We start from the raw sequence: 56,136 nt of genomic DNA, 5'->3' as shown, positions 1-56,136 counted from the left end.
AACTCCTCGAACATCTTGTCCGCGATCAGTTTCAGCGTGTCCAACCCCACCAGGTCGGACAGCCGTAGCGGACCCATCGGGTGCGAGAGTCCGGCCACCACCGCTTTGTCGACGTCTTCGACCGTCGCAAAGCCCGCCTCCACCATGCGAATCGCCGAGAGCAGGTACGGCACCAGCAGCGCATTGACCACGAAACCGGAACGGTCCGAACACCGCACCACCTGCTTGCCCAGCACGTCGCCCGCGAATCGCTCGGTCCGCTCCAGCGCGGCGTCGGACGTCGTCAATGCACTGACCAACTCGACCAGCGGCAGCACCGGCACCGGGTTGAAGAAGTGCAACCCCAGCACCCGGCTCGGATTCTGCGTTGCCGCAGCCAGTTTCATGATCGGAATGCTCGACGTGTTCGACGCCAACACCGCATCCGGGTCGGTGATCACCCGATCCAGTTCGGCGAAAATCTGCTTCTTGACGGTCTCGTCTTCGATCACCGCCTCGATGACGAGCTGCCGGTCGGCCAGGTCGGCCAGGCTGGTCGTGAACTTCAGCCGGGCCACCGCGGCGTCGCGCTCGCGTTCGGTGATCTTTCCGGCGCTCACGCCGCGCTCCAGCGACTTCAAGATGCGGGCACGGCCCGCTGTCGTCAGCGCCTCGGTGGTCTCGAAGACCAACACGTCCACGCCGGCGCGGGCCGACACCTCCGCGATGCCGGCGCCCATCTGACCGGCTCCCACCACACCTACTCGTTCAATGCTCACGGTGTCTCCTTCACAGCATCAGGCCCCGCCCAACATCATGGACGGGGCCCGATGCCGTCAATTCAGCGGCTCAGTGGCTCAGTGGAACTGGCCCTCTTCGGTCGACCCCTTCAGCGCGACCGTCGACGAGTTCGGGTCCACCGTCGTGGCGATCCGGTCGAAGTAGCCGGCACCCACCTCGCGCTGATGCTTGGTGGCGGTGTAACCGCGCTCCTCCGCGGCGAACTCGCGCTCCTGCAGCTCCACGTATGCGGTCATCTGGTTGCGGGCGTAGCCGTAGGCCAGGTCGAACATCGAGTAGTTCAGCGCGTGGAAGCCGGCCAGGGTGATGAACTGGAACTTGAAGCCCATCGCGGCGAGCTCCTTCTGGAACTTCGCAATCGTCGAGTCGTCGAGGTGCTTGCGCCAGTTGAACGACGGCGAGCAGTTGTACGCAAGCATCTGGTCCGGGAACTCCGCCTTGACCGCCTCGGCGAACTGCCTGGCCACCTCGAGGTCCGGCGTGCCGGTCTCCATCCAGATCAGGTCGGCGTACGGGGCGTAGGCCTTGGCCCGCGCAATGCAGGGCTCGATGCCGTTGCGCGTGCGGTAGAAGCCTTCTTTGGTGCGCTCGCCGGTGATGAACGGGCGGTCGTACTCGTCGACGTCAGAAGTGATCAGCGTCGCGGCCTCGGCGTCGGTGCGGGCGATCACCACGGTCGGCACGTCGGCAACGTCAGCGGCCAGCCGCGCCGAGGTCAGCGTGCGGATGTGCTGCTGGGTGGGGATCAGGACCTTGCCACCCAGGTGACCGCACTTCTTCTCCGACGCCAGCTGGTCCTCCCAGTGAGTCCCGGCAGCGCCTGCGGCGATCATCGCCCTCTGCAACTCGTAGACGTTCAGCGCACCCCCGAAGCCGGCTTCGCCGTCGGCGACGATCGGCACCAGCCAGTTGTCCACCGAGGTGTCGCCCTCGACCTTGGCGATCTGGTCGGCGCGCATCAGCGCGTTGTTGATCCGGCGCACCACCTGCGGCACCGAGTTGGCCGGGTACAGGCTCTGGTCCGGGTAGGTCTGGCCGGCCAGGTTCGCGTCACCGGCAACCTGCCACCCCGACAGGTAGATGGCCTTCAGGCCGGCGCGCACCTGCTGCACCGCCTGATTGCCGGTCAGCGCACCGAGCGCGTTCACCCACTCCAGATCGTGCAGCTGCGACCACAGGATCTCGGCGCCGCGGCGGCCCAGGGTGTGCTCCTCGACCACGGTGCCCTGCAGCGCGACGACGTCCTGCGCGGTGTAGTTGCGGGTCACGCCCTTCCAGCGCGGATTGGTCTCCCAGTCGTGCTGAATCTGCTCTGCCGTTCTGGGCGTTCCAACGGTGGACATGTGACTCCTTCAGACGTTGCTCGACGGCCGCGACAGATCGCCGACTCCATTGCCTGCTAATCCGTCCGGCGGCTTTACTCACCAGTAACTTAACCATGCCACGGCACATCTACGCAGGTCCAGCGGTTCCGGTTGCGAATTTCAGCTATACCGAACGCTTGTCTTGCGAATTCTGCGAACCCGAGGTGTAGCTGTACCGTTTCAGTTGCTACTCGTTGGTAACGTCATTGCCGCAGGTCAGGCCGTCAAAATCACGGCCGGATGATCTTTACAGTGGGAAGATCGAGGCGACGGCTTTGGCCTCGTCGCCGACCAGATATGTGAGCGTTGTAACAGTCTTGTTCGCAAGCTCTTCGCCGAACCGGTCCGTGGAGCCGGGCGGATGCACATGCGCCGCGATCTCCAGCTTGTCGCCGAGACTCACCGGCGCCTCGTGCTCGATGGTCACCCGTGTCGGACCCCGCAGCAGCTCAGGCGTGGCCGAAAGGTAGTCCTCGACCACGCTCCAGTACACCGAGTTGTTCATGTGGTCGAAAAGGTCGATGTCGGTGAATCGCACCGGAAACTCGCGGATCTGGTCGGCGGTTTCGCGCGGCAGCGGCTTCAGGTAGGCCTTCCAACGCAGGCGGTCGACGCTCGTCGTGCGCTGCAGGCCTTCGATGAAGTCGTCGGCGATGCGCGCCGGACCCTGCGTTTCGCGGTTGATGTTGATCCAGAACGCCTCGGACTCGATCAGCCCACCCCTACGGCCGTCGACGCGCACCCGCATCTCACACCAGCGGTTCGACGTGCCCGAACACCACCGGCGCAGCCGCAGGATGTCCTGGAATTCGATCGGCCGGATCAAATCGACCATGGTGCGCCGCACGATCCACAGCGGATGAGTCTCCTGAAAACCCAACTCGCGCAGCTGATCTTGGCCGATGTCCTGGATGTGCCGGGCGGCGGCGTCCAGCCGCAACCGGCCGGTCGCGTCGATGTCGGCGACCCGCACCGGCCATTCGCGGTCGAAGACGTCGGGATGCGGGTCGGGGACCGGCATCATTACTTTGGCTAGGCCGTTCTGCGCGCTCATGTGGCGCCGATCATGCCAAACGGCGCAGCAGCGGCCAAATGCCAAGACTGCGAAGCGCCACTTCACACGCGCGTACGCTGATCGGCATGCCTAAGACGTTCGTCGGGTCGCGGGTTCGCCAGCTGCGCCATGAACGGGGCTACAGCCAGGCCGCGCTGGCTCAGATGCTCGAAATCTCGCCGAGTTACCTCAACCAGATCGAGCACGACGTGCGTCCGCTGACCGTGGCGGTGTTGCTGCGAATCACCGAGGTGTTCGGCGTCGATGCAACATTCTTCGCGCCGCAAGACGACACCAGGCTGGTCGCCGAACTTCGCGAGGTGGTCATGGACCGCGACCTCGGCATCGACATGGATGCGGCCGAGGTCGCCGACGTCGTCACCGCTCACCCTGCCCTGGCCCGGGCGATGGTGAACCTGCACCGGCGCTACCGGATCACCACCGCCCAGCTGGCCGCCGCCACCGAAGACCGCTTCAGCGACGGCAGCAGCGGCAGCGGCGCGATCACGATGCCGCACGAGGAGGTCCGCGACTACTTCTACGAACGGCAGAACTACCTGCACGAGCTCGACACCGCCGCTGAGGATATGACGATCCGCATGAGGATGCACCGCGGCGACCTGGCAGGCGAGATCGCGCGCCGGCTCACCGAAGTGCACGGGGTGCGCATTGTCAGGCGCATCGACCTCGGCGACACAGTGCTGCACCGGTTCGACCCGCAGACCAAGACGCTAGAGATCAGCAACCACTTGTCCACGGGTCAGCAGGTGTTCAAGATGGCCGCCGAGCTGGCATACCTGGAATTCGGAGACCTGATCGACCGGCTGGTCGACGAGGGCAAGTTCACCAGCGAGGAATCGCGCACCCTGTTGCGGCTGGGCCTGGCCAACTACTTCGCGGCGGCCGCCGTTCTGCCCTATCGCCAATTCCATGACGTCACCGAGAATTTCCGCTACGACATCGAACGGCTGTCGGCGTTCTACTCGGTGAGCTACGAGACCATCTGCCACCGGCTCTCCACTCTGCAGCGGCCGTCGATGCGCGGCGTACCGTTCTCGTTCGTCCGTGTCGACAAAGCCGGCAACATGTCAAAACGGCAGTCCGCCACGGGCTTTCACTTTTCGTCGAGCGGCGGCACCTGCCCACTGTGGAACGTCTACGAAACGTTTTCCAACCCGGGCAAGATCCTGGTGCAGATCGCGCAGATGCCCGACGGACGCAACTACATGTGGGTGGCACGCACCGTGGAGCGCCGGGCGTCGCGCTATGGTCAGCCGGGTAAGACGTTCGCAATCGGCCTGGGCTGTGAACTGCGCCATGCGCATCGGCTGGTGTACTCGGAGGGACTGGACTTGTCGGGCAACGTTGCCACCCCCATCGGCGCGGGCTGCCGGGTCTGCGAACGCGACAACTGCCCGCAGCGCGCATTCCCCGCACTCGGGCGCGCTCTCGATCTCGACGAGCACCGCAGCACCGTCTCGCCGTATCTGGTGAAACCGGCATGACCGCACCGCGAATCGAGCCGGGCGGCCTGCGCGAAATCGGGCTTGCAGGCTGGCTGATGTGCAAGGTGCTGGCGCGCGCGTCCGGAGTTCCGCAGGCCCATCTGTTCACCACGCTCGGGCAGCACAAGCGGCTGTTCTGGACCTGGCTCCCGTTCTCCGGAATGCTGCTCGGTCCCGGGCGTCTCCCCCGCACCGATGCCGAGCTGGTGATCCTGCGCGTCGCCCACACACGCGGCTGCGAATACGAACTGCAGCACCACCGTCGGATGGCGAAGCGCCGCGGCGTCGACGCAGACAAGCAGCAACGCATCTTCGAGGGCCCGGACGCCGACGGGCTCAACGACCGGGAGCGGGCTCTGCTGACCGCTGTCGACGAACTCCTCGAAACCCGCAACGTGTCCGCGCAGACCTGGCAGTGGCTCTCGCGCCACCTCGACCGTCGTCAACTCATCGAATTCGTCACGCTCACAGGCCAATACGACGCGCTGGCCGCCACGCTCAACACGCTGAAGGTGCCGCTGGACTTCGCGGACTGACCGCAATTACCCGGCCGGCACCGCGACGGTGACGGTCTCCACCTTCGCGCTGCGTGCCGCACGTGACTCGTCAGGCTGGATCGTCGACGACGTGCAGCAGAACAGGGTTCGGCCGTCGTCGCCTCCCAGTGCGCACGCGATGGCGCGGCGGCCGGGTGTTTCGACGACGTCGGTCACCTCGCCGCCTTCCCGTACCCGCGCGAATCGGTCCGACGTCGGGCTCGCGAACCAGACCGCGTCCTCGGCGTCGATGCAAATGCCATCGGGGACATCGCTTTTCGGCAGGTCCGCCCACACACGCTGGTTGGACAGCGCGCCGTCTGGCGTCAGGGAGAACGCCAGGAGGCGCTGCCCTGCCGTTTCGGCGACGATCAGAGTCTTGCGGTCCGCGGTGACAACCATGCCGTTCGCGAAGCGCAGACCTTCGGCGGCTCTGTGCACGCTGCCGTCGGGGTCGACGCGCAGCAGCGGCGCCGGTTGGATCGCTTCACCGCCGAACATGTCGCAGCCGAATTGGGACACGAAGGCATGGCCGCAATCGTCGACGAGCATGTCGTTGATCGCATGAGGGGCAAGCTCACTCAGATCTGCGTGCTCGGTCAGCGAGCCGTCGTCACCGCGACGCAGCACCTTGCGGTCGTCCATCGACACGATCAGCATGCTGCCGTCAGGCAACCAACCGAGCCCCGACGGCGGACCGTCGAGGCGTGCGATCACCTCGACGCTGCCGTCGGTCGTGATCCGCAGCACCTCGTGTGCGTGCATGTCGGAGACGTAGAGCGCGCCCTCATGCCAGCGTGGACCTTCAAGGAACACGCGGCCGTCGACAAGCGTCTCCGGCATGCCGTCAGAAGTTGATCATGTGGCCGACGAGCCCGTGGAAGCACTCCTGCAGCGCCTCGGACAGCGTCGGGTGCGTGTGCACGTTGCGGGCGAGCTCGTTGGCCGTCAGGTCCCACTTCTGAGCCAGCGTCAACTCGGGCAGCAGCTCGGAGACGTCGTGCCCGATCAGGTGGCCGCCGAGCAGCTCGCCGTACTTCCCGTCGGCGATCAACTTCACGAAGCCGGAAGGCTCCCCCAGCCCGTGCGCCTTGCCGTTCGCGGTGAACGGGAACTTGGCGACCTTCACGTCGTAACCCTCGTCGCGCGCCTGCTCTTCGGTGAGGCCGAAGCTGGCCACTTGAGGCTGACAGAACGTGGCCCGCGGCATCATCCGGTAGTCGCCGAGCTCCAAAGTGTCTGCGCCCGCGATGGTTTCGGCTGCCACGACACCCTGTGCCTCGGCGACGTGCGCGAGTTGCAGCAGCCCGGTGACGTCGCCGATCGCGTAGATGTGGTCGACGTTGGTGCGCATCCGCTCGTCGATCGCAATGGCCTTAAGGTCGGACAGCTTCACCCCTGCGGCGTCCAGACCGTAGCCCTCGACGTTGGGCGCAAAGCCGATGGCCTGCAGCACGCGGTCGGCCTTGAGTTCCTCGGAGTTGCCGTCCTTGCTGACCTTCACCGTGACCGTCGACCCGTCGTCCTTGATCGACTCGACCTTGGTTCCGGTCATGATCTTGACGCCGAGCTTCTTGAACTGCTTCTCGATCTCCTTGGACACCTCGGCGTCCTCGTTGGGCAGTGCGCGCGGAAGGAACTCGACGATGGTCACGTCGACGCCGTAGTTGGCGAGCACGTAGCCGAACTCCATGCCGATCGCGCCGGCCCCGGCGATGACGATCGAGCCCGGCAGCTCGCGCGACAGGATCTGCTTCTCGTAGGTGACGACGTTCTCTGACAACTCGGTGCCGGGGACCAGCTTGGTGCTGGCACCTGTGGCGATGATCGCGTTGTCGAACGTCACGGTCTCGGTACCGCCGTCGTTGAGGTCGACCTCCAGTGTGTTGGCGTCTTTGAAGGTGCCGCGACCGTGGATTTCGGTGATCTTGTTCTTCTTCATCAAGAAGTGCACGCCCGCGACACGACCGTCGGCGACCTTGCGGCTGCGGTCGAACGCGGCACCGTAGTCGAACGTCGCCTCGCCGTTGATGCCGAACGTCTTGGCCTGCTTGGTGAAGATGTGGGCCAGTTCGGCGTTGCGCAGCAACGACTTCGACGGGATGCAGCCGACATTCAGGCACACCCCGCCCCAGTACTTTTGCTCGACGATGGCGGTCTTGAGTCCCAGCTGGGCGGCACGGATGGCGGCGACGTATCCGCCGGGGCCTGCGCCAAGGACGACGACGTCGTAATGAGAAGTCACCAAGCCACCCTAATAAGGGATCACCCCGGCTAGGCAAGGCCGGGCAACCCGATCGCAGTAGTAGATGCCGTGCAGCACGGCCGCCGCGGCCACCGCGGCCAGCGGAGCCGACATCGTCGCGATCCCCGCGGCAGCGACCAGCGGCCTGCCGTCGACCATCGCAGCCAGGGTCGCCGCGACGCTGCACGCGACCACGAAGATCAACACCGCGAACACCGGCCAGGTCTTGTCCAGCGAGTGAAACCACCAGTAGTACAAGCCAAGACCGGCCGCGGCCGCAGGAATCCACACCGCGACGAGCGTCAGCACGAATGTCCACCGCTTGAGGTAGTGGTATTGGCCGGGCACCACGTGCGGCCGCGCGGAGATGGGCAGGAACTCGGGAACCGCCGGTTCGGCGGGCTCGTCGGCCGGCCGTTCACGGTGGGCGGTCAACGGCTCGCGGTGGGCGGTCAACGGCTCCCACGGATCCGGGCGGGCTTCGGGGCTGGGTTGGGTCTGCGGCCCGGTGTCGGCTGGATCAGGCACCGGACACCGCCTCAATCGCAGCGAGCACGCCGAACCAGCCCGGGCCGACCGCCAGCAGGAACGCGCCGAGCGCTGTCACCCACCGGACTCTCGACGACACCAGCAACACCAGCCCGAGCGTGCCCGGGACGCCGACGACGAGCGCGACCACCACGTCCGGCCTGATGGTGACGTCGACCGTCAGGGTCGCCGCGATCGCCGCCAGGACCCCCACCGCAGTACCGGTCAGCATTGCGCCGGCGAGCAGCCAAGGGCGGGGAAGCGGAATCACGCTCCCGAGGTTAGCGACCCCTTGACAGGCCTGGGGTTCGCCCCGCTCGCGGGGCGTCGGCCGTTCGCGTAGTCGACACCGGTCAACGGCGGTTCGGCTTGCAGTTGGTCGAGTTCGTCGGCGGTGAACGTCCGGCCCCGGGACAGAAACCGCATGCCTTCGGGCGCTTCCATCGAGAAGCCGCCGCCGCGCCCGGGCACCGCGTCGATGATCAGCTGCGTGTGCTTCCACGCGTCGAACTGCGGGCCGGAAATCCACACCGGCGTGTCCTCGACGATGCCGAGCAGCACATCGCGGTCGCCGACGATGAACTCGCCGTCGGGGTAGCACATCGGCGACGACCCGTCGCAGCAGCCGCCGGACTGGTGAAACATCAACGGGCCGTGGCGTTTTCGGAGCCTGTGCAGCAGGTCGGCGGCGGTTTCGGTGATGAGCACCCGCGGCGGCGCGTCACTGCGATTTGGGTGCGTTAACCGGCGCTCAGCGCCTGTTTTCGCACCGAAATCACTCATCAGAAGAAGCCCTGCGCCTTGTTGCTGTAGCTGACCAGCAGGTTCTTGGTCTGCTGGTAGTGGTCGAGCATCATCTTGTGGTTCTCGCGGCCGATTCCGGACTGCTTGTAGCCGCCGAACGCCGCGTGCGCCGGATAGGCGTGGTAGCAGTTGGTCCAGACCCGGCCGGCCTTGATGTCGCGCCCGGCGCGGTAGGCGGTGTTGCCGTCGCGGCTCCACACCCCGGCACCCAAGCCGTAGAGCGTGTCGTTGGCGATCGCGATCGCATCGTCGTAGTCGGAGAACGACGTCACCGAGACCACCGGACCGAAGATCTCCTCTTGGAAGATCCGCATCTTGTTGTTGCCTTCGAAGATCGTCGGCTGTACGTAGTAGCCGCCGGCCAGCTCGCCGCCGAGCTCCGCACGCTCGCCGCCGGTGACGATGCGGGCGCCCTCGTCCTTGCCAATCTCGATGTAGGACAGGATCTTCTCCAGCTGGTCGTTGGAGGCCTGTGCGCCGATCATGGTCTCGGTGTCCAGCGGATTGCCTTGGCGTACCGCCTTGGTCCGGATCGCGGCGAGCTCCAGGAACTCGTCGTAGATGTCGGCTTGGATCAGGCTGCGCGACGGGCACGTGCAGACCTCGCCCTGGTTCAGCGCGAACATCGTGAACCCTTCCAGCGCCTTGTCCTGGAAGTCGTCGTGGGCGGCCATCACGTCGGAGAAGAAGATGTTCGGGCTTTTGCCGCCCAGCTCCAACGTGACGGGGATCAGATTCTGGGAGGCGTACTGCATGATCAGCCGCCCAGTGGTGGTTTCTCCGGTGAACGCGATCTTGGCGATCCGGTTGCTCGAGGCCAGCGGTTTACCGGCTTCGAACCCGAAACCGTTGACCACGTTGACCACTCCGGCGGGGATCAGATCGGCGATGAGGCCCATCAGGTACAGGATCGAGGCCGGGGTCTGCTCGGCCGGCTTGAGCACGACGGCGTTGCCGGCGGCCAACGCCGGGGCCAGCTTCCAGGTGGCCATCAGGATCGGGAAGTTCCAGGGGATGATCTGGCCGACGACCCCGAGCGGCTCGTGGAAGTGGTAGGCGACGGTGTCCTCGTCGATCTGGCTCAGCGACCCCTCTTGCGCGCGGATTGCGCCGGCGAAGTAGCGGAAGTGGTCGACGGCCAGCGGAATGTCGGCGTTGAGCGTCTCGCGGATCGGTTTGCCGTTGTCCCACGATTCGGCGACGGCCAGCGACTCGAGGTTTTCTTCGATGCGGTCGGCGATCTTGTTCAGCATCAGCGCCCGCTGGGCCGGGGCGGTTTTTCCCCACGCCGGGGCAGCTGCGTGCGCGGCGTCCAGCGCCGCCTCGATGTCGGCTTCGGTGGAGCGGGGAATCTCGCAGAACGTCTCGCCGGTGATCGGTGACGGGTTGTCGAAGTACTCGCCGTTCTGCGGCGGAACCCACTCGCCGCCAATGAAATTGCCGTACCGGGATTCGTAGGACATCACGGAACCCTCGGCGCCGGGGCGGGCAAACACCGTCATGGTCGACTCCTTCGCCGTGCATGTGTTGTATGGCTCACACTACTCGCGGCAGGGGCGTGACCGCCCTGAGAGAATGCCCGAGTGGACGACCCCTACCTATGGCTCGAGGACATCACCGGCGAAGAGGCCCTGGACTGGGTGCGCCGGCACAACGAGCCCACCTTGGCCGAGCTGTGCGACGAGTGCTTCGAACAGTTCCGCCGAGAGGCGCTGGAGGTGCTCGACACCGACGCCCGCATCCCGTACGTGGTGCGCCGCGGCGAGTATCTGTACAACTTCTGGCGCGACGCGGAGCACCCGCGGGGGCTGTGGCGCCGCACCACGCTGGAGCAGTACCGGACCGACGCACCCGAATGGGATGTGTTGATCGACGTCGACGCGCTGGCAGCCGACGAAGACGAGAACTGGGTGTGGGCTGGCGCGAACGTGATCGAGCCGGAATTCACGCGAGCATTGGTCTCGCTGTCCCGCGGGGGCGCTGACGCCGCTGTCGTACGCGAATTCGACATGGTGACAAGGCGATTCGTCGCCGACGGATTCGTGGTCCCAGAGGCCAAGACAAGTATCGACTGGGAGGACGCCGACACGGTGCTGGTGGGCACTGACTTCGGTGAGGGCTCACTGACCGACTCCGGTTACCCCCGACTGGTCAAGCGGTGGCGCCGCGGCCAGCCGCTGTCGTCGGCCGAGTTGTTGTTCTCCGGCACGCATGTGGACGTCAGCGTCGGAGCGTCGGTCGACCGCACCCCGGGGTTCGAACGCACACTGGTGAGCCGGTCGATCGACTTCTTCAACAGTGAGGTCTACGAACTTCGGGACGGCGAGTTCGTCCGCATCGACGCACCCACCGACGCGTCGCTGTCAGTGCACCGTCAATGGCTGCTGATCGAGCTGCGTACCGACTGGTACCACGCATCCGGCGAGTACCGCGCCGGTTCCCTGCTGGCCGCTGACTATGAGGACTTCCTCAGTGGCACAGCGCAACTCGCGTTGGTATTCAAGCCTGATGAGCATACGTGCCTTCACCACTACGCGTGGACGCGCGACCGTCTGGTGGTGGTCACGCTGGCCGACGTGGCGAGCCGCGTGGAGATCGTGACGCCGGGCGAGTGGTCGCGACAACCGGTGGCCGGGCTGCCGGAGAACACCAACACGGTGATCGTGGCGGCTGACCACGCTGGCGACGAGTTCTTCCTCGACTCAAGCGGATTCGATCGTCCGCCGCGCCTGCTGCGCGCCGTAGCCGACGGGGAGCTGGAGCACATCAAGTCTGCACCGCAGTTCTTCGACGCCGAGGACCTCACGGTTACCCAACATTTCGCGACATCCGAGGACGGCACGGCGGTGCCGTATTTTGTTGTCGCGCATCGTGATGCCGACGGTCCCGGGCCGACGCTGCTGGGTGGATATGGCGGGTTCGAGGTGGCGCGCACACCCGGATACGACGGCGTGCTGGGCCGGCTGTGGCTGGCGCGCGGCGGGACGTACGCACTGGCCAACATCCGTGGCGGCGGCGAATACGGTCCGACCTGGCACACCCAGGCGATGCGTGAGGACCGACACAAGGTTGCCGAGGACTTCGCGGCTGTCGCAAGGGATTTGGTGGACCGCGGCATCACTACCGTGCCGCAACTCGGCGCCGCGGGCGGCAGTAATGGTGGGCTGCTAATGGGGATCATGCTGACGCAGTATCCGGAGTTGTTCGGCGCGCTGGTGTGCAGCGTCCCGCTGCTGGACATGCGCCGCTACCACCTGTTGCTTGCCGGCGCGTCGTGGATGGCGGAATACGGCAACCCCGACGACCCAGCGGATTGGGAATTCATCTCGGAATACTCCCCATACCAACATATTTCGGCGGACCGCCGCTATCCCCCGCTGCTGATGACCACGTCCACCCGCGACGACCGCGTGCACCCCGGACACGCGCGCAAGATGACCGCCGCGCTGGAGGCGGCCGGGCATCACGTGCGCTACTACGAGAACATCGAGGGCGGCCACGCCGGAGCGGCCGACAACAAGCAAGCCGCTTTCAAGGCGGCGTTGATGTACGCATTTTTGTGGCGGACCATCGGCGCGGCACCGTGATAATGGAGTCATGCTGGTCAACGTCGAGGGACTCTGTGTCGGGGCGACGACGTCGCACAAGGCGGCAGGGCGGGCGTCGGATGGCGCCAACAGGCTCGCTGTAGTGGGTTTAGCACCAACTGCTTTCGGCGATTTCGACGCTGCGTCGTCTTTTTATGCACGCGTATCGTGCGCGCAAACGCATCACGCAGCGCTGATGGAAAGTCATCACCGCGCGTTGAACGCCATCGGCGAGAAGGCGCACGCGGTGGCCGTAGCCTTCACCGAGACCGAGAATCGCAATGCCGCAATGATCGACGGGGTTGGGGTCGAGTCGTAGCGCTGGCTCACTCCGATTTCCGCCAGAAACGTGGATGCGCCGTGTACTCCATCGACCGCTTGAACCTCCACGGCCACCGCTTCCCGGCGGCGTATGCGGCCAGATAGAGAACCGTGAAGACACCTGCCGTGACGATGCCGACGAGCACGAACTGTAGATACTGCCCGCGAGCCACCCGATATTCCCAACTTGCGTCACCATGGCCGAACACCACGGCGCCGATCACGAGGAACGCTGCGGTAATGAGCGTGAGCCACGGACGTTCCCGGTGTGAGATTGACACGAAGATGACCCCGGAACAGAGTCCCATCGCGAATACCATGTTCCACCAACTCTTTTGAGCGGTGGCCAAGCCGCCGTACGAGTCAGGCGCCGGATCATAATTCGGGTCGTCGTTGCCCGGCGGGGGCGAACCGTCGGCGGGCGGATCCGGCAGACTGTCGTTGACGTGGAATGCATAGATCTTGCCGCGAATCTTGATGTACGGCGTGGACGTGTAGGCATTTCCGGTCATCATGAACAGGACGAATCCAGCGAACGCCGCGCCGGTACCCCAGCGAGGGTAGAAGGTAATCAATGCGAACAGTGCGGCGCCCAGCGTCGATGACCAGTAGACCCGGCGTTGCCACGACCGACTCTTCTTCTCCGGCATCACCGCTGGAACGAGCAGACAAACGGCGGCCGCTATCAAAAAGAACACATTGAGTGGGCGGTGGTGAAGTGCCGATTGAGACGCGATTGGCTCGAGAATTCCCGCGGTCCCTTGCATCAACAACTCAGCCCTTCATCGATTCGAGGGCCATATCGCCACCTCGCTCACCCGCCAGGGCGCCCGCCGTGCCGCCGACGAGCGCACCGACAAATGCCCCAGGTGGTCCGCCGACCAATGCGCCGAATTCGCCTCCAAACAAACCTCCCAACCATGCGCCGGCCAGGCCGCCTCCCTGTTCTGCGACAAACTCGTCGAGCGGCTTCCCTTCGTGGAGCTCATAGGCGGAGGTGGCAAGGTCGAGGACACTGCCCGCCCAACCGAAGCGTTTGGCGACATTCTTCAGGGCTTCGATGTCCTGCGGTGAATAGGCCACGCCCGGTTCCCAGTGGCGTCCGGTGGGCACCAGCTCGCTGTAACGCTCAATGCCCTTCTTGCCGGCGTCGAAGACGCTGCCCGCCGCGGACGCGGCATCGACATACTCGCGTGGGATGACGCCGCGGCCCATATCCCTGGCCACCGAAGCGGCTCCCGTCGGCGACATGCCGGCGCGCTGAAGCTCTTGCTGCAGCGTAGTCAACGCGTTCACGCGATCCGTGACCTCCATCCGGTCCATCAGCATGGTCGCCTCATCAGGTGTCATCGGTTGTGCGCTGGAGGCTAGTTCACCGTTCTGCAAGTCACGCTGCAACTTCAACCTGGCTAGCGCGCGGTCGCGGGCATCACCGCCGAGCACGGGGTCGCGAGGCAGCGGCCCAACCAGCTGTGCGGTGTTGAAATCATCCAACCGCTCACCGGCCAAACGCGCCGCCACCTCTTGGTCGTGAGGGCTCCCGCGATGAGCCACCCCATGGGCTGGGTCGGTGATCGATAGGTAGTCTTCGAGCCGCTGAGCCGCGTCCTGCTCTTCTCGGCTCCAGTGGGGCTCTGGCTCACCGGTGGCTCTGGCCTGATCGACAAGGGACTGATCTCTCGCCCGCTGTCCCGACTCGTCGTAGCGACGAGCAGCCTCTCGAGGCGAATCACCGGGCGACCCGTCCACACCGTCGAGCGCATCGGGCACATATCCCGACGCCATCATCGCCGTTTCCGCGTCATGCAACTGCGCGACATAGCCGCCGCGGATGTTGTCGATGTGGTCGAGTGCCGTTTTGACGGCGTCGCGCGCCTTGCCGAACAGTTGCAAGACGACGTACGGCGGATCATTGCGCATCGCGGTCGAGATCTGCTGGTCGATCGTCTGCAATTGCGCGTCAAGCGAGGCGATCTCGCCGGCACTATCACGCTGCGCGGTCGCAAGCGCTGCCGCGGTCTGTTCCAGCTCCGCTGCGATGCGGCTCAGTTCCTCGGGGTGGCCGGCCAACGCTGCGCTGACCCGGGCGACCTCTGCCGAGTCGTTGATCGGGTGTTTGACGCCGTCGCCGTGGTATGAACCGAGGAAGTTCTGCTTTGCAGAGTTGAATTCGTCGTCGGCATCCTTGACGTAGACGCCGGACTGATGAAAGGCGGCGGCGAGTTCGTCGATCGCCGCCGCATCTCCGGCTTGCAACTCCTCGTCACGCTTCCACGGATCGCCGCCGACGACGGCCGACAGCTCAGCCGCCGTGAAGTTGACGAATTGCGGGCTCACACATCAATCATCGGCCCTCTGCCGTGTCCGCTTTTCACCAACTTTGCGGTGCGCTGAGAGCGAAGAAGGGCACCGAGCATCGCGACGGCGACCCCGAAGACCACCAGCATGGCGCCCGCCGCGAGTGTGACGTTCAGCCAGTGGTGAAGACTGGCTTCGGCGTGGTCGACCATCACGTCGGCGATCGTGCGAATGTTCCCTGACGTCTCGTTGAGCGCATTCTCCAGACGGCGGCGCCCGATCTCCGCACCGGCATATCCACCGGCGCCTACAAATAGCGCCGAAATCCCCAGCGCGGCAATAGCTTTCCCGCGCGTTTTCGCCACAGCAACCGTCAGTAGAGCCGCGATACCGGCCACTACGGCAGCAGCGAGACTCACCCACGGCCCCCAGGTCGCCAATGGCCGCAGCTGCCCGGGATGCAGTGTCTCCACCGACTCGGACGTCACCGGGACCTCGACACTTGACGGCACCGAAATTCCCCGGCTGCTCAACGCCTGAATGATCGACAGGTTCCACAGCATCGGGCCGACGTCGACGGTCCAGCGGTCACCGCTCTGCTGCACCATGTCGGTGAACAGCCACCGGTGCGCCAGGCGGTTGAGATCGGTGAACTGGCCGGGAAACGACGAGCTCGCGGTATAGGCGCTCACCGCACCGCGCACCGCGTCGTCGCTGGGCTCGTAGCCACGCTTGCGCGCGATCACCAGCGTCTGAGTGGCGAGTTCGGCGGCCACCGCATTCTGCAGCGCCGAATCCCCCGCGGCCGACGATGCCAAGCGTGCGTACCCGTCGGCGTCGATCAAGTTGCGCTGCACCCAGCCGCCCCCGACCGCGACCGCCAACGCGACCGTGGCGACGAGCCAGCACAGCACCGCCACCACCAACCGCACGGAGTGACCTTAGCGGTCGCGCGCCACGCGTTTCGGCCGGCGCAGCGCCATCCACATCATCTGCTTGGACATGCGGGCCGCGGCTTTCGGTGACGAGGAGTAGTAGTTGGCGCCCGAGCCGATCTTGATACGCGGCTCGACGATCGTCTCCATCCGGCAGTACTTGCGCATGCCCTCGGCACCACCGAACCGCGCGCCGATGCCGGACTCCTTCCACCCGCCCATCGGCGCCGTGGTACACATCAGGTTGGCCACCACGTCGTTGATGTTCACGGCACCGCAATCCAATTGCAGCGCAACCTCTTTGGCGCGCTCGATGTTGCGGGAGAAAACCGATGCCGACAGCCCGTACGGGCTGTCGTTGGCCAACCTCACCGCTTCGGCGACGCTACCGACTTTCATGATCGGCAGCGTGGGCCCGAAGGTCTCCTCGGTCATGCACTGCATGGAATGGTCGACGTTCACCAGCACGGTCGGCTGATAGAAGCTGCCGGGTCCGGGCACCCGCTCACCGCCGGTGAGCACCTGTGCCCCTTTGGCTTTCGCGTCGGCGACGTGCCGCTCCACCACAGCCAGCTGCTGATCGTCGATCATCGACCCGAAGTGCGGGCCGTCGCCTGCGCCCACCTGCAGCGCCTTCACGTCGCGCACCACCGCGTCGACGAACTTGTCGTACACCGAATCCAGCACATAGATCCGCTCTACTGACACGCACATCTGCCCGGCGTTGAACAGGCCACCCCACACCGCGGCGTGCGCGGCCAGCTCGACGTCGGCGTCGTCGAGCACGATCATCGGGTCCTTACCGCCGAGTTCCAGGCTCACCGGCGTCAGCCGCCGCGCCGCGCGTTCCATCACCTTGCGGCCGGTCGCCGACGAGCCGGTGAAGTGGATGAAGTCGCTGTTGTCGATCACGGCTTCCGCGGCCTCGCGTGCGCCCTGGACCAAGGCGAACACGTCCGGAGCACCTGATTCGCGCCAGCCGCGGACCAGCACCTCGGCGGTCAGCGGCGTCCGCTCGGACGGCTTGAGCATCACCGCGCAGCCGGCGGCCAGTGCGCCCAGCGCGTCCATCATCGCGTTGGCCACCGGGAAGTTCCACGGCGCGATGATGCCGACCACCGGACGGGGCCGGAAGTGCACTGTGATCTTCTTGACCGCCAGCGCCGGCAGGGGCGCGGGCCGGGTCTCCGGAGCCAGCGCCTTCTCCATGGTCTTGATCAGGTAGGAGGCGATCATCACCAACATCGGCACTTCCTGCACCGCGTCGGTGCGCGACTTGCCGGTCTCCTTGATCAGCAGCTCTTCGATCTCGTCGCGGTGATCGCCGAGCCACACCGCGAACCGGGCCAGCACCTTGGCGCGGCCCTTCGCTCCGCGCTTCTCCCACTCGCGCTGCGCCTGCGCGAGGCGAGCGGCGGTGCGCGGCACGTCGGCGGGATCAGTCCAGTGCACCTCACCGGCGACACCGCCGGTGGCGGGGTTGAGGATAGTGCCCGTGGAGCCAGGCTGAATCGATGGCTTGAGGTCCGGTGTGGCGGTCATCACATCATGCTAGTCGGGAGCTATGCCCTGTAGATATGCCGCCTGCCCGAGGTGCTGGGCACAATCGTCGATGATGCTGACCAGCCGCATGCTGGCGGTGACCGGCGGATCCCAGTTGCGGTCGATCACCCGAGCCAGACCGGCGGTGGTGAGGGTGGCGACGAACTCGAGCGTCATGTCGTGCACGGCGTGGTAGTAGCCGGCCAGCAGTTCGGCCGACGCCCGTACTTTCGCGACGTCGTCGGCGCTGTGCCCGTAGCCGGTGTCGTCGCGAGGCAGGTCGAGGGCGAAGCGGTCTACCCAGCCGTCACGGGTCCAGACGTCTTGTCGCTTGGCGATGTCGCAGACCTGCGCGTCCTGCACGCGGGCGCTGTGCCAGATCAGCCAGGCGATGCTGTTGGCCTGAGGTGTCGGGCGGTAGAGCGCCACGCGTTCGGTAAGGCCGTCAGTCAGCGCGTCGACGTGTTCGATGAGGCGGGTGAACGCATCACGCAGCAGTTCCTGCGCGGCGGCGGCATCGGCGTCGGCGGCATCGGCGGTGTCGGGCATACCGCCGAAGCTACTCGGACGCCGCCCCGTGGAACACGGCCTCGACGTTGTTGCCGTCGGGGTCGCGCACGAACGCGCCGAAATAGCCCGGGTGGTACTCCGGCCACAGCCGCGGTGCGTGCAGAGATTCGGCACCGAGCGCGATCGCGGCGTCGTAGAACGCCTTGACGGCGTCTTCGTCGGCGGCCGCGAACGCGACATGGATTTCCCGGTTGGGGCCGAGGTCGGCATCGGAGATCCAGAAGCCCGGCTTGCCGTCTTTGCCGTAGCCGATCGCCCTGCCGAAGTCCATCTGCCGCGTATAGCCCAGGACACCGAGCACCCGGTCGTAGAACTGCTTGGCCTTCTCGAAATCGCTGCAGTTGATGCCGAAGTGATCTATCACGGCGCCCATCCTGACACTTACAGTCAGTTGATGAGCTACGACCTTGTCATCCGCGGCGGCACGATCGTCGACGGCCTCGGTGGCGATCCGTTCGTCGGCGATGTCGCCGTCAAAGACGGGGTGATCGTGGGTCTCGGCGCCGTCGACGGAGCCGGGACACGGGAAATCGATGCAACGGGCTTGCTTGTCACGCCGGGCTTCGTCGACCTGCACACCCACTACGACGGGCAGGCCATCTGGTCGGACCGGTTGACGCCGTCGTCGCGGCACGGCGTCACCACCGCGGTGATGGGCAATTGCGGCGTGGGCTTCGCGCCGTGCCGCCCCGAAGACCACGACGTGCTCGTCGACGTGATGGCCGGCGTCGAAGACATCCCCGGCGTGGTGATGGCCGACGGACTGCCGTGGGACTGGGAGACGTTTCCGCAGTACCTCGACGCGTTGGAGGCGCGGCAACGGGATATCGATGTCGCCGCCTATCTGCCGCACTCGCCGCTGCGGGTCTACGTGATGGGCGAGCGGGGGGTGAACCGCGAACCCGCGACCGACGAGGATTTGGCCCGCATGCGGGCGCTGGCCCGGGAGGCGGTCGAGGTGGGTGCCGTGGGCTTCGCCTCGTCGCGGTTCGTGTTGCATAAAACCGCTGGAGGACAACAGATTCCGACGTACGGCGCGGCGCGCGACGAGATCATGGCCATCGCTCAAGGGATCGCCGAGGGCGGCGGCGGGCTGATCCAATTCGTTCCCGACATTCCCGCCGGGGGCTACGAATCGGTGCTCGGAGCGGTCTTCGAAGTGGCTCAGGATGTCGGACTGCCGGTGACGTTCAGCATGGCCACCGGCAACAGCGGCGACCCGATGTGGCCAGACGCGTTCACGTTGATCGAGAAGTTCACTTCGGCGGGCGTCGACATCACTGCGCAGATGTTCCCACGGCCGATCGGGCTGGTGATCGGACTCGAACTCAGCGGCAACCCGTTCGTGCTGTGTCCGAGCTACCGGGAGATCTCCCATCTGCCGCTGGCCGAGCGTGTCGCCGAGATGCGTAAACCCGAAGTGCGCCAACGGATCCTAAACGACAAGCCGACCGTGCAGGGCAATCCGCTGCTGCACCTGGCGCAGATGTGGGAATGGATGTATCCGCTGGGCGATCCGCCGGACTACGAGCCGCCGGCGTCGTCGAGCATCTTGGCGCGGGCCCTCGCGCGCGGAGTGGATCCCAAAGAGGAGGCCTACGACCGGCTGCTCGACGACGACGGGCACGCCATGCTCTTGGTGGCGATGGGCAACTATCAGGACAACTCACTGGACACCCTGGGCCGGCTGTCGCGCCGCGATGACGTCGTGCTGGGGCTGGGCGACGGCGGCGCGCACTACGGAATGATCTGCGACGCAAGCTTTCCCACGTTCCTGCTCGCGCACTGGGCGCGCGACCGGGCGTCGGGACGGCTGAGCGTGGCAGAGGTGGTTCGCGAACTGACGTCGGTGCCGGCCCGGGTGGCCGGTCTGCATGACCGCGGCCGAATTGCCTTGGGATACAAGGCAGATCTCAACGTGATCGATCACGCCGGGTTGCGGCTGCACCGGCCGGTGATCACCCACGATCTGCCGGCCGGCGGCAAGCGGCTGGACCAGACCGCCGACGGGTATGTCGCGACGATTGTCAGCGGCGAGGTGATCGCGTCGAATGGCGAGCCCGCCGCGGCGCGACCGGGGCGGCTCGTGCGGGGACGGCAACCGGCACCTGCGGCATGACGCGCGTCGCACCGCTGGCTCCGCCGTGGAGCGAGGAGGACGCCGCCGCGATCAACAGCTGGGGCCATCCCGATCGCAGCTATGAGCCGCTGCTGTTGGTGCGCTGCCTGCAGCGGCACCCCGTGTTGGCCGCCCGGCTGCGCAAGCTGGGCGAGTCGCTGTACGTCGATGCGCGCCTGCCACCGCGGCTGCGCACGATCGCAATTCTGCGCACCTGCGCGCTGCTGGGATGCGAGTACGAGTGGGGCGGGCAGGCCGCGTTCTGGGGACCGATCGTCGGCGTCAGCGGTGACGAATGCGACGCGCTGGTGACCGGCGGGGCCGACGATCCGCGCTGGAGTGCGTCGGAACGTGAATTGCTCTGTGCTGTCGACGAACTCGAGCACACCGGGTCGTGGTCCGATCAGACGTGGACGGCTCTGGGCCGCGATCTCGACGACGAGCAGCGGATGGAGCTGCTGATCGTGGTCGGCTGGTATCGGACCATCTGCACGTTGTGCAACGGTCTGGCGTTGCCGACCGAGGGCTGGATGCGGCGCTGGCCTGCGTCAGCTGGCTGAGCGGTCGCGCCGCAGTGCCGGATGCTGACGGGCCAGCAGCGGCAGCAGCACTCGCCGCGGCATGAACTGCAGCAGCCGGGTGCTGATCTGGCTGGGCAGCCCGGCGATCACCAGCCCCCGATCGTCGGCGACGGCGTCGACACCCGCTTTTGCCACCTCGCGCGACGGCATCCACAGCACCTTCGGGAATGCGTCGGCGAATGTGCGTTCGTCCATGCCCGCGGTTTTGAGGAACTCCGTGCGCACCGGACCGGGGCACAGCGTGGCGACTGTGACACCGGTGCCGGCCAGTTCACCTCGCAGCCCTTCGCTGTAGGTGTTGACGAACGCTTTGGTGGCCGCATAGCAGGACTGACCGGGGAACGGATGGAACCCGGCGGTGGATCCGACGTTCAAGATGGCGCCGCGACCGCGTGGCACCATCTGCTGCAGCGCGCGGGTGGTCAGATCCACCACCGCTTCGACGTTCACTCGAACCTGCGCGAGTTCGTCGGCAACCGGCGACTTGACCACCGAGCCCATGGTTCCGATCCCGGCGTTGTTCACCAGGATGTCGACGGTCAGGCCGCGCTCGGCGACCGCGTCGAGAAGCCCCGCCCGCGCATCGGCATCGGCGACGTCGCACGCGATCACCTCCACGCGCACCGTCGAACCAAGCTCGGCGGCCAACTCGCGAAGGCGGTCCTCACGCCGCGCGACGAGCGTGACGCCGTGGCCGCGCGCCGCCAATTCGCGGGCGATGTCTGCTCCGATACCGGACGAAGCTCCGGTGACGACGGCGGTGGTGGTCGGCGAAGGCGGCGGCAGCGGCATCGCTCGACGGTACTCGGCCGCCTCTCCGCGCCGAGTGTGCGGCGTCGTAGACGACACGCCGCGGCAGGCCTTCAAAGCCGCACAGTCACCACGTCTTCGGGCAGCCGCGCGCGATCAGCGCCGCACCGACGCGGTCGAAGAAGGTCTGCCGTCGGTTGAGGAGCATGCCGCTCGTCACGCGGATGTCGTTCCAGCCCAGTGCGGGTAAGACGTTGTACCGCTCGGCGTCCTTCGAACGTTGCCCCGGATCGGTCCAGTGATGCGCGCCCTCGAAGTCGACGCCGACGAGGTACTTTCGCCATCCCATGTCGATGCGAGCCACCACAAAGCCGAACTCGTCGACGAAGATGATCTGGGTCTCCGGTCGCGGAAAGCCAGCCTCTATGAGCAGCAGCCGAGTAAGCGATTCGTAGGGCGACTCTGCCCCACCGTCGACGAGATTCAACGTCTGGCGCAGCTGACATAGGCCGCGACTACCCGGGTGCGCTGCGATGACGGTTTGAATGTCGACGACCTTCACGTCGGTGGCATTCATCAGAGCATCGATGCGCTGCACGCCTTCCTTGAGGGGCAACCGCCGACCGAGGTCGAACGCGGTTCGCGCCGGCGTTGTCACAGGCATCCCGGCGATGCGCACACATTCACCGGGTGCGAGCGCGTCGCTGCGCACTACGAGTGACGGCGGTGGCCGCCTGTTGTTGTGAATGAGCTCCGCCGGAGTATCCGGCTCGACCCATCGCGCACCCAGCATTGCGGAGGCCGACAACCCGGCGAGGACTCCGCGGCCCCGAGACCACAACCATGCCGCCCGCGAGCGCTGCGCGGTCGAAAGTTCGACTGCGCGTGGCACATACACGCCGGGGTAGACGGGCGTATAGAACCGCCGCAACTCGTGGATCGTCAACTCACCGGCTTCGACTGCGTCCCAACCCCTGAACGGCCACTTGACTTCTGCCATAACAGCAGGGTCGTCGGGGTGCCCGACAGGAATCCCCCGCAGCGCCGACTTATCCACAGCCTCCCGACTGTGCGAATTCGTAGCGCCCCGACGGCGTGTCGCCTACGACACCGCACACTCAGGGGGAGGCCGGTGGGCGGCCGGGCCGCGCCGCACAAATCCCCGCGACTGTGCGAATTCGTATGCCCCACTCGGCGTGTCGCCTACGACACCGCACACTCGGCGCGAGGGCATCGGCCGCACCCGCACGCACCGCACGAAAAAGCCCGGCTCCCTTGGGAACCGGGCTTTTCCGTAGGCAGACTCAGAAGTCCATGCCGCCCATGCCGCCGGTCGGGTCGCCCGCAGGTGCGGCCGCCTTCTCCGGCTTGTCAGCGACAACCGCCTCAGTGGTGAGGAACAGGCCCGCGATCGACGCGGCATTCTGCAGCGCCGAGCGCGTCACCTTCACCGGATCGGCCACACCAGCGCCCAGCAGGTCCTCGTACTCGCCGGTGTCGGCGTTGAGGCCATGCCCCGACGGCAGGTTGCGTACCTTCTCGGCGACCACACCGGGCTCGAGGCCGGCGTTGAACGCGATCTGCTTCAGCGGAGCCTCCAGCGCCACCTTGACGATGTTGGCACCGGTGGCCTGGTCACCCTCGAGCTTGAGCTCGTCGAGCGCAGGCGCGGCCTGCAGCAGGGCCACACCGCCACCGGCGACGATGCCCTCCTCGACGGCCGCCTTCGCGTTGCGCACGGCATCCTCGATGCGGTGCTTGCGCTCCTTGAGCTCCACCTCGGTGGCGGCTCCGGCCTTGATCACCGCAACGCCGCCGGCCAGCTTGGCCAGCCGCTCCTGCAGCTTCTCGCGGTCGTAGTCGGAGTCGCTGTTCTCGATCTCCTGGCGGATCTGCGCGACGCGGCCCGCGATGGCGTCCGGATCACCGGCGCCTTCGACGATCGTGGTCTCGTCACGGGTGACGACGACCTTGCGGGCGCGGCCGAGCAGCGACACGTCGGCGTTCTCCAGCGTCAGGCCGACCTCCTCGGAGATCACCTGGCCGCCGGTGAGGATCGCCATGTCCTGCAGCATCGCCTTGCGGCGGTCACCGAAGCCCGGAGCCTTGACGGCGACGGACTTGAACGTGCCGCGAATCTTGTTGACCACCAAGGTGGACAGGGCCTCGCCCTCGACGTCCTCGGCGATGATCAGCAGCGGCTTGCCGGCCTGGATGACCTTCTCCAGCAGCGGCAGCAGATCCTTGACCGTGCTGACCTTCGACGAGACAAGCAGAATGTAGGGATCCTCGAGCACCGCTTCCTGACGCTCGGGGTCGGTCACGAAGTAGCCCGAGATGTAGCCCTTGTCGAAGCGCATGCCCTCGGTGAGCTCGAGCTGCAGGCCGAAGGTGTTGGACTCCTCGACCGTGATGACGCCCTCGTTGCCCACCTTGTCCATCGCCTCGGCGATCAACTCGCCGATGGCCGGGTCGGCTGCGGAGATGCCGGCGGTCGCGGCGATCTGCTCCTTGGTCTCGACCTCCTTGGCCGACTTGAGCAGCGTCTCGGTCACCTTCTCGACGGCCTTCTCGATGCCGCGCTTGAGCGCCATCGGGTTCGCACCGGCCGCGACGTTGCGCAGACCCTCGCGCACCAGCGCCTGCGCCAGCACCGTCGCAGTGGTGGTGCCGTCACCGGCGACGTCGTCGGTCTTCTTGGCGACTTCCTTGACCAGCTCGGCGCCGATCTTCTCGTACGGGTCCTCGAGCTCGATCTCCTTGGCGATCGACACGCCGTCGTTGGTGATCGTGGGGGCGCCCCACTTCTTCTCGAGGACGACGTTGCGGCCCTTGGGACCCAACGTCACCTTTACCGCGTCGGCGAGGCTGTTCAAGCCCCGCTCGAGACCACGCCGGGCCTCTTCGTCGTACGCAATGATCTTGGACATTTGCGAAGTAAATCCTCCGGTTGGGGGGTGACGTTCCGGGCCGGGTCAGTGCCCGCGACGGACGACCTCTGCTGTCTTCAGGGCTTCGGTCTCACCGTCCCGACCTAGCACTCGCCGGTCGGGAGTGCCAACGTCATTCTTAGCACTCGCCTATGCCGAGTGCAAGGTGCGGCCACATGGCAGGCTTGGGGCGATGTCGCTCGTCGTACCGCCCTATCCGCCGGCCCGGTACACCGCCCACGAACCCGAGGTCAGCGCCAGCCTGCGTCGTGGCGACCAGCCCGCCGACTACGTGGCAGGTGGGCTGGTCGAATACCACTACCTGGCCAACCAGCAGAAAACCGACGGCGACTACGGGCTGTATCGCGTCGAGCTGGCCGCGAGGGCCGGCGGACCGGGCCCGCACTTCCACCGGGCGATGTCCGAGGCGTTCTTCGTGCTGTCCGGCAGCATCAAGCTCTACGACGGGCGCGAGTGGGTGGACGGCGCACGCAACGACTTCCTCTATGTCCCACCGGGCGGCGTGCATGGTTTCCGCAACGAAGCCGACGAACCGGCGTCGATCTTGATGTTGTTTGCTCCAGGCGCACCGCGCGAGCAGTATTTCGAGGGACTTCCCCAGCTCGGCGACATGACCGACGATGAGCGCCGCGAGTGGTTCATTCGCCACGACAACTTCTGGGTGCCGTAACGGCGTGTGGCCGTAATCCCTTGCGCTACACTGTTCTTCGATCAGTGAGGAGTCTTGGGTGCGGGCTGGTGCTGCGCCCGACACCCAGGCTTTGCGGGGCTGGCAGCGTCGGGCATTGGTGCGGTATCTTGCCGCGCGGCCGCGCGATTTTCTTGCCGTGGCCACTCCCGGTTCCGGCAAGACCAGGTTTGCCCTACGCGTGGCCGGCGAGCTGCTTGCCGACGGCACCGTGGAACGGATCACCGTGGTGGTGCCCACCGAGCACCTCAAGACGCAGTGGGCGGCAGCGGCTGCATCCGCCGGTATGGCGCTCGATCCCAAGTTCAGCAACGCCTCGGGGCACACGTCGTCGGAGTACCACGGCGTCGTGGTCACCTACGCGCAAGTGGCCAGCCATCCGGTCCGGCACCGGATCCGCACCGAGCACTACCGCACGCTGGTGGTGTTCGACGAAATCCACCACGGCGGCGACGCGAAAAGCTGGGGTGACGCCATCCGCGAAGCGTTCGACGACGCGACGCGCCGGCTGGCGCTGACCGGTACGCCATTCCGCAGCGACGACGCACCGATTCCGTTCGTGAGGTACGAGCCCGACGGCGAGGGCGTGCTGCGCTCGCGCGCCGACCACACCTACGGCTACGCCGAGGCACTGGCCGACGGTGTGGTCCGGCCGGTCGTGTTCCTGGCGTACTCCGGCGAGGCGCGGTGGCGCAGCAGCGCCGGAGAGGAGCACGCGGCCCGGCTCGGCGAGCCGCTGACCGCCGAGCAGACCGCACGCGCCTGGCGCACCGCGCTGGATCCTTCCGGGGAATGGATCCCCGCCGTGCTGCAGGCCGCCGACACCCGGCTGCGCCAGCTGCGGGTCGGCGGCATGCCGGACGCCGGAGCGATGGTGATCGCCTCCGACCAGACTGCGGCCCGCGCGTATGCCGAGGTGCTCACCCGGCTCACCGGCGAGCAGCCGACCGTCGTGCTCTCCGACGATCCGGGTTCGTCCAAACGCATTGCCGAGTACTCAGCCGGCACCAATCCGTGGCTGGTGGCAGTGCGCATGGTGTCCGAGGGTGTCGACGTGCCGCGGCTGGCGGTCGGTGTGTACGCGACGAGCGCGTCGACGCCGCTGTTCTTCGCGCAGGCGATCGGGCGTTTCGTGCGCTCCCGACGTCCCGGCGAAACCGCGAGCATCTTCCTTCCGTCGGTACCGTCGCTGCTGGATTTGGCCAGCCAGTTGGAGGCGCAACGCGACCATGTGCTGGGCCGTCCGCATCGCGAATCGCTCGGCGACCCGCTGGAGGGCGAGCTGGCCGAACGTCGCCGCAGCGAGCCGACCGAGGACAAGGGGTTCGAGTCGCTGGGCGCCAGCGCTGAGCTCGATCAGGTGATCTTCGACGGCGCGTCGTTCGGCACCGCGACGCCCGCCGGTAGCGACGAGGAGGCCGACTACCTCGGCATCCCCGGGCTGCTGGACGCCTCCCAGATGCGAGACCTGTTGCACCGCAGGCAAGAAGAACAGCTGACCCGGCGTACCGCCGCAGGCGAGGTCCCGGCACCGCGCACCACCCACGGCCAGCTGCGCGAGCTGCGTCGTGAGCTCAACACGCTGGTGTCCATCGCGCATCACCGAACCGGCAAGCCACACGGCTGGATTCACAACGAGCTGCGGCGGATCTGCGGCGGACCGCCGGTGGCGGCGGCGACCACCGACCAGCTCAGAGCACGCATCGAGGCCGTGCGCACCCTGAAGGCTTAGCGGGCTTGCGCCAGCCGCGCGAGGTTGGTCAGCGAATTCTCGAGGTGCGACAGGTCGAACGGCGGGAAACCGATGTGTTCGCGCAGCTGCTGTGGCACTGCCGACCAGTCGTAGGTCAGCGTCACTTCAGTATGGTCCGAGCCGGCGGGCTCGAGGTCGTAGCGCCAGATCCAGCCGCCGAATTCGACGTTGCCGTTCCCGTTCTCTTGGCCGGGCTGCCAGGCGATCACGCGCGGGCGGTCGAAAACCTCGACGCGATTGGCCATCTGATAGTGCTTGTGGGGGTGGTTGTCGTGGTACATCGCCATCCGAAACAGCTGGCCCGGCTCAGTCAGGCGCTTCTCGTCCAGCGATTCGCGCACCCAGCCGGTGCCGTCGATCGCCTGGGGCGTAGCGGGGTCGGCCAGCACGTCGAACACGGCGTCGACGGGCGCGTGGATGGTCAGTGTGGAGTGGATGCTGTCAGTCACACCGATACAGACCTGCGCCGGGCGGTGAAGTCATCGCGACAGCCCCAGCAGCTCCGGCAGGTCGGCCACCGAATCGATGACGTGGTTCGGCTGCATCGCGAATTCGTCTGCGGCCCAACGATCTAACGTGTCTTGACGGAACTTGCCGGTGCGCACCAGCACACCCGTCATGCCGACCACCTGGGCGGCCAGCACGTCGTTGTTGAGATCGTCGCCAACCATGTACATCTGTTCCGGGTCGACGCCGAGGCGGGCAGCCGCGGCGAGGAATCCCGCCGGCGCGGGCTTGCCGACGGCGGTGGCCTTCCGTCCGGAGGTCTGCTCCATCCCGATCAGGTACATGCCGGTGTCGATCCGCAATCCCTCGGTGGTGGTCCAGGCCGTGCTGCGGTGCATTGCGACGACGGGCACGCCCTGGGCCATCCAGTCGTAGACGCGGCTGAGCGTGAGGTGGTCGTACTCGGGGCCGGCCCCGCCCATGAGGATGACGTCCGGCGGTCCGTCGTCGGCGTATTCCGTGGAGGCGACGACGTCGACGCCGGGCATGTCTTCGGTGATGTCGCCGCTGTTGACCAGGAAACATCGCGCGTGCGGGTAGTTCTGGCGCACATACTCGGCGGTGAGCGCCGCCGCGGTGATCACCTCGTCGGGGCGCACGGTGATGCCGGCGTCGGCCAGGGCCTCGGCGATCTGCTGGCGGGTACGCGTGGTGGTGTTGGTCAAATACGAGCAGGCGATCTGGTGGTCGGTGAGGATGCGCACCGTCTCGGCGGCACCCTCGATCGGCTTCCAGGACGTGACAAGCACGCCGTCGATGTCGAACAACACCCCGCCGACGCCCATGGTCCCGACGATAAACGGGGCGCTCAATGGGCGCGAGTGTGCACTCTGGTACGCCTGGCGTCGGCGTGTCGGTGCGCAGACACGCACCCTCGCGGAAACTAGCGGCGGGTCCAGATGCTGTCGGCCACCCACGGCGACGCCTCGGCGGCCACTGACCACGCCAGCTCGGCGGGCACGTCGATCAGCTGGTAGTGCTTGCGTCCGGCCGCGGTGGCGGCGATCAACGTCGCGACGCCGGCGCGCCGCTGAAACAGCGTCTGGCGCACGGTCCAGCCGATGATGCCCTCGCATGCGATGCAGTCGCGCCGGCGTTCCAGGCTGCCGGTGCGTGCGACAAGCCAGCCGTCGGCCACTCGATGCCCCAGGGACCGGACGCGGTCCATCGCCAGCAGTGCGCACACCGCCGCTGCGGCCGCCCACCCCGCCCATACCCAAACCGGAAGCGGCGCAAGGCAAATCACCGCAGCCGACACGGCCGGGACAGCCATTGCCCGGGTCCAGCGCCGGCGCGCCGCCGCCCGGCCATGCCCGCGCAACGGCCCGTCGACGGCCGCTTCGTCGTCGACCAGCTCGGCCAGAACCGCCTTTGCGGTCGCCGCCGGGCACGGTGGCAGCAGCACTGACGACTCCCCTTCGCCGTGCACGCCCGTCATCACCGCGTCCAGCCGCGCGCCCCGCAACAACCGGACCAGCAACGGTTCACGAAGTGTGCCGCCGCGCAGCCGCCGCATGTCGAAGGTGTGCTCGCGCACCCGCAGCACCCCGTGGCGCAGATGCAGAACGCCGGCATCGCGGCGCAGCACCAGGTTTCCGTAGGTCGCCCACGACCACAGCACCGCCAGCGACAACGACACCAGCAGTACAGCGACAACGCCGACGGCGACGACGACCGCGATGCCGGCCCGGTGCGCCGCCTCGGTGCCGGCCTTCGCCACCCGTTCGGACAACGTCACGCCGACGCCTGCCTGGTAGGCCAGGCCGATCACGGCGCCGATCATCACCACACCCGAGAAGTTCAGCGGCGCATACCGCAACCACGACGGGTGCCAGCGCGCCAGCACCTGTCCTACAGCCTGTTCGGGCAACGGCACCGACTCAGCCAGCAGCGCCGCACGCAGCTGCGGCACCTGCGCGGCCGCCACCGCGTCCAACGCGAACGCATTGTCGCGATGCGCCTCCTGACCGGTGCCCACCCGTAGCACGGTCAGGCCGAGCATCCGGTGCAGTAACCGCGAGTCGGTCTGTACTGACCGAATCCTGTTGCGCGGCACAGACATCGACCGCCGACGCAGCACACCGGTGCGCAGCTCCAGATACTCGTCAGAGATGCGGTATGTGGTGAAAACCCAACGCAGCAGCCCGATTCCGACCACCACGCCCAGCGCTGCAAGCGGCCAGCTGTTGTTGCCTGTCGAGGATCCCAGAACCAACGACCCGACCAGCACCGGCAACTGACGCAGCACCTCGTGCACCGGATGCACCAACAGCATGCGCGGGCTCAGCCGTTGCCAGGAGGTCACGTCGCGTCCTCGGCGCCCAGCGCCGCGATGTCGGTGAGTTGCGCGACAAGACGATCAGCCACGTCGGCGTCCAAAGCGACGATGTGCACCGCACCGGCCGACGAGGCCGTCGTCACGGTCACGTTGGCCAACCCGAAAAGCCGGTCCAGCGGGCCGCGGTACGTGTCTACGGTCTGCACCCGCGAGATCGGCGCGATGCGCCGCTGCTGCACCAGCCACCCGCTGCGTGTGAACACCGCCTGCGAGCTGATCTCCCAGCGGTGCACCCGATAGCGCCACGCCGGAACCACGCCGACGTGCAATGCCATCAGCACGATCGTCGCGAACGCGACAGCCAGATGCCACCAGAGGTGCGACGGCTGCACCACCCACCACACCACCTGGGAGGCCGCCGGCACGATCCACGCGGACAGCGCAGACAGCGCCCACATCAACGGTGCACGACGGCTAGGGGGATTCGCAGGCTCGGCGAACGTAAGCAACGACAGATTCCTGTTGGATTAGCTTTGACCGGTATGACGATACGTGCGGCCTGAAGGAGAGACGATGAGCAGCAAGTGGACCACCGCTGACATTCCCGACCAGTCGGGCCGGATCGCGATCATCACCGGAGCCAACACCGGCTTGGGGTTCTGGACCGCCAAGGCGCTCGCCGACATGGGCGCCCACGTGGTGCTGGCGGTGCGCAACCTGGACAAGGGCAAGCAGGCCGCGGCGCAGATCAGCGCCGACAACCCGAACGCCGTCGTCGCGTTGCAGCACCTGGATCTGACCTCGCTGCAGCAGATCCGTGAGGCGGCCGAGGAGCTGAAGGGCAACCACCAGCGGATCGACCTGCTGATCAACAACGCAGGCGTGATGTACACCGACAAGAGCACCACCAAGGACGGCTTCGAGCTGCAATTCGGCACCAACCACCTCGGCCACTTCGCGCTCACCGGCTTGCTGTTGGAGCGCCTGCTTCCCATCGACGGCTCGCGGGTGGTGACGGTCAGCAGCATGGCCCACCGGATCATGGCCAAGATCCATTTCGACGATCTGAACCTGGACCGCGGCTACAACCGGGTGGCCGCCTACGGGCAGTCCAAGCTGGCCAACCTGTTGTTCACCTACGAGCTGCAGCGCCGCCTGAAGCTCAAGGGTGCGCCAACCGATGCGCTGGCGGCGCATCCCGGCGGCTCGAACACCGAACTGCTGCGCAACATGCCGGGCTGGATTCGCTCGACCGCACAAGCCGTGTGGAACGTGTTCGCGCAGAGCGCCGAGATGGGCGCGCTACCGACGCTGCGCGCGGCCACCGACCCCACGGCGCAGGGCGGCCAGTACTACGGGCCAGACGGGCTGGGCGAGCAGCGCGGGCATCCCAAGGTGGTGAAATCCAGCAAGCAGTCCCATGACCCGCAGCTCCAGCGCCGGCTGTGGGAGGTGTCGGAGGAACTGACCGGCGTCACGTATCCCGTCTGATGCGCTCGGTCGAGGAGCACGCCCGGGTAGTCGCCGGGTTGATCCGGCCGCGGCCGGCGATGCGGGTTCCGCTGGCCGAGGCGGCGGGACTGGTGCTCGCCGACGACGTGGTAGCGCCGCTGTCGTTGCCCGGTTTCGACAACTCCGCGATGGACGGCTACGCAGTGGTGGCCGACGATGTCGCCGCCGCCAGCCCGGAGAATCCGGTGGTGCTGCCGGTGGTTGAAGACATTCCCGCCGGCCGCACCGACACGCTGACGCTGAAACCCGGTACCGCGCACCGGATCATGACCGGCGCGCCGGTGCCGGCGGGTGCGACGGCCGTGGTGCCGGTGGAGGTCACCGACGCCGGAACGGACACGGTCGCGGTGCGCGCAGCGCCGAGGCTCGGTCAGCACATCCGCCGGGCCGGCGAGGACGTCGCCGCCGGGATGACCGCACTGCGGGCCGGACAGATCGTCACGCCGGCCGCGCTGGGGCTGGCCGCCGCACTCGGGCTCACCGAGCTGGCCGTGATCCCGCGGCAGCGTGTGCTGGTGGTGTCGACGGGCGAGGAGCTGGTGCCGCCGGGGCAGCCACTTCGGCCGGGACAGATCTACGAATCCAACGCGGTGATGCTGGCCGCCGCGGTGCGCGACGCCGGCGGCGAGGTGGTAGCCGCCCCGATGACCGGTGACGACGTCGGTGATTTCCGCCATGCGCTCCAGACATACGCCGGCCTGGCCGACCTCGTGGTCACCACAGGTGGGGTCAGCGCAGGCGCCTACGAGGTGGTCAAAGACTCGCTGCGGGACGACGGCATCGAGTTCGTCAAGGTCGCGATGCAACCCGGCATGCCGCAGGGTGCCGGCCAGTTGAACGACACTGCGGTGGTCACGCTGCCGGGCAACCCCGTCAGCGCGCTGGTGTCGTTCGAGGTGTTCGTCCGGCCCGCCCTGCGCATCGCGATGGGCTTGCCGTCGCCGCACCGGCCCAGGCGCGCAGCAGTGCTGGCCGATGCGCTGACGTCGCCGCGCGGCAAGCGTCAGTTTCGCCGCGGCGTGCTGGACGGGGATCACGTGACGACGTACGGGCCGCCCGCATCGCATCACCTGCGGTGGCTGGCGTCGGCGAACTGTCTGCTCGAAATCCCCGAGGACGTCACCGAAATGGCGGCCGGAGCGCAGGTGCAAGTGTGGGACTTAAGATAGCGGCCAATGGCAAGACGCCCACATCTCCCGGCTGACGACTCCGAGTCGGAAGCCTCCCGGCTCATCGAGCTGGTCCGTTCGACCGTTCCGCCGATGCACCCCGCGGGGTTGCCGTTCGTCTCGGCGGGTCTCGCGGTCGCGGCGGCCGGGGCCAGGAACCGGTGGCTGCGCACGACGGGCCTGTCGGCGGCCGGCGCGTTCGCGCTGTTCTTCCGCCACCCGGCCCGGGTGCCACCGGACCGTCCCGGTGTCGTGGTGGCCCCTGCCGACGGGCAGATCACGCTGGTCGACACCGCGGTGCCGCCGGCCGAACTCGGGTTGCCGGAGCAGCCGATGCCGCGGGTCAGCATCTTCCTGTCGCTGTTCGACGTGCACGTGCAACGGGTTCCAGTCGCCGGTGAGGTGGTCGCCGTGCGGCATCGGCCCGGCGCGCACGGGTCCGCGGACCGGCCGCGTTCCAGCGCCGAGAACGAGCGCAACAGCATGTGGATCCGCACACCGGACGGCCATGACGTGGTGGTCGTGCAGATCGCCGGGGTGCTGGCACGCCGCATCGTGTGCGACGCGCGCGCCGGCGACAAGCTCAGCATCGGCGACACCTACGGCCTGATCCGCTTCGGCTCCCGGCTGGACACCTACTTCCCCGAAGGGTCGACTGTGCCGGTCAAGCCGGGCCAGCGCGCGATCGGGGCCGAGACCGTCATCGCCGAACTGCCATGACCACACGGGTGAGCAAGCGGCAGAAGAGCCTCTACCTGCTGCCCAGTGCGATGACCGTCGCCGCCATCTGCCTCGCGCTGACGTCGGTGGTGTGGGCGCACGACGGGGACCTCAAACCGGCTCTGGCGCTGCTGGCCGTCGCCGCGATCCTCGACGCGCTCGACGGTCGGATCGCTCGCGTTCTCAAGGCCACCTCACGCATGGGTGAGGAGATCGACTCGCTGGCCGACGCGGTGAACTTCGGCGTCGCGCCGGCGTTCATCGTGTACTGGACCCTGCTGTCGGGATCGCAGGTCGGCTTGATCGTGGTGCTGCTGTACACGTCGTGCATCGTGCTGCGGCTGGCGCGGTACAACGCGGCGCTCGACGAAGAGCAGCCCGCGTACATGAAGGACTACTTCGTCGGCATGCCGGCACCGGCCGGGGCGATCGGCGCGATCGGACCGCTGGCCGTGCAGCTGCAGTTCGGTCACGGCTGGTGGACGTCGGAATGGACGGTATCGCTGTGGATGATCGGCGTGTCGCTGCTCGTGGTCAGCACCATCCCGATGCGCAAAGTGCACACCTTCTCGGTGCCGTCGAACATGGTGGTGCCGCTGCTGGCGTTGCTGGCATTGGGCATCGCCGCGTCGATCAAATTCGGGCCAATCGTGTTGATGGTGATCATCGTCAGCTACGTCATCCACATCCCGTTCGCCTGGCGCAGCAACCGCTGGGCCGCAAACCATCCCGAAACATGGGATGACAAACCGCGGCAGCGCCGGGTACAGCGCCGCGCCAGCCGCCGGGCTCAGCAGCCGCATCGCCGATCGGTGGCGCGGCTGGGCCTGCGCCGGCCGCAGCGGTGACATGGCGCCGACCCTGACCCTGACCGCGCGGCTGAACACCTCCGCGGTGGATTCGCGACGCGGCGTCGTCCGCCTGCACGCGGAAGCCCTTGCCGCCCTTGGCATCAGGGAATGGGATGCGGTGTCGCTGACCGGCTCGCGCACCACCGCGGCCGTGGCGGGGCTGGCCGGTGCCGACGTGCCGGCCGGCACGATCCTGCTCGACGACGTGACGCTCTCCAACGCCGGGCTGCGCGAGGACACCCCGGTGATCGTGGCGCCGGTGACGGTGTACGGCGCCAAGTCGGTGACGCTGGCCGGGTCCAACCTTGCGCGGCAATCCATTTCGCCGGCGACGCTGCGGATGGCATTGCTGGGCAAGGTGATGACGGTCGGTGACACGGTTTCGCTGCTGCCCCGCGACCTGGGTCCCGGCACGTCGACGTCGGCGGCCAGCGCAGCGCTGGCGTCGTCGGTCGGCATCACCTGGACCTCGGAGCTCTTGACGGTCACCGGCACGGACCCGGCCGGGCCGGTCAGCGTGCAGCCGAACTCGTCGGTCACCTGGGGCGAAGGCGTGCCGACGGCCGCGCCGCGCGCGGTCTCCACCTACCAGCCGGCCACACCGCCGGTCGCCGTCGCCGACCTCAAAGGCGCCGAAGCCCAGGCGGCGAGGTTGGCCGAATGGTTGCGGCTCGCGCTCGACGAACCCGAACTGCTCCGAAAGCTCGGAGCCACAGCCAATCTCGGCGTCTTGGTGTCCGGTCCCGCGGGGGTCGGCAAGGCGACGATGGTGCGCGCCGTCTGCGCCGACCGCCGGCTCGTCGAACTCGACGGCCCCGACGTCGGCGCGCTGGCGGCCCAAGAACGACTCAAGGCAGTGGCCGACGCGGTGGCCAAGGTGCGCGACGGCGGCGGAGTGCTGCTGATCACCGACGTCGACGCGCTGCTGCCGTCACCGGCTGAACCGGTGAGCACGCTGATCCTGGCCGAGCTGCGCACCGCGGTGGCCACTGACGGCGTGGCGTTCGTCGCGACCTCGCAAGCGCCTGACGTGCTGGACCCGCGGCTGCGCTCACCGGAATTGTGCGACCGCGAACTCGGCTTGAGCCTGCCCGACGGCGCCACCCGCAAGGCGCTGCTGGAGGTGCTGCTTCGCGGCGTGCCCGCCGAGAATCTGAATCTTGACGAAATCGCTTCCAAGACACCAGGATTCGTGCGAGCCGATCTTGGCGCGCTGGTGCGCGAGGCGGCACTGCGGGCGGCGGCTCGCGCCAGCGAAGCGGACACACCGCCGGCGCTGACCCAGGACGACTTCACCGGCGCGCTGACGGTGATCCGCCCGCTGTCCCGGTCGGCGACCGAGGAGATAGCCGTCGGCGGGGTCACGCTCGAAGACGTCGGCGACATGGCCGACACCAAGCAGGCGCTCACCGAAGCGGTGCTGTGGCCGCTGCAGCATCCGGAGACGTTCGCGCGCTTGGGAATTCAGCCGCCGCGCGGAGTGCTGCTCTACGGCCCACCCGGATGCGGCAAGACGTTCGTGGTGCGCGCGCTGGCCAGCTCGGGCCGGCTGTCGGTGCATGCGGTCAAGGGTGCCGAGCTGATGGACAAATGGGTGGGGGCTTCGGAGAAAGCGGTGCGCGAGTTGTTCCGTCGCGCCCGCGACTCGGCGCCGTCGCTGGTGTTCCTCGACGAGATCGACGCGCTGGCGCCGCGGCGCGGCCAGAGCTTCGACTCCGGCGTCACCGACCGGGTGGTGGCGGCGCTGCTGACCGAGCTGGACGGCATCGAGCCACTGCGCGACGTCGTCGTGCTCGGTGCCACCAACCGCCCGGACCTCATCGACCCTGCGCTGCTGCGGCCGGGCCGGCTGGAGCGGCTGGTGTTCGTCGAGCCTCCGGATGCAGATGCCCGCCGCGAGATCCTGCGCACCGCGGGCAAGTCCGTGCCGCTGTCGGCGGACGTCGACCTGGACGCAGTCGCCGCCGAGCTGGACGGCTACAGCGGCGCAGACTGCGTCGCACTGCTGCGGGAAGCGGCGCTGACCGCGATGCGGCGCTCGATCGACGCGGCCGACGTCACCGCCGCCGACGTCGCGGCGGCGCGGGAGAAGGTGCGGCCGTCGCTGGACCCGATGCAGGTGGACTCGCTACGGGCGTTCGCGGCCGGCCGCTGAGCCCCGTTAGACCGGCGCCCAGTCGTCCAAGAGGCCAAAAGGAAAGCCCAAGCCGCGTCCGTAGACTGAGTTCACCCCATGCTCGCCATCCTGCTCGCCCACACGGTCGCTGCCGTGGTGGCGCCGCTGCTGGTGTACCAGTGGGGCCGCAAAGCGTTCTACCCGCTGGCAGTCGTCCCGGCCGCATCGCTGATCTGGGTGGTGCTGCACTGGCCGAAGCCAACCGACGTCTACACCGAGCACATTCCGTGGGTGCCCGAGCTGTCGATCAGCCTGGATCTGCGCCTCGACCCGCTGTCGGCGGTCATGGCGGTGCTGGTCCTGGGCATCGGCGCGCTTGTGCTGTTCTACTGCGCTGAGTACTTCCACCATCACGACGGGCGCACAGAGCACCGTCTGCCCAGTTTCGCCGCCGAACTCGTCGCATTCGCCGGCGCGATGTTCGGTGTGGTGGTCAGCGACAACATGCTTCTGCTCTACATGTTCTGGGAGCTGACCACGGTGCTGTCGTTCCTGCTGGTGGCGCACTACGCCGAGCGGGCCACCAGCCGCCGCGCCGCGATGCAGGCACTGCTGGTCACCACCGCCGGTGGCCTGGCCATGCTCGTCGGCATCATCGTGCTCGGCCACACCGCCGGCACCTACCGGCTGTCCGAACTGGTCGCGGATCCGCCGTCCGGGGCGGTCACAAGCGTGGGCCTGACGCTGCTGCTGGTCGGTGCGGTCAGCAAGAGCGCGCTGGTGCCGCTGCACTTCTGGCTGCCGGGCGCGATGGCGGCGCCCACACCGGTCAGCGCCTACCTGCATGCCGCCGCGATGGTGAAGGCCGGCGTGTACCTGGTTGCGCGGCTCACCCCCGGCTTCGCCGACGCGCCGCCGTGGCGCCCGACCGTGGTGATCCTGGGGCTGGCCACGATGCTGCTTGCCGGCTGGCGCGCAGTTCGCGAGTACGACCTCAAGCTGATCCTGGCATTCGGCACCGTCAGCCAACTCGGCTTCATCACGCTGCTCGTCGGCGCCGGCGGCGGCGACCTCATGCTCGCCGGGCTGGCCCTGTTGGTGGCGCACGCGTTGTTCAAGGCGACATTGTTCATGGTCGTCGGCATCATCGACCACTCCACCGGCACCCGCGACATCCGCCGGCTCGCGTGGCTGGGCAACCGCAACCGGGCGTTGTTCGTCGTCGCCGCGTTCGCCACCGCGAGCATGGCCGCCGTACCGCCGTTTCTGGGCTTCGTCGCCAAAGAGGCCGACTTCGAGACGCTGGCACACAGCGCGTCGCTCGGCTCCGCCGCTCCGGTGGTGCTGGCTGCAGTGGTGCTCGGCTCGATCTTCACCACCATCTACAGCTTCCGGTTCCTGTGGGGTGCGTTCGCCCGCAAAGGCCGCAGCGAGCCCAGCTCACTGGTGCTCCACATGCACCGGCCGTCGGCGAGTTTCCTTGTGCCACCGGCAATCCTGGCCGCAGTCAGTTTGGCGCTCGGCTTGGCGCCCGGATGGCTGGACGACGTGCTCGACGACTACGCCGACGTTCTGCCCGGCGAACACACCTACACGCTGTCACTGTGGCACGGCGTCAGCTTGGCCCTGGTGCTGTCGGCGGTAGTGCTGGTTGCCGGCGCCGGGGCGTTCGTGCTACGAGATCGCTTGCGGCGCATGCGCATTGGCTGGCTTCCGCTGGGCAATGCCGACCGTGGCTACGACGCGGTGGTGCGCGCAGCAGACCGCCTTTCGCTCAAGGTCACCGCTGTGACGCAGCGCGGCTCGATTCCTGCGACACAGGCGGTGATCCTCTCGACGCTGGTACTGCTGCCGGTTGGTGCGCTGCTGTTCGGCGCCCGCGACCGCCCGCAGTTCCGGCTCTGGGACTCCGCACTGCAGCCGCTGGTGGGCCTGTTGATCGTCGCAGCGGCGGTGGGGACCACAATCATGCGCAACCGGCTGGCCGGCGTACTGCTGGTCGGAATCACCGGCTACGGCTGCGGCGTGATCTTCGCGCTGCACGGTGCACCGGACCTGGCGCTGACCCAATTCCTCGTCGAGACACTGACTCTCGTGGTGTTCGTGCTCGTGCTGCGTGCACTGCCCGCCGAGGCGCCGGCCACGAACATCAGGCAGCACCGGTGGAAACGCATCACGCTCGCGCTGGCCGTGGGCGCTAGCGTCACAACGCTCGCCGTGTTCGCAATGGCGGCGCGCACCGGCGCCTCGATCGCGTCGGTGCTGCCCACGGCCGCCCACCAGCGGGGCCACGGCTCCAACACCGTCAACGTGCTGCTCGTGGACATCCGCGCGTGGGACACGCTCGGCGAGATCATGGTGCTGCTGGTCGCGGCCACCGGTGTCGCGTCAATGGTGTTCCGGCACAGGCGCTTCGGCGCCGCACCCAGAGTGTCCGATGCTCCGCACCCGGCACCGGTCAGCAGCGACGTGACGTGGCTTCGCGGCAGCGAGCTGCGCGACCCGCGCCACCGCTCCCTGGTGCTGGAGGTCGCCACCCGGGTGATCTTCCCGTTGATCATGGTGCTGTCGGTCTACTTCTTCTTCGCCGGGCACAACACGCCCGGCGGCGGATTCGCGGGCGGGCTGACCGCCGGGCTGGCGTTGGTGCTGCGGTATCTGGCCGGGGGCCGCTACGAGCTCGGCGAGACGCTGCCGATCGACGTCGGCAAGGTGCTGGGCGTCGGGCTGGCGCTGTCGGTGGGCACCGCGGTGGGCTCATTGCTGTTGGGTGCACCGGTGCTGTCGTCGGCGCTGATCGAGGTGGACGTCCCGGTGCTGGGCCATGTCAAGTTCGTCACCGCACTGTTCTTCGACCTCGGCGTCTATCTGATCGTCGTGGGGCTGGTGCTCGACGTGCTGCGCAGCCTGGGCGCACGGCTGGACGACGAACTCGCCCCTGGCGCAGCCGAATCCAGAAAGGCGGCATTCCGATGACCACCTCGTTGGTTCCTCTCGCGCTGATCGGCGTGCTCACCAGCTGCGGGGTCTACCTACTGCTCGAGCGCAGCCTCACCCGAATGTTGCTGGGGCTCTTGCTGATCGGCAATGCGGTGAACCTGCTGATCCTGTCGGTGGGCGGGGCGTCGGGTAACCCGCCGATCTTCGGGCGCACCAGCGCCGGCCGCACCACCACCGCCGACCCGTTGGTGCAGGGCATGATTCTCACCGCAATCGTGATCACCATGGGCGTCGCGGCGTTCGTGCTCGCGCTGGCGTACCGCTCGTACCGGCTCACCACCGCGGAGGAAGTGGGCGACGATCCCGAGGACACCCGCGTCTCCCAGCAGACAACCGACGAGTCCGACGACGACGTCGTTCACCCCGAGCCGGACCACGACGCCGACGAACCCGCCGAACTCGACGCGCTGCCCGCCTACTCGCAGAAGGCGCAAGAAACCTCGTGAGCGTCGCAGCCACCCTCACTCCGCTTCCGGTGCTGATCCCCGCCGGTGGGGCGGCGCTCACGATGTTCGTCGGTCGCCATCCTCGTTTGCAGCGCACAATCAGCCTGCTCGCGCTCGGCGCCGTCGTCGCCGTCTGCGTCACGTTGATCTATCTGACGGACCGCGACGGCACCGTCGCCGTCCACGTCGGCGGATGGGGGCAGACAGTGCCAGGCCTTGGGCCGCTCGGGATCACGCTCGTCGTGGACCGGCTCTCGGCGCTGATGATGGTGGTTTCGTCGATCGTGCTGCTGGCCGTGGTGCTCTACGCGATCGGCCAGGGTATCCGCGACGGCGACCACCGCCAGCCGGTGTCGATCTTTCTGCCCACCTACCTCGTGCTGTCAGCCGGTGTGTGCGGTGCGTTCTTGGCCGGTGACCTGTTCAACCTGTTCGTAGGCTTCGAGGTGCTGCTGACCGCAAGTTTCGTGCTGCTGACCGTCGGGGCCAGCGCGGACCGGGTGCGCGCAGGCATCGCGTACGTGATGGTGTCGATGGTCTCGTCGCTGATCTTTCTGCTCGCGATCGCGCTGATCTACGCGGCGACCGGCACGCTGAACATGGCCGAGCTCGCGGTGCGGCTTGACAGCGTCGCGCCGGGTGTGCGCAGCGCGCTGTTCGGGGTGCTGCTGGTCGCCTTCGGTATCAAAGCGGCGGTGTTCCCGTTGTCCACCTGGCTGCCTGACTCCTACCCCACCGCGCCCGCGCCCGTGACCGCCGTCTTCGCCGGACTGCTCACGAAAGTCGGTGTGTACGCGATCATCCGGGCTCATTCGCTGCTGTTTCCCGGCGGCGGGCTGGACACGGTGCTGTTGGTAGCGGCGCTGGTGACCATGCTGGTCGGGGTGCTCGGCGCGATCGCGCAGAACGACATCAAGCGGTTGCTGTCGTTCACGCTCGTCAGCCACATCGGTTACATGGTCTTCGGCATCGCGCTGGCCACCCGGCCCGGCATGTCCGGAGCGATCTACTACGTCGCCCACCACATCGTCGTGCAGACGACGTTGTTCTTGGTTGCGGGGCTCATCGAGCGACAGGCCGGGGCGTCGACACTGCGCCGGCTCGGTGGTCTGGCCAGTGCGAGCCCTCTGCTGGCCCTGCTGTATTTGATACCGGCGCTGAATCTCGGTGGCATTCCGCCGTTTTCGGGGTTCCTCGGCAAGGTCGCGCTGCTGCAGGCAGGGGCCAGCGACGGGTCGGTGCTGTCGTGGGTGTTGGTGGGTGGTGCAGTCACCACGAGCCTGCTGACGCTGTACGCCGTGTCGCGGGTGTACAGCAAGGCGTTCTGGCGTCCGCGCGCAGACGCACCCGAGGGCGCGCTGTCCAGCGCCGGTCCGACCGTGCTTCTCGACGACGCCGACGAGGACGTCTCGTTCATCGACCGCGACGACGTGGGCCGGATGCCGTTCGGCATGCTGGCGCCGACGATGGCGCTGATCGCGGTGGGACTGGCGTTGACGTTCTTGGCCGGGCCGTTTTTCTCCTATGCCGACCGTGCGGCCGCCGAGGTGCTCGACCGCGACCGCTACATCACGGCGGTGGTGTCCCGATGAGCCGGCGGTGGGCCTTGCGGGTGTGGTCGATCTGCTGGCTGGTCGCGGTGTGGATTCTGCTGTGGGGCACGCTTTCTGCCGCCAATGTGCTCAGCGGGCTGGCGGTGGCGCTGCTGATCGTCGTGCTGCTGCCGCTGCCTGTGGTGCCGGTGGAGGGCCGTTTACATCCCCTGTCGCTGGCCCGGGTGAACCTGGTGATCGGCCGCAATCTGGTGGTGTCGAGCCTGCAGGTGGCATGGCTGTCGATCAAGCCCGGACCGCCGCCGATGAGCGCGGTGCTGCGGGCCAGACTGTCGCTGAAGTCGGATCTGGTGCTCGCGCTTGCAGTGCATGCGATCAACGTCACGCCGGGCACGATGGTGCTGGAGATCGACCGTGACCGGCGCCTGGTGTACGTCCATGTGCTCGACGTCGGCTCCCGGCGTGCCGTCGACCGGTTCTACCGCGAGGTCGCAGAGCTGGAGCGGCTGCTGATCGCGGCGTTCGAGCGCGACGAAGACTGGAAACCCGCCGTCGAGGAGAACGCATGACCACCGTCTGGATGATCGCGGCCGTCATGCTGACTGCCGCAGCCGGACTCACCACCTTTCGAATTTTGGCCGGCCCCAGCACATTGGACCGGTTGGTGGGCGTCGACACTCTGGTTGCCGTGGCGATGTGCGGCTTGGGCACTTGGGCGGCGTTCAGCCTGGATTCCACGGTCGTGTACGGAATCACCGCGCTGTCGTTGATCAGTTTCGTCGGCTCGGTCAGTGTCGCGCGGTTCCGGGTGCCCGACGTGGCACCGGAGGACCGGGGCCGATGAGCGCTCGCGCGAAGAGCGACGGAGGATGAACGTGCTGGACGTGGTGACCGCGGTGGTGGTGTTGACCGGCTCCGCGCTGGCGTTGACGGCCTCGATCGGTGTGGTCCGCTTCCCGGACACGCTGTCGCGCATGCACGCCGCCACCAAGCCTCAGACCTTCGGGATGCTGTTGGTGTTGCTGGGCGCGGCGATTCAGCTGCGCGGCAACGTCGACGTCGGAATGCTGATCCTCACCGGCATGTTCACGTTGATCACCGCGCCGGTGGTCGCCAACCGCGTGGGGCAGCTGGCATACCGCGAACGAAACGTCCGCGACGACCTGCTCACCGTCGACGAACTGGACGAGGACAGCTGACTGGGCTCAGTCCGGCAGCTGGAAGTCGATCAACGCGGCCATGGTCTCGACCGCTTCGGAGATTGCCTGCAGCCGCGCGTACGGCGACGGCGCCGACAGCACCGCGTAGCGGTCCGCCTGGCCCATCGGCACCGTGGACGCCAGCGCGTACAGCTTTTCACCCGGGGTATCGGCGAGTGTGACGCCCGCGAAAAGCATGTCCCGCGGCGGCATTTCGGCTCCCCTCGCCGCTGCGAGCCGTTCGAACAACGACATCACGCGGTCGGCCAGAACTTGGATCGCCTCGTCGGTGACAGGCTCGCCGGGTTCGTCGGGCCAGCTGTGCACCACCGCACGCGGATACGGGTCGTCGGGCAGCCAGCGCTGTACCCGGATGCGTTCGGACACCCGACACCGCAACGTGTACTTCCCCGCCCCGAGGGCACGATGCTCGACGATGCGTGCCAGCGCTCCGACGTCGTAGCGGTCGTCGCCGCCGCCGACCTCCCGGCCAGCCGCGATCAACACGACCCCGAAAACCGGGTCGTCGGCTGCCAAACAGTCGGCGACCAGTTGCGAATAGCGCGGTTCGAAGATTCGCAGCGGCAGGTCGTCGTCGGGCAGCAGCGCCACCTCGAGCGGGAACATCGGCAGCTCGCGCTCCATCAGATGTCCAGCTCGCCGACCAACGCGTCGACCACCGCCCGCAGGTCGCCGTCGTTGTCCTCAGCGATGCGTCGCTGCCTCTGGTACGACGCGCCGACCTTAAGAATCTCTGCGACAGAAGCGAGTTCGTCGGCGCAGCCCAATGACTGGGCGACCGGCTCGAGCCGGGTCAGCAGGTCGTCGAGGTCCTCGGTGACCAACCGTTCGTTGCTGTCGGCGTCGAGGATGATCACCGCATCCAGCCCGTAACGGGCTGCGCGCCACTTGTTTTCCTGTACATGCCACGGCGGCATCACGGGCAGCGACTCGCCGGCGTCCAGACGCCGGTCGAGGTCCACCACCAGACAGTGCGTCAACGCCACCAGCGCGGCGAGCTCACGCAGGTTGGACACGCCGTCGAAGATCCGCACCTCGACGGTGCCCAGATGCGGAGAAGGTCTTACGTCCCAACGGATTTCGTCGATGTGGTCGATGATGCCGGTCTTCTTCTGGTCGTGGACGAATCCTTCGAACTGGCTCCACGTGCGGAACTGGAACGGCAGACCGGCCGTCGGCAGTTGCTGGAACATCATGGCCCGGTTGCTGGCATAGCCGGTGTCCTCGCCGGCCCAGAACGGCGACGACGCGGAGAGCGCCAACAAGTGCGGGTACTGGTTGAGCAACGACGAGATGATCGCCATCACCTTGTGCGCCGAGGAGATGCCGACGTGCACGTGCACTCCCCAGATCAGCATCTGGCGTCCCCACCACTGTGTGCGCTTGATCAGTTCCGCGTAGCGCGGAGCGTCGGTGAGCTTCTGCGCCGACCACTTGGCGAATGGATGGGTGCCGGCACAGAACAGCTCCATGCCGTGACCGCGCACGATCTCGCGCGCGGTGACCAGCGTGGCGCGCAGATCCTCTATCGCCTGCGGGGTGGTGTCGCAGACACCGGTGACGAACTCCACGGTGTTGCGCAACAATTCCTTGTGCACCTTGGGGTTCTCGCCGATTTCGGCGATCACCGTGGCCGCTTCGTTGGACAGGTCGCGGGTCTCGGCGTCGACGAGCGCGAACTCCCATTCCACGCCGACGGTGGGACGGGGCGACGCAGCGAAGTCGATCCGGCGTCGGGTCTTGCTACCCGGTGATGACACCGCAGGCCAACCGCTTACCCGCGTCACCGGTAGCGAGCGTCTCAGCGTCGGGGCCTGCCTCGCTGTAGCGGGTGGGGATGTTGGAGAAGTTGTCGGCCTTCTCGTGGATGATGATCGCGGTGCCCTGCCCGGCGAGCAGCTGTTCGGCAGTGAAGCCGTCGGTGGTGGTCACCAGCTTTGCGGCGCCGTTGGAGCGCACTTGAAGCGAGGTGAGGTCGCCGCTGGCGGGATGGCTGTCGTGCCCGGGAACTTGGAAGTGGCCGCCGGCGGAGAGGAAGTCCCCTGGCGGGCCGCCGGTGGGTGCCACCGAGTTGGCCTCGCATTTGCCGACCTGGTGGATGTGCATGCCGTGGAAGCCGGGCGACAACACGCCGTCACTGACCGTCTCGACGGTGACCGTGGCGTAGCCGTCCGAGAACTCGATCGTGGCGGTGGCGACGGGCTTGCCGGTCGGGTTCGCCAGCTGCGCGGTGAGCTTCTTGCCCTGGCCCGCCGGCGCGGGGGCACCGGGCGACTGCGCCCCCGGCGAGTGGGTGGGCGACGCCGACGGCGACGAGGCGCCCGTCCAGACCGGCGGCGTGGTGCCGGGACTGGTGCTCGGCTTCTGGTTCGGGCTGCAGGCGCTCAATGCCAGAGCGGGGACGGTCAACAGGATGGCAGCGACTGTGGCGGGTTTGACCATGGCAGGAAGCCTATCCGGTGACGGTCACGATGACGCCGGGCGGCAGGTTCGCGAGTTCGGGGCGCCGGGCCTCCACCGGTGCGTTGTTCAGCAGCTTGGCCACTTCCTCCGCCGACTCCTTCTCACCCGGAGCGTCGGTGAACCACACCGTGGTGGCGGTGACGTCGGGCAACTCGAGGGTGTTGGGCTCGACAGTGACGGACCAGCCGGCTTGCGTCAGCTGGTCGCCGGTGCGCGCGGCGGCGCCCTCCACCTGGGAGATGTTGTAGACGAGCACGGCGGCCTTGGCCGGGGCGGCCGTCGTCGTGGCGGTCGTGGTGGTGGCCGCTGACGTCGCCTGATCGCTGGACTTATCACCGGACACCGCCGCCTGAATTCCCAGCAGCAGAAACAGCACGGCGAGGAACAGCAGCACCATCACCATGGCCCGCAGAGGCAGGCCGCGGGAGTCGGGTACGCGCTGATTCATCGTGCCCACTGTAGCCAGGGCATCGGATCGGCCGGAGAGCTCAGGTGAGGTCGAAGCCCAGTCGGCGCGCCGCCCTGGCCTTCTGCCGGCTGGCTCGCAGCCGGCGCAACCGCTTCACCAGCATCGGGTCGGCGGCCAGCGCCTCGGGCCGGTCCACCAACGCGTTGAGCACCTGGTAGTAGCGAGTGGCCGACATGGAGAACAACTCCTTGATGGCTTCTTCTTTGGAGCCGGCGAACTTCCACCACTGTCGCTCGAACGCGAGGATGTCGTGTTCTCGGCGAGTCAGCCCGTCGACGGGTTCAGCGTCATCATCCGACTGCTTTGCCCGCGCCATGGCGCCGTCCATATCGCTCCTCGGACCCCTCTGCAGAACTTCGATGACATCCCGTGGGTTTCGGCAAGCATTCAATCACGGTTGACTGCACGCACGCGTCAGCCGAGCCCGCGAGTCGGCTGACTAAGCTGTTCGTCCGTGACCGTGCTGCCGATCCGGATCGTCGGAGATCCCGTCTTGCACAACCCGACCAAACCCGTAGAGGTCGGGCCGGACGGGTCGATCCCCGAGGATGTGCGCAAGCTGATCGCAGACATGTACGAAACCATGGAGGCGGCGAACGGAGTCGGCTTGGCGGCCAACCAGGTTGGCGTGCCGCTGCGGATTTTCGTTTACGACTGTGCCGAAGCGCGCGGTAAGACGGTGCGCCGCAAGGGCGTGGTGATCAACCCGGTGCTCGAGACATCCGAAATCCCGGAAACCATGCCGGATCCCGAGAACGACGACGAGGGCTGCCTGTCGGTGCCCGGCGAGTCGTTTCCGACGGGCCGTGCGAAATGGGCGCGTGTGACGGGTCTGGACGCGGACGGGTCGCCAGTGACGTTGGAGGGCGAGGATCTGTTCGCGCGGATGCTGCAGCACGAGACCGGGCATCTGGACGGTCAGCTGTATCTCGACCGGCTGCTCGGCCGGCATGCGCGAAGTGCGAAGCGCATGCTGAAGTCGCACGGCTGGGGAGTTCCGGGGTTGTCGTGGACGCCGGGTGAGGTGCCCGATCCGTTCGGCCACTGAAACGTACGCTTGAGCCGTGCGACTGGCCACCTGGAACGTCAACTCGATTCGCGCCAGGCTGCCACGTGTGTTGGATTGGTTGCAGCGCGCCGACATCGACGTGCTGGCGATGCAGGAGACCAAGTGCTCCGACGAGCAGTTCCCGACGCTGCCGTTCTTCGAGCTGGGCTACGAGGTAGTGCATTGCGGGTTCAATCAGTGGAACGGGGTGGCGATCGCCTCGCGCGTGGGTGTCGACGACGTGCAGGTGGGTTTCGAAGGTCAGCCGTCGTGGAGTGACTCGCCTGAAGTCGAAGGCAAGGCCGAAGCCCGTGCGCTGGGTGCGACATGTGCGGGCGTTCGCGTCTGGAGCCTTTATGTGCCCAACGGTCGGGTGCCGGATTCGCCGCACTACTACTACAAGCTGGAATGGCTTGCGGCGCTGAGAGATGCAGCCCGCGGGTGGCTGGCGGACGACCCGGACGCGCAGATCGCACTCGTGGGCGACTGGAACATCGCGCCCACCGACGACGACGTGTGGAGTGTGGACTTCTACAAGAACAGCACGCACGTCACCGAACCGGAGCGACGCGCGTTCCGTGAAATCGTCGACGCTCAATTCGACGATCTGGTAAGGCCTTTCACGCCTGGGCCGGGCGTGTACACCTATTGGGACTACACGCAGTTGCGGTTCCCGAAGAACCGTGGCATGCGGATCGACTTCATCCTCGGCTCCCCAACGCTGGCCGCGCGGGTCGCGCATGCGGAGATCGTTCGCGATGAACGAAAAGGCAAGGGACCCAGCGATCATGCGCCCGTGCTGGTCGAGCTGACCGAGGCGTAGGGCAGATACCAGGCTCGGCGTCCGCCGAGAACACACTTGTTGACGGGATTTCGGCGAACTGGCGCAAACAAGTGTGTTTTCGGTGCCCTCAGACAGAAGGTATCTCAATGGCGCGAGCGCCGATTGATGTACCCGAGCAACATCAGTGGTATGCCGACGACAGCGAACAGCACAAACCAAGGGCTTCCGCCGATGACTCCGCAAACTGCGGCCGCGGCGTAACAAATGCAGCTGACGACCGTGACGACAAGTTGCCATGACATCGCTTGACTTCCTACCGTGTTGCGCAGTCGATCAACGCGGCGGCCGACCCGCCCATGCCGGCCACGCCCGCGGTCCCCTGAGCGACGCCAATGGGAGTGATCGGTGGAATCAACTCCGGAATCGAGGCGATCAGTTCACCCGTGCTCGCGACAAGCACCAGCGTGCCGCCCGCCCATTGCAAACCACTGCATCCTTGGTGTCGGGCCGCGTATGCCTGCCGCAACGCCTCGAGCACCACCGGGTCGGTCGGCGGCCGTTGCTCCAGTTGAGCGACGATTTGATCTATGACCGGCTGACCGGGAATTGGTGGCGGTGGCGGTCCGGCTTGCACGGGCGGCAGCATCAAATCGGTCGCATTGAACCGCGCCGGCCGACAGTTGGTGACGACTCACCCATACAGCGCGTCCGGCTGCGGCTGATTCGCATCCGCGGCCGCGCGTCGCGTCGTCGTCCACGACGGGACCATGACACCGGCGCGCGCAAAGAACGTCGCATAGAACGCCCAACCGAAAAGGGCCAGAGCTCCAAGCATCAACGGCCCGAACAGCTGCGGATAACGCGCCATCGGCTCGGCGAGGTAGCGACAGCTCAGCAGCAGAACCGCCAGGAACGACGCACCGCCGGCGACCAAGCCGATCCGCGACCAGCTTCCGCCGCGCACCGGCTCGCGCAGTGCCGATTCCACTGAAAGGCACAGGACCGTCCCGGCAATCAGGTCGACGCCGTAGTGGTAGCCGAATCCCAGCGTCGCCGCGACGGTGCACACCAACCAGAAGGTGCCGCCCCACCTCAGCAGCCGCGGCGCCTCGCGTGAATGGATGAAAAGCGCCATCGCCCAAGCGGTATGCATCGACGGCATGCAGTTGCGAGGTACCAAGTCGTCGAACGCGATGGGCGCCGGCACGATGTTGACCGGCGGCAAGATGTGCGGCCAGTAATCGCCTACTTGGAGACCGTCGCCGGCAGCGCTGAACGCAAACAGGGGACCCACCAACGGAAATACGACATAGAGGACCGGCCCCACCAATCCGAGCACCAGAAACGACCGCACCAGAAAGTGCCGCGGCCAACCGGCGCTCGTCACATTGCGCAATTGGTAGATCGCGACTACCAGTGCGGCAGCGGGCAATTCGATGTACACCCAGTGCAGCACCCCCGACACCGCCGGTCCGGCCATGTCCACCAACCGGCCCATGAGCCACGATGGTTGCGCCAGTGCATGATCGGCCAACAGCGCGTACTGATCCCACACCCTCGGCCGAATCATCGCGGTGACGCGCAGCCACGTGTCACCGACCTTGGTGGCCAGAATCAGCAAGAACCCGAACGCGATTGCGCGCAATGCGGTGCTGCGCTGATCACCGGTCCAGCGCCACCACACCACCACCGCCAACCCGGTGAGAACGATCAACGGCCCGTTGCCGACGGTGAATTCTCCGCCCCGCGCCAGCCGCTCGGCACAGAACATCACATCGAGTCCGGCTGCCAACGCCAGCGCCGCAACTCGCCACCGAACGCCGACGCCGACCATCGCGACGCCCAGCCCTACCCACGGCACCGTGGCCGACTTCGGCGTGGCTACGTAGTCGCCGAGAAGGCTGTGCAGCGGACCCTGAAATCCCGCACTGCTGGCGACGGCCTGCAGGACGACCAAAAGCAGGACGATCGCTACGACGAAAAGGGTGACCCAGGTGCGTGCCGACGGCATGCGCCACTGCACGGGACGCACGTCGCCGATGAACATTTGTCGAATCTTAGGTGCCCGACCGGCGTCGACGGAATGACTTCAAGATCACGGCCCCGCTACGGCGCCGCCGCGGACTCAGATTTCGTCGGCGTAGCGGCCCGGATTGAACAGCGACGCCAGCGCGCCGATCAGCATCAACACCGCGGCGGCGACGAACACGACCGTCAGCCCGGAGTGGAACGGCCCGGAGATCAGCTCGGGAAAGAACGACTTACCGGTGAGCACATCGGCGTTGACGCCCGGCTCCTGCAGCGCATGCGACGGGCCCAGCAACTCGCCGATCGGGTTGTAGCCCAAAAACGCCGCGAACAGGCTGCCGACGGGCGGCAGGCTGGCGACCTCGTGCGCCACCGTCGGCGATACCCCTTGCTGCTGCAGCCCTGTGTTCAACGCGTCGGGCAGCGTGTTGGCCAAGCCGACGATCATCAGCGAGAAGAAGATTCCGATGGACAGCGACGAGCCGGCGTTGAAGAACGTCGACCGCACACCTGAGGCCGCGCCGCGCTCCTCGGCCGGCACGCTGGACATGATCGCAGCGGTGTTGGGCGCGGTGAAGATTCCGCCGCCTAGGCCGTTGAGGAACACCAGCACCGCGAACAGCCAGTAGTTGAAGTTCACCGGAATCAGCACCAGTGCTACGAATGTGGCTGCCATCAACAGCATTCCGCTGACCGTGAAGGGGCGCGCCCCGAACCGGTCGGCCAGCGAACCCGCCACCGGCCCGGCGATCAGAAAGCCGAACGTCATCGGAAGCATGTAAATCCCCGCCCACAACGGCGTGGACTCGAAGCTGTACCCGTGCAACGGCAGCCAAATGCCCTGCAGCCAGATGATCAACATGAACTGCAGTCCGCCGCGGCCGACCGACGACATCAGCCCGGCCAAGTTGCCCATTCCGAACGACGTCGACCGAAACAGCCGGATGTTGACCATCGGCTGCGGTGCCCGCAGCTCGACGAAGCAGAACGCGACCAACAGCAGGACACCGAAGACGATCGACCCCAGCACCCACGGATTCGTCCAGCCCGTCGGATGACCTCCGTAGGGCTGAATGCCGTACGTGATGCCGGTCAGCACGACGGTCAAACCCACGCCGAACGTCACCGTGCCGGGCCAGTCCAGCCTGCCCCGTCGTCGCACCCCGATCTCATGCAGCGAACGCACACTCCAGACCGTGCCGAGCACGCCGATGGGCACGCCGACCCAGAAGATCGCGCGCCAATCCCACTCCGAGAGCACGCCGCCGATCAGCAGCCCGAGAAATGACCCCGCGACGGCGGCGACCATGTTCACTCCGAGCGCCATGCCCCGCTGGTTGGCCGGGAACGCATCGGTGAGGATCGCCGCCGACGACGCCATCAGCATCGCGCCGCCGACGCCTTGCACCACGCGCCAGGCGATCAGCCACAGCGCGCCCCCGCCGAGATGGAAAGGGTCGAACGACAACGCGATCGCCGCGACCGTGAACACCGCGAACCCGGCGTTGTAGATCCGCACCCGCCCGTACATGTCGCCGAGGCGGCCGAAGAGCACCACCAGCACCGCGGTGACGACCAGATAGCCCATCAGCATCCACAGCAGGTAGCTGACGTTGGCCGGGGCGAGCGGGTTCAACCCGATGCCGCGGAAGATGGCGGGCAGCGAGATCAGCACGATCGACGCGTTGATGGTCGCCAGCAGCATGCCGAGGGTGGTGTTGGACAGCGCGATCCACTTGTAGCGCGGGTGGTCGCGATCCCACCGCCGTCGCCGGCGGTCCGTCTCCGCGACGGCAATCGCCGGGTTGGTGATGATGGGGGTGTCAGCCATCTCTACGTCAGTCGTCATCGTCGTCAGTCATCGTCGTCGTCAGTCATCGTCGTCGTCAGTCATCGTCGCGTGCACAGAAAACGCATATGTTAGCTATACAAATGAACCGAGGCCAATCGGTATTCCGTCGCCACCGCCGCTGCGCTAGCGTGGGACCGGTCAACCGACCACGCGGGAGCGCACGCGAAGTGTGCTGAGAGGGCGGCTATCGCGCCGTCGACCGTACGAACCTGACCGGGTAATGCCGGCGTAGGGAGATGTGTAATGACCGATTCCGCTGTCGCCGTCGACACCGCCACCGTCACCACCGGACCCATCGAGGGCAGCACCAAGATCTACCGCCGGCTCGACAACGGCGCCCGGGTGCCGTTCCGCCGGGTGCACCTGTCCAACGGCGAGCACCTCGACCTGTACGACACCTCGGGTCCGTACACCGACCCCGAGGCCCGCATCGACCTGTCGGCGGGCCTGCCGCCCCGGACCGGCATTGTGCGCGACCGCGGCACCCAGCTGCAGCGCGCACGCGCCGGCGAGATCACCGCCGAGATGGCGTTCATCGCCGAGCGCGAGGGTGTGCCGGCTGAGCTGGTGCGCCACGAAGTGGCCCGCGGCCGCGCGGTGATCCCGGCCAATCACAACCATCCCGAGTCCGAGCCGATGATCATCGGCAAGGCGTTTTTGGTGAAGGTCAACGCGAACATCGGCAACTCGGCCGTCACGTCGTCGATCGCCGAAGAGGTGGACAAGATGGTGTGGGCCACCCGCTGGGGCGCCGACACGATCATGGACCTGTCCACCGGCCGCGACATCCACCAGACCCGCGAATGGATTCTGCGCAACTCACCGGTGCCCGTCGGCACCGTGCCGATCTACCAGGCTCTCGAGAAGGTCAACGGCGATCCGGCAGCGCTCACGTGGGAGATCTACCGCGACACCGTGATCGAGCAGTGCGAGCAGGGCGTCGACTACATGACCGTGCATGCGGGCGTACTGCTGCGCTACATCCCGCTGACCGTCGACAGGGTCACCGGCATCGTGTCCCGAGGCGGCTCGATCATGGCGGCCTGGTGCCTGGCACATCACCGAGAGTCGTTCCTGTACACCAACTTCGAAGAGCTGTGTGAGATCCTGGCGCGCTACGACGTGACGTTCTCGCTTGGCGACGGGCTGCGGCCCGGTTCGATCGCCGACGCCAATGATGCCGCACAGTTCGCCGAGCTGCGCACGCTGGGCGAGTTGACGAAGATCGCGAAATCGCATGGCGTGCAAGTGATGATCGAAGGCCCCGGCCATGTGCCGATGCAAAAGATCGCCGAGAATGTGCGGCTGGAAGAAGAGTGGTGCGACGAGGCGCCGTTCTACACGCTCGGCCCGCTGGCCACCGACATCGCGCCCGCCTACGACCACATCACGTCGGCGATCGGGGCCGCGATGATCGCGCAAGCCGGCACCGCGATGCTGTGCTACGTCACGCCGAAGGAACATCTGGGCCTGCCCGACCGCAAGGACGTCAAGGACGGCGTAATCGCTTACAAGATCGCCGCGCACGCCGCAGACCTGGCGAAGGGGCATCCGCATGCCCAGCGCCGCGACAACGCGCTGTCGCAGGCACGCTTCGAATTCCGGTGGCGCGATCAGTTTGCGCTGTCGCTGGACCCGGACACCGCACGCGCATACCACGACGAGACGCTGCCCGCCGAGCCCGCCAAGAGCGCGCACTTCTGCTCGATGTGCGGGCCGAAGTTCTGTTCCATGCGCATCAGCCAGGACGTGCGTGACGCGATGGCGGACAAGTCGCGGGAGTTCATCGAGCAGGGCGGACGGGTGTACCTGCCGGTCACCTCATGACCGCCGCGCCGACTGTGCGGTTTCGCACTCGACACGCCGCTGCGGTCGTATGAAACCGCACGCTCGCGAGTGCCGCCCGTGACGTTCCTCCCCCTGCCCAAGCCCGGCGAGACGCCGCTGCGGGTGCTGACGATCGCCGGCTCGGACTCGGGCGGAGGCGCCGGAATCCAAGCGGACCTGAGGACGTGTGCGCTGCTGGGTACGCACGCCCTGGTCGCAGTGACCGCAGTGACGGTGCAGAACTCGTTGGGCGTCAAGGGTTTTCATGAGATCCCGACGGACGTGATCGCAGGGCAGATCGAGGCGGTCGCCTCTGACATCGGCGTGCAAGCCGCCAAGACGGGCATGCTGGCATCGTCGGCGATCATCGAGACCATCGCGCAGACGTGGCGGCAACACCTCGCGCAGACACCACTGGTCGTCGACCCGGTCTGCGCGTCGATGCACGGTGACCCGCTGCTACACCCGTCGGCGCTGGGTTCGCTGAAAAACCACCTGTTTCCGCTCGCCACTTTGGTGACGCCGAACCTCGACGAGGTTCGGCTGCTGGTGGGCATCGACGTCACAGACCGGAGCTCGCAGGAGCAAGCGGCCCGTGAGCTGCACGCACTCGGGCCGCGATGGGTGCTGGTCAAGGGCGGCCACTTGCGCAGTTCGAAGCACAGCCCGGATCTGCTGTTCGACGGCAAGCAGTTCCACGAGTTCGACGCTGTCCGGGTGGACAGCGCCAACGACCACGGCGCCGGCGACACACTGGCCGCGGCGACGGCCTGCGCGCTGGCACACGGCTACCCCGTGCCTGACGCTGTCGCATTTGCCAAACGTTGGGTGACCGAATGCATCCGCGCCGCATACCCGTTGGGCCACGGGCACGGCCCGGTGTCGGCGCTGTTTCGCCTGTCGTCATGAACCTCGACGACATCGCCGGTGTCGCGCACGAGCCGAACGGCAAGCCGCAAGGCGTGGTGCTGCTCACGCACGGTGCCGGCGGCAGCCGGGAGTCACCGCTGCTGCACCGGCTCTGCGACGAATGGGCGCGGCGGGGCTGGCTGGCCGTGCGCTACAACCTTCCGTACCGGCGCCGCCGTCCGAAGGGGCCGCCGTCCGGGTCGGCGGCCACGGATCGCGCGGGCATCGTCGAGGCGGTGTCTTTCGCGAAGACATTGGCCGACGGTCCGGTGGTCGCGGGCGGGCACTCCTACGGTGGCCGCCAGACCTCGATGGCCGTCGCCGACGACGGACTTGCGCTCGACGTGCTGACGCTGTTCTCGTATCCGGTGCATCCACCCGGCAAGCCGGAGCGACCTCGTACCGAACACCTTCCGCGCATCGTCGTGCCGACGGTGTTCACCCACGGCACCAGTGATCCGTTCGGCACCATCGACGAACTGCGCGCGGCCGCGGCGCTCATCACGGCGCCCGTCGAGATCGTCGAGGTCGCCGGTGCTCGTCACGACCTGGGCGCCAAGGGAGCCGACGTACCGGCACTGGCGGTCGACGCGGCGCTGCGGCTGCTGAAAATCCGCAAGTGACCTGCGCCGCAGACTCCCGCGAGCCATTTCTTTGCTACGCGATACCTCAGGTACCGTTTTATCCATGACCGACCAGCAGTTCGACGTGATCATCGTCGGCGCGGGCTTCGGCGGAATCGGGGCCGCGATCCAGCTCAAGCGGCTGGGCTACGAGAACTTCATCATCCTCGACCGAGAAGACGACCTCGGCGGAACATGGCACGTCAACCGCTATCCCGGCCTCGCTGTCGACGTGCCGACCACCAGCTACTCCTATTGGTTCGAGCCGAACCCCAATTGGTCGCGGCTGTTCTCGACCGGGCCGGAAATCAAGCAGTACGCCAGCGACGTCGCCGACAAGTACGACGTGCGCCGGCACATGCGGTTCAACACCGCAGTCGAGGGCGCACGCTGGGACGACGAGGCCAAGGTGTGGCGGGTCGCCCTTGCCGGTGGCGACACCTTAACCACACGATTTCTGATCACCGCGACTGGTTTCCTGTCCCAGCCGCATACCCCCGACATCCCCGGCATCACCAGCTTCGAGGGCAAGATCATCCACAGCGCCGCCTGGGACGACACCTACGACCTCACGGACCGCAAAGTCGCGATCATCGGCACCGGGGCGACCGCGGTTCAGCTGATCCCAGAGCTGGCCAAGAGCGCCCGTGAATTGACGGTGTACCAACGCACGGCGATCTACGTGGTGCCGAAGTTTGACCTTCGCATCCCCGAGCTGGTGAAGCGACTGTTCGCCAGACTCCCGGTCACCCAGCGCGCGGTCCGCTGGCTCACCGACGTGTTGTACGAGTTCTTCACCCACGTCACGATCTACTACCGGAGACTCTTTCCGCGGCGCATGATCGTCGCGGCGTCCGACCTGGCCAAGATGCACCGCTTTGCGTCGGTGCGCGACAAGGAACTTCGCGCCAAGCTCACCCCTGCGTACCAATTCGGCTGTAAGCGGCCAACCTTCTCCAACGAGTATTACCGCGTCTTCACGAAACCGCATGTGCACTTGCAGACCAGCGGGATCGAGCGCTTCGAGCGCGACGGGATCGTCAACAACGACGGCACCAAGACACCCATCGACACTCTCGTGCTGGCCACCGGTTTCAATATGTGGGAATCCAACTTCCCGGCCATCGAGATCATCGGTCGCCAAGGCCGCAACCTCGGAAAGTGGTGGCGCGAGAACAGGTTCCAGGCCTACCAGGGCGTGTCGATCCCGTACTTCCCCAACATGCTGTGCTTGGCCGCGCCCTACGGCTTCTTGGGTCTGAACTTTTTCAATACCGTTGAATACCAGATGCGGCACATCGACCGGCTGCTCGGCGAGGTGAAGCGCCGTGGGGCAACCACATTCGAGGTCACCGAGGACGCCAACGCGCGGTACTTGCAGCGGATGACCGAACTCAATAGCAACACGGTATTCACACTGGTGGACTGCACGAGCTCGAACTCGTACTATTTCAACCCGCACGGCGAGCCGACCCTGCTGCGGCCGCTGCCTACGCGGGTCGCGGTCCGGGAAGCGTCGGAATTCCCGTTGAGTGACTACGCGATCGCTTGAGGGAACGTAGTCAAGAGCCGAGCAGCGTGATCTCCATCAGCCGTCGCACGCACGCCTGGGAGTGTGCGGACCCGTCGTAGTGGACCAGCCGCCCGACGTCGACGACGAGCGCCATCGCCGCGTGCACCAGGAAGCGGGCGTGGCTGGGCGTCAGTTCTGGCCGGGCCGAGGTGGCCAGTCGCACCCATGAGTCGACGGTCGAGCGCTGCACATTGCGTAGCAGCATCTGGTCGGCGTCCGCCAGGTTGACCCGTTCGGCGTAGTAGACGATGGCCAACTCGGGGTTTGCGAAAGATGT

The 56,136-nt window shown here is 66.9% G+C and carries 56 protein-coding genes and 1 riboswitch (2 of these 57 running past the window's edge); of the genes, 25 read left to right on the top strand and 31 right to left on the bottom strand.

The genetic code is table 11. The features are described from left to right. The 3 genes from AC5Y39_RS02195 to AC5Y39_RS02185 all read right to left on the bottom strand — a co-directional run. A protein-coding gene (locus tag AC5Y39_RS02195; protein ID WP_500016074.1) for a 3-hydroxybutyryl-CoA dehydrogenase crosses the window boundary here: on the bottom strand, window positions 1-758 show its 5' portion. It extends 97 nt beyond the left edge of the window; 758 of the gene's 855 nt are visible here — the first part of the coding sequence; its start codon is at window positions 756-758; its stop codon lies beyond the left edge, outside the window. A 78-nt stretch (window positions 759-836) separates the two neighbouring features. Then, the gene (gene aceA, locus AC5Y39_RS02190; RefSeq protein WP_500016073.1) at window positions 837-2,123 is read right to left on the bottom strand and encodes an isocitrate lyase; all 1,287 of its coding nucleotides are present in this window, start codon (window positions 2,121-2,123) and stop codon (window positions 837-839) included. A gap of 268 nt (window positions 2,124-2,391) precedes the next feature. Next, complete coding sequence (locus AC5Y39_RS02185; protein ID WP_500016072.1) at window positions 2,392-3,198, bottom strand: acyl-ACP thioesterase domain-containing protein; 807 nt, start codon at window positions 3,196-3,198, stop codon at window positions 2,392-2,394. A gap of 86 nt (window positions 3,199-3,284) precedes the next feature. On the opposite strand from AC5Y39_RS02185, the gene ramB reads away from it, so the two are divergent. Together ramB and AC5Y39_RS02175 are read left to right on the top strand one after the other, a co-directional pair. Continuing rightward, a complete protein-coding gene (ramB, locus tag AC5Y39_RS02180; protein WP_500016071.1) occupies window positions 3,285-4,703 on the top strand; it encodes an acetate metabolism transcriptional regulator RamB in 1,419 nt (472 codons plus the stop codon). Then, complete coding sequence (locus AC5Y39_RS02175) at window positions 4,700-5,239, top strand: carboxymuconolactone decarboxylase family protein (protein ID WP_500016070.1); 540 nt, start codon at window positions 4,700-4,702, stop codon at window positions 5,237-5,239. Before ramB ends, AC5Y39_RS02175 begins: the two co-directional genes overlap by 4 nt. A 6-nt stretch (window positions 5,240-5,245) precedes the next feature. On the opposite strand, the gene AC5Y39_RS02170 is transcribed toward AC5Y39_RS02175, so the two are convergent. From AC5Y39_RS02170 to adh, 6 genes are read right to left on the bottom strand one after another with little or no spacing between them, the layout of a single operon-like run. Then, entirely contained in the window at window positions 5,246-6,082 is an 837-nt protein-coding gene (locus AC5Y39_RS02170; RefSeq protein ID WP_500016069.1) for an SMP-30/gluconolactonase/LRE family protein, read from the bottom strand. A gap of 4 nt (window positions 6,083-6,086) precedes the next feature. Further along, window positions 6,087-7,484 carry a dihydrolipoyl dehydrogenase gene (lpdA, locus tag AC5Y39_RS02165; RefSeq protein WP_500016068.1) on the bottom strand — a complete coding sequence of 466 codons (1,398 nt, stop codon included), beginning with the start codon at window positions 7,482-7,484 and terminating at the stop codon, window positions 6,087-6,089. 9 nt (window positions 7,485-7,493) lie between these two features. After that, a complete protein-coding gene (locus tag AC5Y39_RS02160) occupies window positions 7,494-8,012 on the bottom strand; it encodes a hypothetical protein (RefSeq protein ID WP_500016067.1) in 519 nt (172 codons plus the stop codon). Continuing rightward, window positions 8,005-8,283 (bottom strand): putative holin, encoded by a 279-nt coding sequence (locus tag AC5Y39_RS02155; protein WP_500016066.1) that lies wholly within the window; start codon window positions 8,281-8,283, stop codon window positions 8,005-8,007. The genes AC5Y39_RS02160 and AC5Y39_RS02155 overlap by 8 nt, the downstream gene beginning before the upstream one ends. Then, a complete protein-coding gene (locus AC5Y39_RS02150; RefSeq protein WP_500016065.1) occupies window positions 8,280-8,795 on the bottom strand; it encodes a DUF779 domain-containing protein in 516 nt (171 codons plus the stop codon). The genes AC5Y39_RS02155 and AC5Y39_RS02150 overlap by 4 nt, the downstream gene beginning before the upstream one ends. Further along, complete coding sequence (gene adh, locus AC5Y39_RS02145) at window positions 8,795-10,318, bottom strand: aldehyde dehydrogenase (RefSeq protein WP_500016064.1); 1,524 nt, start codon at window positions 10,316-10,318, stop codon at window positions 8,795-8,797. Before adh ends, AC5Y39_RS02150 begins: the two co-directional genes overlap by 1 nt. 81 nt (window positions 10,319-10,399) lie before the next feature. Between adh and AC5Y39_RS02140 the strand changes: the two genes are divergently transcribed. Together AC5Y39_RS02140 and AC5Y39_RS02135 are read left to right on the top strand one after the other, a co-directional pair. Beyond that, the gene (locus tag AC5Y39_RS02140) at window positions 10,400-12,403 is read left to right on the top strand and encodes a prolyl oligopeptidase family serine peptidase (RefSeq protein ID WP_500016063.1); all 2,004 of its coding nucleotides are present in this window, start codon (window positions 10,400-10,402) and stop codon (window positions 12,401-12,403) included. Between the two features lie 10 nt (window positions 12,404-12,413). Then, entirely contained in the window at window positions 12,414-12,722 is a 309-nt protein-coding gene (locus AC5Y39_RS02135; protein ID WP_500016062.1) for a DUF2563 family protein, read from the top strand. Window positions 12,723-12,729: 7 nt separating this feature from the next. Here the strand turns inward: AC5Y39_RS02135 and AC5Y39_RS02130 are convergent, their stop codons facing one another. The 6 genes from AC5Y39_RS02130 to AC5Y39_RS02105 are packed head-to-tail and all read right to left on the bottom strand — an operon-like array spanning window position 12,730 to window position 18,433. Beyond that, window positions 12,730-13,491 (bottom strand): hypothetical protein, encoded by a 762-nt coding sequence (locus tag AC5Y39_RS02130; protein WP_500016061.1) that lies wholly within the window; start codon window positions 13,489-13,491, stop codon window positions 12,730-12,732. A 7-nt stretch (window positions 13,492-13,498) separates the two neighbouring features. Next, window positions 13,499-15,061, bottom strand: coding sequence for a putative alpha/beta hydrolase (locus tag AC5Y39_RS02125; protein ID WP_500016060.1), 1,563 nt, complete (start codon window positions 15,059-15,061; stop codon window positions 13,499-13,501). Further along, window positions 15,058-15,954: a hypothetical protein gene (locus AC5Y39_RS02120; protein WP_500016059.1), complete on the bottom strand. Its 897-nt coding sequence runs from the start codon at window positions 15,952-15,954 to the stop codon at window positions 15,058-15,060. Before AC5Y39_RS02120 ends, AC5Y39_RS02125 begins: the two co-directional genes overlap by 4 nt. A gap of 9 nt (window positions 15,955-15,963) precedes the next feature. Beyond that, window positions 15,964-17,499, bottom strand: coding sequence for an aldehyde dehydrogenase family protein (locus AC5Y39_RS02115; RefSeq protein ID WP_500016058.1), 1,536 nt, complete (start codon window positions 17,497-17,499; stop codon window positions 15,964-15,966). 9 nt (window positions 17,500-17,508) lie between these two features. Next, complete coding sequence (locus AC5Y39_RS02110; RefSeq protein ID WP_500016057.1) at window positions 17,509-18,048, bottom strand: mycothiol transferase; 540 nt, start codon at window positions 18,046-18,048, stop codon at window positions 17,509-17,511. A 10-nt stretch (window positions 18,049-18,058) separates the two neighbouring features. Beyond that, window positions 18,059-18,433 carry a VOC family protein gene (locus AC5Y39_RS02105; RefSeq protein WP_500016130.1) on the bottom strand — a complete coding sequence of 125 codons (375 nt, stop codon included), beginning with the start codon at window positions 18,431-18,433 and terminating at the stop codon, window positions 18,059-18,061. A gap of 30 nt (window positions 18,434-18,463) precedes the next feature. On the opposite strand from AC5Y39_RS02105, the gene AC5Y39_RS02100 reads away from it, so the two are divergent. Continuing rightward, window positions 18,464-20,188: an N-acyl-D-amino-acid deacylase family protein gene (locus AC5Y39_RS02100; RefSeq protein ID WP_500016056.1), complete on the top strand. Its 1,725-nt coding sequence runs from the start codon at window positions 18,464-18,466 to the stop codon at window positions 20,186-20,188. After that, entirely contained in the window at window positions 20,185-20,748 is a 564-nt protein-coding gene (locus tag AC5Y39_RS02095; protein ID WP_500016055.1) for a carboxymuconolactone decarboxylase family protein, read from the top strand. Before AC5Y39_RS02100 ends, AC5Y39_RS02095 begins: the two co-directional genes overlap by 4 nt. Here the strand turns inward: AC5Y39_RS02095 and AC5Y39_RS02090 are convergent. The 3 genes from AC5Y39_RS02090 to groL all read right to left on the bottom strand — a co-directional run bounded on the left by AC5Y39_RS02090 (window position 20,737) and on the right by groL (window position 24,449). Beyond that, complete coding sequence (locus AC5Y39_RS02090; protein ID WP_500016054.1) at window positions 20,737-21,561, bottom strand: SDR family NAD(P)-dependent oxidoreductase; 825 nt, start codon at window positions 21,559-21,561, stop codon at window positions 20,737-20,739. The genes AC5Y39_RS02095 and AC5Y39_RS02090 overlap by 12 nt on opposite strands. Window positions 21,562-21,646: 85 nt before the next feature. Continuing rightward, entirely contained in the window at window positions 21,647-22,519 is an 873-nt protein-coding gene (locus AC5Y39_RS02085) for a type IV toxin-antitoxin system AbiEi family antitoxin (RefSeq protein WP_500016053.1), read from the bottom strand. Between the two features lie 304 nt (window positions 22,520-22,823). Further along, complete coding sequence (gene groL, locus AC5Y39_RS02080; RefSeq protein WP_499905579.1) at window positions 22,824-24,449, bottom strand: chaperonin GroEL; 1,626 nt, start codon at window positions 24,447-24,449, stop codon at window positions 22,824-22,826. Between the two features lie 193 nt (window positions 24,450-24,642). Here groL and AC5Y39_RS02075 point away from each other — a divergent pair, with 193 nt between their 5' ends. Beyond that, window positions 24,643-25,140 carry a cupin domain-containing protein gene (locus AC5Y39_RS02075; RefSeq protein ID WP_500016052.1) on the top strand — a complete coding sequence of 166 codons (498 nt, stop codon included), beginning with the start codon at window positions 24,643-24,645 and terminating at the stop codon, window positions 25,138-25,140. 58 nt (window positions 25,141-25,198) lie between these two features. Beyond that, window positions 25,199-26,890 (top strand): DEAD/DEAH box helicase, encoded by a 1,692-nt coding sequence (locus AC5Y39_RS02070; protein ID WP_500016051.1) that lies wholly within the window; start codon window positions 25,199-25,201, stop codon window positions 26,888-26,890. Here the strand turns inward: AC5Y39_RS02070 and AC5Y39_RS02065 are convergent. The 4 genes from AC5Y39_RS02065 to AC5Y39_RS02050 form a co-directional block, all read right to left on the bottom strand. Beyond that, window positions 26,887-27,360 carry an SRPBCC family protein gene (locus AC5Y39_RS02065; RefSeq protein ID WP_500016050.1) on the bottom strand — a complete coding sequence of 158 codons (474 nt, stop codon included), beginning with the start codon at window positions 27,358-27,360 and terminating at the stop codon, window positions 26,887-26,889. The two genes, AC5Y39_RS02070 and AC5Y39_RS02065, sit on opposite strands and share 4 nt — an antisense overlap. Before the next feature lie 30 nt (window positions 27,361-27,390). Next, window positions 27,391-28,203, bottom strand: coding sequence for an HAD-IIA family hydrolase (locus AC5Y39_RS02060; RefSeq protein WP_500016129.1), 813 nt, complete (start codon window positions 28,201-28,203; stop codon window positions 27,391-27,393). Between the two features lie 98 nt (window positions 28,204-28,301). Beyond that, on the bottom strand, window positions 28,302-29,693 hold the full coding sequence (locus tag AC5Y39_RS02055; protein WP_500016128.1) for a PH domain-containing protein: 1,392 nt from the start codon (window positions 29,691-29,693) through the stop codon (window positions 28,302-28,304). Window positions 29,694-29,719: 26 nt separating this feature from the next. Beyond that, window positions 29,720-30,154, bottom strand: a complete 435-nt coding sequence (locus AC5Y39_RS02050) for a PH domain-containing protein (protein ID WP_500016049.1) — start codon at window positions 30,152-30,154, stop codon at window positions 29,720-29,722. 115 nt (window positions 30,155-30,269) lie between these two features. Between AC5Y39_RS02050 and AC5Y39_RS02045 the strand changes: the two genes are divergently transcribed. The 11 genes from AC5Y39_RS02045 (at window position 30,270) to mnhG (ending at window position 42,262) form a co-directional block, all read left to right on the top strand. After that, window positions 30,270-31,187 carry an SDR family NAD(P)-dependent oxidoreductase gene (locus tag AC5Y39_RS02045; RefSeq protein ID WP_500016048.1) on the top strand — a complete coding sequence of 306 codons (918 nt, stop codon included), beginning with the start codon at window positions 30,270-30,272 and terminating at the stop codon, window positions 31,185-31,187. After that, a complete protein-coding gene (gene moeA / locus AC5Y39_RS02040; RefSeq protein WP_500016047.1) occupies window positions 31,187-32,377 on the top strand; it encodes a molybdopterin molybdotransferase MoeA in 1,191 nt (396 codons plus the stop codon). Before AC5Y39_RS02045 ends, moeA begins: the two co-directional genes overlap by 1 nt. A gap of 6 nt (window positions 32,378-32,383) precedes the next feature. Continuing rightward, window positions 32,384-33,097 (top strand): phosphatidylserine decarboxylase, encoded by a 714-nt coding sequence (locus tag AC5Y39_RS02035; protein ID WP_500016046.1) that lies wholly within the window; start codon window positions 32,384-32,386, stop codon window positions 33,095-33,097. Then, window positions 33,094-33,945 carry a CDP-alcohol phosphatidyltransferase family protein gene (locus AC5Y39_RS02030; protein ID WP_500016045.1) on the top strand — a complete coding sequence of 284 codons (852 nt, stop codon included), beginning with the start codon at window positions 33,094-33,096 and terminating at the stop codon, window positions 33,943-33,945. The genes AC5Y39_RS02035 and AC5Y39_RS02030 overlap by 4 nt, the downstream gene beginning before the upstream one ends. Before the next feature lies 1 nt (window position 33,946). Further along, window positions 33,947-36,103 (top strand): AAA family ATPase, encoded by a 2,157-nt coding sequence (locus AC5Y39_RS02025; RefSeq protein WP_500016127.1) that lies wholly within the window; start codon window positions 33,947-33,949, stop codon window positions 36,101-36,103. 78 nt (window positions 36,104-36,181) lie between these two features. Next, window positions 36,182-39,040: a Na+/H+ antiporter subunit A gene (locus AC5Y39_RS02020; protein WP_500016044.1), complete on the top strand. Its 2,859-nt coding sequence runs from the start codon at window positions 36,182-36,184 to the stop codon at window positions 39,038-39,040. After that, on the top strand, window positions 39,037-39,510 hold the full coding sequence (locus AC5Y39_RS02015) for a Na(+)/H(+) antiporter subunit C (protein ID WP_500016043.1): 474 nt from the start codon (window positions 39,037-39,039) through the stop codon (window positions 39,508-39,510). Before AC5Y39_RS02020 ends, AC5Y39_RS02015 begins: the two co-directional genes overlap by 4 nt. After that, window positions 39,507-41,102 (top strand): Na+/H+ antiporter subunit D, encoded by a 1,596-nt coding sequence (locus AC5Y39_RS02010; RefSeq protein WP_500016042.1) that lies wholly within the window; start codon window positions 39,507-39,509, stop codon window positions 41,100-41,102. The genes AC5Y39_RS02015 and AC5Y39_RS02010 overlap by 4 nt, the downstream gene beginning before the upstream one ends. Continuing rightward, window positions 41,099-41,632 (top strand): Na+/H+ antiporter subunit E, encoded by a 534-nt coding sequence (locus tag AC5Y39_RS02005; RefSeq protein ID WP_500016041.1) that lies wholly within the window; start codon window positions 41,099-41,101, stop codon window positions 41,630-41,632. The genes AC5Y39_RS02010 and AC5Y39_RS02005 overlap by 4 nt, the downstream gene beginning before the upstream one ends. Continuing rightward, complete coding sequence (locus AC5Y39_RS02000; RefSeq protein ID WP_500016040.1) at window positions 41,629-41,907, top strand: monovalent cation/H+ antiporter complex subunit F; 279 nt, start codon at window positions 41,629-41,631, stop codon at window positions 41,905-41,907. Before AC5Y39_RS02005 ends, AC5Y39_RS02000 begins: the two co-directional genes overlap by 4 nt. A 25-nt stretch (window positions 41,908-41,932) precedes the next feature. Then, window positions 41,933-42,262: a monovalent cation/H(+) antiporter subunit G gene (mnhG, locus tag AC5Y39_RS01995; RefSeq protein ID WP_500016039.1), complete on the top strand. Its 330-nt coding sequence runs from the start codon at window positions 41,933-41,935 to the stop codon at window positions 42,260-42,262. A gap of 6 nt (window positions 42,263-42,268) precedes the next feature. Here the strand turns inward: mnhG and AC5Y39_RS01990 are convergent, their stop codons facing one another. The 5 genes from AC5Y39_RS01990 to napA are packed head-to-tail and all read right to left on the bottom strand — an operon-like array spanning window position 42,269 to window position 45,543. Then, the gene (locus AC5Y39_RS01990) at window positions 42,269-42,907 is read right to left on the bottom strand and encodes an LON peptidase substrate-binding domain-containing protein (RefSeq protein WP_500016038.1); all 639 of its coding nucleotides are present in this window, start codon (window positions 42,905-42,907) and stop codon (window positions 42,269-42,271) included. Beyond that, on the bottom strand, window positions 42,907-44,043 hold the full coding sequence (locus AC5Y39_RS01985; RefSeq protein ID WP_500016037.1) for a glutamate--cysteine ligase: 1,137 nt from the start codon (window positions 44,041-44,043) through the stop codon (window positions 42,907-42,909). Before AC5Y39_RS01985 ends, AC5Y39_RS01990 begins: the two co-directional genes overlap by 1 nt. Beyond that, the gene (gene sodC / locus AC5Y39_RS01980; protein ID WP_500016036.1) at window positions 44,027-44,725 is read right to left on the bottom strand and encodes a superoxide dismutase[Cu-Zn]; all 699 of its coding nucleotides are present in this window, start codon (window positions 44,723-44,725) and stop codon (window positions 44,027-44,029) included. Before sodC ends, AC5Y39_RS01985 begins: the two co-directional genes overlap by 17 nt. A gap of 10 nt (window positions 44,726-44,735) precedes the next feature. Next, a complete protein-coding gene (locus AC5Y39_RS01975) occupies window positions 44,736-45,194 on the bottom strand; it encodes a LytR C-terminal domain-containing protein (protein ID WP_500016035.1) in 459 nt (152 codons plus the stop codon). 40 nt (window positions 45,195-45,234) lie between these two features. After that, the gene (napA, locus tag AC5Y39_RS01970; protein WP_499905523.1) at window positions 45,235-45,543 is read right to left on the bottom strand and encodes a nucleoid-associated protein NapA; all 309 of its coding nucleotides are present in this window, start codon (window positions 45,541-45,543) and stop codon (window positions 45,235-45,237) included. Between the two features lie 126 nt (window positions 45,544-45,669). Between napA and AC5Y39_RS01965 the strand changes: the two genes are divergently transcribed. Then, entirely contained in the window at window positions 45,670-46,263 is a 594-nt protein-coding gene (locus AC5Y39_RS01965) for a peptide deformylase (RefSeq protein WP_500016034.1), read from the top strand. A 16-nt stretch (window positions 46,264-46,279) separates the two neighbouring features. Next, window positions 46,280-47,086: an exodeoxyribonuclease III gene (locus AC5Y39_RS01960; protein ID WP_500016033.1), complete on the top strand. Its 807-nt coding sequence runs from the start codon at window positions 46,280-46,282 to the stop codon at window positions 47,084-47,086. A 274-nt stretch (window positions 47,087-47,360) separates the two neighbouring features. Here the strand turns inward: AC5Y39_RS01960 and AC5Y39_RS01955 are convergent, their stop codons facing one another. The 3 genes from AC5Y39_RS01955 to AC5Y39_RS01945 all read right to left on the bottom strand — a co-directional run bounded on the left by AC5Y39_RS01955 (window position 47,361) and on the right by AC5Y39_RS01945 (window position 50,924). Next, window positions 47,361-47,681: a hypothetical protein gene (locus tag AC5Y39_RS01955; protein ID WP_500016032.1), complete on the bottom strand. Its 321-nt coding sequence runs from the start codon at window positions 47,679-47,681 to the stop codon at window positions 47,361-47,363. A gap of 57 nt (window positions 47,682-47,738) precedes the next feature. After that, on the bottom strand, window positions 47,739-49,094 hold the full coding sequence (locus tag AC5Y39_RS01950; RefSeq protein ID WP_500016031.1) for a DUF5933 domain-containing protein: 1,356 nt from the start codon (window positions 49,092-49,094) through the stop codon (window positions 47,739-47,741). 78 nt (window positions 49,095-49,172) lie between these two features. Beyond that, complete coding sequence (locus AC5Y39_RS01945; protein WP_500016030.1) at window positions 49,173-50,924, bottom strand: MFS transporter; 1,752 nt, start codon at window positions 50,922-50,924, stop codon at window positions 49,173-49,175. A 143-nt stretch (window positions 50,925-51,067) separates the two neighbouring features. Then, window positions 51,068-51,179: riboswitch (TPP riboswitch) on the top strand. Here AC5Y39_RS01945 and thiC point away from each other — a divergent pair. The 4 genes from thiC to AC5Y39_RS01925 all read left to right on the top strand — a co-directional run bounded on the left by thiC (window position 51,171) and on the right by AC5Y39_RS01925 (window position 55,838). Continuing rightward, complete coding sequence (gene thiC, locus AC5Y39_RS01940) at window positions 51,171-52,754, top strand: phosphomethylpyrimidine synthase ThiC (RefSeq protein WP_500016029.1); 1,584 nt, start codon at window positions 51,171-51,173, stop codon at window positions 52,752-52,754. (Overlaps the previous riboswitch by 9 nt.) 78 nt (window positions 52,755-52,832) lie before the next feature. After that, on the top strand, window positions 52,833-53,663 hold the full coding sequence (gene thiD / locus AC5Y39_RS01935; RefSeq protein WP_500016028.1) for a bifunctional hydroxymethylpyrimidine kinase/phosphomethylpyrimidine kinase: 831 nt from the start codon (window positions 52,833-52,835) through the stop codon (window positions 53,661-53,663). After that, window positions 53,660-54,286 carry an alpha/beta hydrolase family protein gene (locus AC5Y39_RS01930; RefSeq protein WP_500016027.1) on the top strand — a complete coding sequence of 209 codons (627 nt, stop codon included), beginning with the start codon at window positions 53,660-53,662 and terminating at the stop codon, window positions 54,284-54,286. Before thiD ends, AC5Y39_RS01930 begins: the two co-directional genes overlap by 4 nt. A 64-nt stretch (window positions 54,287-54,350) precedes the next feature. Beyond that, complete coding sequence (locus AC5Y39_RS01925) at window positions 54,351-55,838, top strand: flavin-containing monooxygenase (protein WP_500016026.1); 1,488 nt, start codon at window positions 54,351-54,353, stop codon at window positions 55,836-55,838. Window positions 55,839-55,848: 10 nt separating this feature from the next. Here the strand turns inward: AC5Y39_RS01925 and AC5Y39_RS01920 are convergent, their stop codons facing one another. After that, a protein-coding gene (locus tag AC5Y39_RS01920) for a TetR/AcrR family transcriptional regulator (RefSeq protein ID WP_500016025.1) crosses the window boundary here: on the bottom strand, window positions 55,849-56,136 show its end. 903 nt of this gene lie beyond the right edge of the window; the window shows 288 of its 1,191 coding nt (coding positions 904-1,191); the start codon falls outside the window, past its right edge — the gene reads right to left on this strand; it ends in the stop codon at window positions 55,849-55,851.

Source organism: Mycobacterium sp. NGS39 (assembly GCF_059812765.1).
Note: the sequence above shows the minus strand (reverse complement) of the source record. Positions and strands in the feature narration are given on the sequence as shown.

Coding starts and splice junctions, on each gene's coding strand:
- aceA (WP_500016073.1), bottom strand. CDS start 2,123: ATGTCCACCGTTGGAACGCCCAGAACGGCAGAGCAGATTCAGCACGAC.
- AC5Y39_RS02185 (WP_500016072.1), bottom strand. CDS start 3,198: ATGAGCGCGCAGAACGGCCTAGCCAAAGTAATGATGCCGGTCCCCGAC.
- ramB (WP_500016071.1), top strand. CDS start 3,285: ATGCCTAAGACGTTCGTCGGGTCGCGGGTTCGCCAGCTGCGCCATGAA.
- AC5Y39_RS02175 (WP_500016070.1), top strand. CDS start 4,700: ATGACCGCACCGCGAATCGAGCCGGGCGGCCTGCGCGAAATCGGGCTT.
- AC5Y39_RS02170 (WP_500016069.1), bottom strand. CDS start 6,082: ATGCCGGAGACGCTTGTCGACGGCCGCGTGTTCCTTGAAGGTCCACGC.
- AC5Y39_RS02150 (WP_500016065.1), bottom strand. CDS start 8,795: ATGAGTGATTTCGGTGCGAAAACAGGCGCTGAGCGCCGGTTAACGCAC.
- adh (WP_500016064.1), bottom strand. CDS start 10,318: ATGACGGTGTTTGCCCGCCCCGGCGCCGAGGGTTCCGTGATGTCCTAC.
- AC5Y39_RS02135 (WP_500016062.1), top strand. CDS start 12,414: ATGCTGGTCAACGTCGAGGGACTCTGTGTCGGGGCGACGACGTCGCAC.
- AC5Y39_RS02130 (WP_500016061.1), bottom strand. CDS start 13,491: ATGCAAGGGACCGCGGGAATTCTCGAGCCAATCGCGTCTCAATCGGCA.
- AC5Y39_RS02115 (WP_500016058.1), bottom strand. CDS start 17,499: ATGACCGCCACACCGGACCTCAAGCCATCGATTCAGCCTGGCTCCACG.
- AC5Y39_RS02110 (WP_500016057.1), bottom strand. CDS start 18,048: ATGCCCGACACCGCCGATGCCGCCGACGCCGATGCCGCCGCCGCGCAG.
- AC5Y39_RS02100 (WP_500016056.1), top strand. CDS start 18,464: ATGAGCTACGACCTTGTCATCCGCGGCGGCACGATCGTCGACGGCCTC.
- AC5Y39_RS02095 (WP_500016055.1), top strand. CDS start 20,185: ATGACGCGCGTCGCACCGCTGGCTCCGCCGTGGAGCGAGGAGGACGCC.
- AC5Y39_RS02090 (WP_500016054.1), bottom strand. CDS start 21,561: ATGCCGCTGCCGCCGCCTTCGCCGACCACCACCGCCGTCGTCACCGGA.
- AC5Y39_RS02085 (WP_500016053.1), bottom strand. CDS start 22,519: ATGGCAGAAGTCAAGTGGCCGTTCAGGGGTTGGGACGCAGTCGAAGCC.
- groL (WP_499905579.1), bottom strand. CDS start 24,449: ATGTCCAAGATCATTGCGTACGACGAAGAGGCCCGGCGTGGTCTCGAG.
- AC5Y39_RS02075 (WP_500016052.1), top strand. CDS start 24,643: ATGTCGCTCGTCGTACCGCCCTATCCGCCGGCCCGGTACACCGCCCAC.
- AC5Y39_RS02060 (WP_500016129.1), bottom strand. CDS start 28,203: ATGGGCGTCGGCGGGGTGTTGTTCGACATCGACGGCGTGCTTGTCACG.
- AC5Y39_RS02055 (WP_500016128.1), bottom strand. CDS start 29,693: ATGCTGTTGGTGCATCCGGTGCACGAGGTGCTGCGTCAGTTGCCGGTG.
- AC5Y39_RS02050 (WP_500016049.1), bottom strand. CDS start 30,154: ATGTGGGCGCTGTCTGCGCTGTCCGCGTGGATCGTGCCGGCGGCCTCC.
- AC5Y39_RS02045 (WP_500016048.1), top strand. CDS start 30,270: ATGAGCAGCAAGTGGACCACCGCTGACATTCCCGACCAGTCGGGCCGG.
- moeA (WP_500016047.1), top strand. CDS start 31,187: ATGCGCTCGGTCGAGGAGCACGCCCGGGTAGTCGCCGGGTTGATCCGG.
- AC5Y39_RS02035 (WP_500016046.1), top strand. CDS start 32,384: ATGGCAAGACGCCCACATCTCCCGGCTGACGACTCCGAGTCGGAAGCC.
- AC5Y39_RS02030 (WP_500016045.1), top strand. CDS start 33,094: ATGACCACACGGGTGAGCAAGCGGCAGAAGAGCCTCTACCTGCTGCCC.
- AC5Y39_RS02025 (WP_500016127.1), top strand. CDS start 33,947: ATGGCGCCGACCCTGACCCTGACCGCGCGGCTGAACACCTCCGCGGTG.
- AC5Y39_RS02020 (WP_500016044.1), top strand. CDS start 36,182: ATGCTCGCCATCCTGCTCGCCCACACGGTCGCTGCCGTGGTGGCGCCG.
- AC5Y39_RS02015 (WP_500016043.1), top strand. CDS start 39,037: ATGACCACCTCGTTGGTTCCTCTCGCGCTGATCGGCGTGCTCACCAGC.
- AC5Y39_RS02005 (WP_500016041.1), top strand. CDS start 41,099: ATGAGCCGGCGGTGGGCCTTGCGGGTGTGGTCGATCTGCTGGCTGGTC.
- AC5Y39_RS02000 (WP_500016040.1), top strand. CDS start 41,629: ATGACCACCGTCTGGATGATCGCGGCCGTCATGCTGACTGCCGCAGCC.
- mnhG (WP_500016039.1), top strand. CDS start 41,933: ATGAACGTGCTGGACGTGGTGACCGCGGTGGTGGTGTTGACCGGCTCC.
- AC5Y39_RS01990 (WP_500016038.1), bottom strand. CDS start 42,907: ATGGAGCGCGAGCTGCCGATGTTCCCGCTCGAGGTGGCGCTGCTGCCC.
- sodC (WP_500016036.1), bottom strand. CDS start 44,725: ATGGTCAAACCCGCCACAGTCGCTGCCATCCTGTTGACCGTCCCCGCT.
- AC5Y39_RS01975 (WP_500016035.1), bottom strand. CDS start 45,194: ATGAATCAGCGCGTACCCGACTCCCGCGGCCTGCCTCTGCGGGCCATG.
- napA (WP_499905523.1), bottom strand. CDS start 45,543: ATGGACGGCGCCATGGCGCGGGCAAAGCAGTCGGATGATGACGCTGAA.
- AC5Y39_RS01950 (WP_500016031.1), bottom strand. CDS start 49,094: ATGTTCATCGGCGACGTGCGTCCCGTGCAGTGGCGCATGCCGTCGGCA.
- AC5Y39_RS01945 (WP_500016030.1), bottom strand. CDS start 50,924: ATGACGACTGACGTAGAGATGGCTGACACCCCCATCATCACCAACCCG.
- thiC (WP_500016029.1), top strand. CDS start 51,171: ATGACCGATTCCGCTGTCGCCGTCGACACCGCCACCGTCACCACCGGA.
- AC5Y39_RS01930 (WP_500016027.1), top strand. CDS start 53,660: ATGAACCTCGACGACATCGCCGGTGTCGCGCACGAGCCGAACGGCAAG.
- AC5Y39_RS01925 (WP_500016026.1), top strand. CDS start 54,351: ATGACCGACCAGCAGTTCGACGTGATCATCGTCGGCGCGGGCTTCGGC.